Origin of the sequence: Subtercola boreus, from assembly GCF_003399635.1 — a bacterium.
In the GTDB taxonomy this organism is placed as follows: domain Bacteria; phylum Actinomycetota; class Actinomycetes; order Actinomycetales; family Microbacteriaceae; genus Subtercola; species Subtercola boreus_B.
In genome coordinates, this window is the sequence record NZ_NBXB01000001.1 from 55,218 (window position 1) to 97,128 (window position 41,911).

Annotated in this window: 41 protein-coding genes, 3 tRNA genes and 1 pseudogene (1 of these 45 running past the window's edge); 24 read left to right on the forward strand and 21 right to left on the reverse strand. The window is 64.3% G+C overall.

The genetic code is table 11. The features are described 5' to 3' along the window. Together B7R22_RS00300 and murJ are read left to right on the forward strand one after the other, a co-directional pair. Positions 1 to 793: the end of a DUF6049 family protein gene (locus B7R22_RS00300; RefSeq protein WP_116409843.1), read on the forward strand. It extends 1,637 nt beyond the left edge of the window; 793 of the gene's 2,430 nt are visible here — the last part of the coding sequence; its start codon lies off the left edge, out of view; the stop codon is at positions 791 to 793. Continuing rightward, complete coding sequence (gene murJ / locus B7R22_RS00305; protein ID WP_116409844.1) at positions 786 to 2,405, forward strand: murein biosynthesis integral membrane protein MurJ; 1,620 nt, start codon at positions 786 to 788, stop codon at positions 2,403 to 2,405. The genes B7R22_RS00300 and murJ overlap by 8 nt, the downstream gene beginning before the upstream one ends. Here murJ and B7R22_RS00310 read toward each other — a convergent pair. Further along, a complete protein-coding gene (locus B7R22_RS00310) occupies positions 2,389 to 3,195 on the reverse strand; it encodes an alpha/beta fold hydrolase (RefSeq protein WP_116409845.1) in 807 nt (268 codons plus the stop codon). The genes murJ and B7R22_RS00310 overlap by 17 nt on opposite strands. Positions 3,196 to 3,314: 119 nt before the next feature. On the opposite strand from B7R22_RS00310, the gene trxB reads away from it, so the two are divergent. The 4 genes from trxB to B7R22_RS00330 all read left to right on the forward strand — a co-directional run bounded on the left by trxB (position 3,315) and on the right by B7R22_RS00330 (position 7,118). Beyond that, positions 3,315 to 4,316: a thioredoxin-disulfide reductase gene (gene trxB / locus B7R22_RS00315; RefSeq protein ID WP_116409846.1), complete on the forward strand. Its 1,002-nt coding sequence runs from the start codon at positions 3,315 to 3,317 to the stop codon at positions 4,314 to 4,316. 44 nt (positions 4,317 to 4,360) lie between these two features. Next, positions 4,361 to 4,687 carry a thioredoxin gene (gene trxA / locus B7R22_RS00320; RefSeq protein WP_116281262.1) on the forward strand — a complete coding sequence of 109 codons (327 nt, stop codon included), beginning with the start codon at positions 4,361 to 4,363 and terminating at the stop codon, positions 4,685 to 4,687. Between the two features lie 131 nt (positions 4,688 to 4,818). Then, a complete protein-coding gene (locus B7R22_RS00325; protein ID WP_116409847.1) occupies positions 4,819 to 6,153 on the forward strand; it encodes a PLP-dependent aminotransferase family protein in 1,335 nt (444 codons plus the stop codon). A 2-nt stretch (positions 6,154 to 6,155) separates the two neighbouring features. Then, positions 6,156 to 7,118: a D-alanine--D-alanine ligase family protein gene (locus B7R22_RS00330; protein ID WP_116409848.1), complete on the forward strand. Its 963-nt coding sequence runs from the start codon at positions 6,156 to 6,158 to the stop codon at positions 7,116 to 7,118. 81 nt (positions 7,119 to 7,199) lie between these two features. Here B7R22_RS00330 and B7R22_RS00335 read toward each other — a convergent pair whose 3' ends face one another. The 8 genes from B7R22_RS00335 to rpmH form a co-directional block, all read right to left on the reverse strand. After that, the gene (locus tag B7R22_RS00335) at positions 7,200 to 8,168 is read right to left on the reverse strand and encodes a ParB/RepB/Spo0J family partition protein (protein WP_116409849.1); all 969 of its coding nucleotides are present in this window, start codon (positions 8,166 to 8,168) and stop codon (positions 7,200 to 7,202) included. Next, positions 8,161 to 9,072 carry a ParA family protein gene (locus B7R22_RS00340; protein ID WP_116409850.1) on the reverse strand — a complete coding sequence of 304 codons (912 nt, stop codon included), beginning with the start codon at positions 9,070 to 9,072 and terminating at the stop codon, positions 8,161 to 8,163. The genes B7R22_RS00335 and B7R22_RS00340 overlap by 8 nt, the downstream gene beginning before the upstream one ends. 212 nt (positions 9,073 to 9,284) lie before the next feature. Beyond that, positions 9,285 to 9,914 carry a 16S rRNA (guanine(527)-N(7))-methyltransferase RsmG gene (gene rsmG / locus B7R22_RS00345; protein ID WP_116409878.1) on the reverse strand — a complete coding sequence of 210 codons (630 nt, stop codon included), beginning with the start codon at positions 9,912 to 9,914 and terminating at the stop codon, positions 9,285 to 9,287. Between the two features lie 104 nt (positions 9,915 to 10,018). After that, on the reverse strand, positions 10,019 to 10,531 hold the full coding sequence (locus tag B7R22_RS00350) for a protein jag (RefSeq protein ID WP_116409879.1): 513 nt from the start codon (positions 10,529 to 10,531) through the stop codon (positions 10,019 to 10,021). An 86-nt stretch (positions 10,532 to 10,617) separates the two neighbouring features. After that, entirely contained in the window at positions 10,618 to 11,592 is a 975-nt protein-coding gene (gene yidC, locus B7R22_RS00355) for a membrane protein insertase YidC (RefSeq protein ID WP_116409851.1), read from the reverse strand. A gap of 8 nt (positions 11,593 to 11,600) precedes the next feature. After that, positions 11,601 to 11,957, reverse strand: a complete 357-nt coding sequence (yidD, locus tag B7R22_RS00360) for a membrane protein insertion efficiency factor YidD (protein WP_437184119.1) — start codon at positions 11,955 to 11,957, stop codon at positions 11,601 to 11,603. Continuing rightward, positions 11,954 to 12,292 carry a ribonuclease P protein component gene (gene rnpA / locus B7R22_RS00365; RefSeq protein ID WP_116409852.1) on the reverse strand — a complete coding sequence of 113 codons (339 nt, stop codon included), beginning with the start codon at positions 12,290 to 12,292 and terminating at the stop codon, positions 11,954 to 11,956. The genes yidD and rnpA overlap by 4 nt, the downstream gene beginning before the upstream one ends. A 39-nt stretch (positions 12,293 to 12,331) precedes the next feature. After that, positions 12,332 to 12,469, reverse strand: a complete 138-nt coding sequence (gene rpmH, locus B7R22_RS00370) for a 50S ribosomal protein L34 (RefSeq protein WP_022895130.1) — start codon at positions 12,467 to 12,469, stop codon at positions 12,332 to 12,334. 322 nt (positions 12,470 to 12,791) lie between these two features. Here rpmH and dnaA point away from each other — a divergent pair, with 322 nt between their 5' ends. From dnaA to B7R22_RS00420, 10 genes are all read left to right on the forward strand, one after another. Beyond that, complete coding sequence (gene dnaA, locus B7R22_RS00375; RefSeq protein WP_116409853.1) at positions 12,792 to 14,222, forward strand: chromosomal replication initiator protein DnaA; 1,431 nt, start codon at positions 12,792 to 12,794, stop codon at positions 14,220 to 14,222. A 354-nt stretch (positions 14,223 to 14,576) separates the two neighbouring features. Next, positions 14,577 to 15,722: a DNA polymerase III subunit beta gene (dnaN, locus tag B7R22_RS00380; RefSeq protein ID WP_116409854.1), complete on the forward strand. Its 1,146-nt coding sequence runs from the start codon at positions 14,577 to 14,579 to the stop codon at positions 15,720 to 15,722. Positions 15,723 to 15,757: 35 nt separating this feature from the next. Further along, positions 15,758 to 16,645 carry a phosphogluconate dehydrogenase (NAD(+)-dependent, decarboxylating) gene (gene gnd / locus B7R22_RS00385; protein ID WP_116409855.1) on the forward strand — a complete coding sequence of 296 codons (888 nt, stop codon included), beginning with the start codon at positions 15,758 to 15,760 and terminating at the stop codon, positions 16,643 to 16,645. Positions 16,646 to 16,705: 60 nt separating this feature from the next. Beyond that, positions 16,706 to 17,908, forward strand: a complete 1,203-nt coding sequence (gene recF / locus B7R22_RS00390) for a DNA replication/repair protein RecF (RefSeq protein WP_116409856.1) — start codon at positions 16,706 to 16,708, stop codon at positions 17,906 to 17,908. Beyond that, positions 17,901 to 18,422 carry a DUF721 domain-containing protein gene (locus tag B7R22_RS00395; protein WP_253258789.1) on the forward strand — a complete coding sequence of 174 codons (522 nt, stop codon included), beginning with the start codon at positions 17,901 to 17,903 and terminating at the stop codon, positions 18,420 to 18,422. Before recF ends, B7R22_RS00395 begins: the two co-directional genes overlap by 8 nt. A 120-nt stretch (positions 18,423 to 18,542) precedes the next feature. Further along, the gene (gyrB, locus tag B7R22_RS00400) at positions 18,543 to 20,504 is read left to right on the forward strand and encodes a DNA topoisomerase (ATP-hydrolyzing) subunit B (protein WP_116409857.1); all 1,962 of its coding nucleotides are present in this window, start codon (positions 18,543 to 18,545) and stop codon (positions 20,502 to 20,504) included. Positions 20,505 to 20,556: 52 nt separating this feature from the next. Beyond that, positions 20,557 to 23,145, forward strand: a complete 2,589-nt coding sequence (gene gyrA / locus B7R22_RS00405; protein ID WP_172582124.1) for a DNA gyrase subunit A — start codon at positions 20,557 to 20,559, stop codon at positions 23,143 to 23,145. 4 nt (positions 23,146 to 23,149) lie between these two features. Further along, positions 23,150 to 23,560, forward strand: coding sequence for a DUF3566 domain-containing protein (locus tag B7R22_RS00410; protein WP_116281274.1), 411 nt, complete (start codon positions 23,150 to 23,152; stop codon positions 23,558 to 23,560). 63 nt (positions 23,561 to 23,623) lie between these two features. Further along, positions 23,624 to 23,697 (forward strand) — tRNA-Ile (locus tag B7R22_RS00415). Positions 23,698 to 23,751: 54 nt separating this feature from the next. Next, positions 23,752 to 23,824, forward strand: a tRNA-Ala gene (locus tag B7R22_RS00420). Between the two features lie 225 nt (positions 23,825 to 24,049). Here the strand turns inward: B7R22_RS00420 and B7R22_RS00425 are convergent. Beyond that, positions 24,050 to 24,580, reverse strand: a complete 531-nt coding sequence (locus tag B7R22_RS00425) for a hypothetical protein (protein ID WP_116409858.1) — start codon at positions 24,578 to 24,580, stop codon at positions 24,050 to 24,052. Positions 24,581 to 24,719: 139 nt separating this feature from the next. Between B7R22_RS00425 and B7R22_RS00430 the strand changes: the two genes are divergently transcribed. Both B7R22_RS00430 and B7R22_RS00435 read left to right on the forward strand, forming a co-directional pair. Continuing rightward, on the forward strand, positions 24,720 to 25,259 hold the full coding sequence (locus B7R22_RS00430) for a peptidylprolyl isomerase (RefSeq protein WP_116409859.1): 540 nt from the start codon (positions 24,720 to 24,722) through the stop codon (positions 25,257 to 25,259). Positions 25,260 to 25,537: 278 nt separating this feature from the next. Further along, positions 25,538 to 26,185 (forward strand): rhomboid family intramembrane serine protease, encoded by a 648-nt coding sequence (locus B7R22_RS00435; protein WP_253258790.1) that lies wholly within the window; start codon positions 25,538 to 25,540, stop codon positions 26,183 to 26,185. 159 nt (positions 26,186 to 26,344) lie between these two features. Here the strand turns inward: B7R22_RS00435 and B7R22_RS00440 are convergent, their stop codons facing one another. Further along, positions 26,345 to 26,584 carry a cell division protein CrgA gene (locus B7R22_RS00440; protein ID WP_116409861.1) on the reverse strand — a complete coding sequence of 80 codons (240 nt, stop codon included), beginning with the start codon at positions 26,582 to 26,584 and terminating at the stop codon, positions 26,345 to 26,347. Between the two features lie 265 nt (positions 26,585 to 26,849). Between B7R22_RS00440 and B7R22_RS00445 the strand changes: the two genes are divergently transcribed. Genes B7R22_RS00445 through B7R22_RS00450 form a run of 3 tightly spaced genes read left to right on the forward strand, consistent with a single transcriptional unit; the run spans position 26,850 to position 28,402 of the window. Next, complete coding sequence (locus B7R22_RS00445) at positions 26,850 to 27,602, forward strand: class E sortase (RefSeq protein ID WP_253258791.1); 753 nt, start codon at positions 26,850 to 26,852, stop codon at positions 27,600 to 27,602. A 39-nt stretch (positions 27,603 to 27,641) separates the two neighbouring features. After that, positions 27,642 to 27,767, forward strand: a complete 126-nt coding sequence (locus tag B7R22_RS20035; protein ID WP_301182579.1) for a hypothetical protein — start codon at positions 27,642 to 27,644, stop codon at positions 27,765 to 27,767. Further along, entirely contained in the window at positions 27,764 to 28,402 is a 639-nt protein-coding gene (locus B7R22_RS00450) for an anthranilate synthase component II (protein WP_116409863.1), read from the forward strand. Before B7R22_RS20035 ends, B7R22_RS00450 begins: the two co-directional genes overlap by 4 nt. Positions 28,403 to 28,433: 31 nt before the next feature. On the opposite strand, the gene pknB is transcribed toward B7R22_RS00450, so the two are convergent. The 7 genes and pseudogenes from pknB to B7R22_RS19625 form a co-directional block, all read right to left on the reverse strand. Next, positions 28,434 to 30,185 (reverse strand): Stk1 family PASTA domain-containing Ser/Thr kinase, encoded by a 1,752-nt coding sequence (gene pknB / locus B7R22_RS00455; RefSeq protein WP_116409864.1) that lies wholly within the window; start codon positions 30,183 to 30,185, stop codon positions 28,434 to 28,436. Between the two features lie 89 nt (positions 30,186 to 30,274). Next, entirely contained in the window at positions 30,275 to 32,122 is a 1,848-nt protein-coding gene (locus tag B7R22_RS00460) for a serine/threonine-protein kinase (RefSeq protein WP_116409865.1), read from the reverse strand. Beyond that, on the reverse strand, positions 32,119 to 33,573 hold the full coding sequence (locus B7R22_RS00465; protein ID WP_116409866.1) for a penicillin-binding transpeptidase domain-containing protein: 1,455 nt from the start codon (positions 33,571 to 33,573) through the stop codon (positions 32,119 to 32,121). Before B7R22_RS00465 ends, B7R22_RS00460 begins: the two co-directional genes overlap by 4 nt. Positions 33,574 to 33,578: 5 nt before the next feature. Further along, positions 33,579 to 34,985, reverse strand: a complete 1,407-nt coding sequence (locus B7R22_RS00470; RefSeq protein ID WP_437184120.1) for an FtsW/RodA/SpoVE family cell cycle protein — start codon at positions 34,983 to 34,985, stop codon at positions 33,579 to 33,581. Beyond that, positions 34,978 to 36,225 carry a PP2C family protein-serine/threonine phosphatase gene (locus B7R22_RS00475; RefSeq protein ID WP_116409867.1) on the reverse strand — a complete coding sequence of 416 codons (1,248 nt, stop codon included), beginning with the start codon at positions 36,223 to 36,225 and terminating at the stop codon, positions 34,978 to 34,980. Before B7R22_RS00475 ends, B7R22_RS00470 begins: the two co-directional genes overlap by 8 nt. Positions 36,226 to 36,236: 11 nt before the next feature. Continuing rightward, positions 36,237 to 36,920 carry an FHA domain-containing protein FhaB/FipA gene (locus B7R22_RS00480; RefSeq protein ID WP_116409868.1) on the reverse strand — a complete coding sequence of 228 codons (684 nt, stop codon included), beginning with the start codon at positions 36,918 to 36,920 and terminating at the stop codon, positions 36,237 to 36,239. A gap of 377 nt (positions 36,921 to 37,297) precedes the next feature. Further along, positions 37,298 to 38,005, reverse strand: a pseudogene (locus B7R22_RS19625) (FhaA domain-containing protein); the annotation flags it as partial. Between the two features lie 198 nt (positions 38,006 to 38,203). On the opposite strand from B7R22_RS19625, the gene B7R22_RS00490 reads away from it, so the two are divergent. Further along, positions 38,204 to 38,290, forward strand: a tRNA-Leu gene (locus B7R22_RS00490). Positions 38,291 to 38,351: 61 nt separating this feature from the next. On the opposite strand, the gene B7R22_RS00495 is transcribed toward B7R22_RS00490, so the two are convergent. After that, a complete protein-coding gene (locus B7R22_RS00495) occupies positions 38,352 to 38,567 on the reverse strand; it encodes a hypothetical protein (protein ID WP_116409870.1) in 216 nt (71 codons plus the stop codon). Positions 38,568 to 38,675: 108 nt separating this feature from the next. Here B7R22_RS00495 and B7R22_RS00500 point away from each other — a divergent pair, with 108 nt between their 5' ends. Further along, on the forward strand, positions 38,676 to 38,978 hold the full coding sequence (locus B7R22_RS00500) for a helix-turn-helix domain-containing protein (RefSeq protein WP_116409871.1): 303 nt from the start codon (positions 38,676 to 38,678) through the stop codon (positions 38,976 to 38,978). 24 nt (positions 38,979 to 39,002) lie between these two features. Here the strand turns inward: B7R22_RS00500 and B7R22_RS00505 are convergent, their stop codons facing one another. Both B7R22_RS00505 and B7R22_RS00510 read right to left on the reverse strand, forming a co-directional pair. After that, a complete protein-coding gene (locus tag B7R22_RS00505) occupies positions 39,003 to 39,671 on the reverse strand; it encodes a peroxiredoxin-like family protein (RefSeq protein ID WP_116409872.1) in 669 nt (222 codons plus the stop codon). A gap of 74 nt (positions 39,672 to 39,745) precedes the next feature. Further along, complete coding sequence (locus B7R22_RS00510) at positions 39,746 to 40,423, reverse strand: HAD hydrolase-like protein (protein WP_116409873.1); 678 nt, start codon at positions 40,421 to 40,423, stop codon at positions 39,746 to 39,748. 85 nt (positions 40,424 to 40,508) lie between these two features. Between B7R22_RS00510 and B7R22_RS00515 the strand changes: the two genes are divergently transcribed. After that, the gene (locus tag B7R22_RS00515; RefSeq protein ID WP_116409874.1) at positions 40,509 to 41,696 is read left to right on the forward strand and encodes an SLC13 family permease; all 1,188 of its coding nucleotides are present in this window, start codon (positions 40,509 to 40,511) and stop codon (positions 41,694 to 41,696) included. Positions 41,697 to 41,911: the final 215 nt, after the last annotated feature.

Below are 41,911 nucleotides of genomic sequence, written 5' to 3' on the forward strand. Positions count from 1 at the left end.
GCCCTGGTCGGCGAACCGCGGGCTCTCCGACGTGCTCAGCGTGCCGAGCCTCGGCGTCAGCGTGAAGAACAGCGACGAGCCGGCCACGCGGCGGGACACCGTTGCCGCAATGCTCGACTTCGAGCGCCAGGTCGGGGACTTCGCCTCCGTGCTGGCCACGCCCGAACTCCTCACCGGCAGACAGCGCGCAACCCTGCTCGCGGTGCTCGCGCAGTCCTGGTCTGCTGACCCGACCGGCCGCACGGCGGCCGAGGCCGACTACGCGAACCTCACGACGACGACGCTCGACTCGGTCAAGATCATCGACGGCAGCAACATCAACCTCTTCGCCACGAGCAGCGAGGTGCCCGTGCTCATCAGCAACGATCTCAACCAGCCCGTCACCGTCGAGCTGCAGGTCACCCCCTCGAACGGTCGCCTCGTCGTGGAACCGGGGCGCATCGAGGTCGTGGTCGAGGCGAAGTCGCAGAAGACGGCCCGCGTGCCCGTGAAGGCTGCGGTGGCGAGCGGCCAGGTCGACCTGCGCCTCGAGATCTTCAGCCCGTCAGGTGTCTCCATCAACCAGGCAGCACCGCGCCAGATCAATGTGAGCGCGGACTGGGAGGGCATCGGCACGATCGTGATCGGCGTCCTGGCCGCCGCCCTGCTGGCTTTCGGCATCGTGCGGCAGGTTCTGAAGCGCCGACGGGCGAAGGCCGCGTGCGCTGCCGAGTCGGTGTCTCCCGCGAGGGCCTCGGATTCTCCCCCCGCGGCTCCGGATGCTCCCCCCACCGAAAGCGGATCCGATGGCTGAGCGCAGCATCGTCCGTTCCAGCACCCTGCTCGCCGGTGGCACGATCATCTCGCGCATCCTCGGGTTCATCAAGGCCATCGTTCTGGCGGGAGCCATCGGCCTCGCCGCATCCGGTGACGCCTTCGCAGCGGGAAACCAGCTGCCGAACACGATCTACGTCATCGTCGCCGGCGGCGCCCTGAGCGCCGTTCTGGTCCCACAGATCGTCCGCAGCGCCCTGCACTCAGACGGCGGGGTCGCATACATCAACAAGCTCGTCACCATCGCCCTCCTGGTGCTCGCCGCGGCAGCGCTTGTCGCCACGCTGCTGGCTCCCCTGCTGGTGCGGGTCACCGTGTCGGGGCTCACACCCGAGCAGACCGACCTGGCCATCGCCTTCGCCTACTGGTGCCTTCCCCAGATCTTCTTCTACGGGGTCTACACGATCCTCGGCGAAGTGCTGAACGCCCGCAACTCCTTCGGTCCCTTCACTCTGGCGCCGATCCTCAACAACATCGTCGCGCTCGCCGGGCTCGTCGTGTTCATCGCGGTGTTCGGCTCCGACCCGAACGGTTACCTGCCACTCAGCTGGTGGACGCCCTCCTCCATCGCCTTGCTGGCCGGCTCAGCCACACTCGGCATCGGCGTTCAGGGGCTCGTTCTGTTCTTCTTCTGGCGGCGCGTGGGCCTCCGCTACCGGCCCGACTTCCGCTGGCGCGGGGTGGGGCTCAAGGAGACAGGCAGGATTGCCAGCTGGTCGTTCGGCATGATCCTCGTCACCACTGCCGCAGGGCTGGTCGAGACCAACGTGGTCTCGACCGCATCCGGAGACGGCAAGGCCTCGCTCGCCGTGCTGGCGAACGCGTGGCTGATCTTCATGCTGCCGCACTCGGTTGTCGCCGTTTCGATCGCCACCGCCTACTTCACGCGGATGAGCGAGAACGCCTCGATCGGCAGTACGGAGGGTGTGCGGGCCGACCTCTCGGCCTCGATCCGGCAGATCACCGTCATCATGTTGCTGGCCGGCACGGTTCTGGTCGTTGTGGCCTTCCCGTTCGGACGCGTGATGATCGACTCGTTCTCCGGGGCGACCGGCATCGGCTCCGTGCTCATCGCTTTTCTTCTCGGCCTACCCGCCTTCAGCATTCTGTTCGTTCTCCAACGGGCCTTCTTCGCCCTCGGCGACACCCGCACCCCGTTCTTCACCAACCTGTTCCAGGCGATCGTCTTCTCGATCGGCAGCCTGCTCGTACTGGTTCTCGTGCCCAAGGAGTTCGTCGGCGTCGGCGTGGCGCTCTGCCTCTCCGGCGCCGGCACCCTCCAGACACTTCTGGCGGCGTTCATCATGCGTCGAAAACTCGGCGGCGGCGGTCGCCGGGTGGTTTCGAGCTTCGGCAAGGATGCCCTCGCCGCCGTTCCCGCCGCGGCGACGGGTGTCGTGGTGTTCCTGCTCTTCGGCGGGGCGTCGGCCGACGGCTTCGCCCTCTCCGGCCGACTCCAGGCCATCGTCGTGATGGTGATCGTTGGCGCTGCCATGGCGCTGGTGTATCTCGGCGGTCTGCGGGTGCTGCGCTCATCCGAGCTGACGGATGCCCTGCGACCCATCCTCGGCCGACTCAGACGGAGCGCGTAGCGTCGATCCCGGCCAGGAACGGCTGCACGAGCTCCAGCACCGGGCCCGACGGGAACAGCGTGTCACCGTGCCCGCGCCCGGGGAGCGGCTCGAAGCGCGCGTGCGGCATCAGCTCCGCGGCACGCTCGGAGTCGATGTAGCGCTGCCGGTCATCCGTGCCCGCCAGCAGCAGAGCCGGGGTCTGGATGCTCGCAAGCCTCTTCTCGTCCACACCCTGTTCGACAGCCAACTGACGGAAGTACGCCTGCAGCGCGACCGGGTCGTTCGCGAGGAAGGCGTTCGTCGTGGCCGGATCGATCGTGACACCCGCCTCTGCCTCCCAGCCGTCCAGGAACGCACGCATCCCGCCCGATTCGAGCGCCTCGTCGTAGCCCGGAAAGAACAGAGAGCTCACGGTTCCCTCCCCCAGGCGGTAGGTCCCACCGGCCGAGATGAGCGAGAGCATCCGTTCGGGGTGCGCGTCGGCCAGGGAGAACCCCACCCGGGCGCCGAACGAGTAGCCCATGAAGTGCGCGGCGTCGATTCCGGCGGCGTCGTACACCGTGAGGAGATCCTGGATTACGAGCGTCATCGCGTAGTCGGCGGGGCCGTGCGGCTTGCCGCTCAGGCCGTGCCCGCGCATGTCGACGAGGATCAGCCGGTAGTCGTTCCGGAGCGCCTTCACGTAGCCGAACCCGCGCCAGATGGCCCGCGACAGGGCCGACCCGTGCACGAGCACGAGCGGCGTGCCGGTGCCGGCCTCCTGGTACGCAATGCGTGTGCCGTCGACGGGATTGAATGCTTCGCTCACCCTCCCATCATGCCTGTGCGCAAACCCCGAGCGCTGGAATACGCGACGGTTAGGATGTGTTGAAGCCTTCAGTACCACAGAAGCCGGTGACGCCGTCGCCGCAATCAAGGAGCTTGTCGATGCGACAGATCATCATCATCGGGTCCGGTCCTGCCGGGTTCACTGCAGCAATCTACGCCGCGCGCGCGGGCCTCGAGCCTCTGCTGATCGCGTCGAGCGTCGAAGCCGGCGGTGAGCTCATGAAGACCACGGAGGTCGAGAACTTCCCGGGCTTCCCCGAGGGCATCCAGGGCCCCGACCTCATGACCAAGCTGCAGGAGCAGGCCGAGAAGTTCGGCACAGAGGTTCTTCTCGACGATGTGACGAGCGTCGACTTCTCCGGCGACATCAAGAAGGTCTCCACGGGCTACAGCGGCGACTTCGAAGCCCAGGCCATCATCTTCTCCACGGGTTCCGCCTACCGCAAGCTCGGTCTTGACGACGAAGAGCGCCTGAGCGGCCGTGGAGTCTCCTGGTGTGCCACCTGCGACGGGTTCTTCTTTAAGAAGAAGACGATCGCCGTGATCGGCGGCGGCGATTCTGCAATGGAGGAGGCGACCTTCCTCACGCGCTTCGCCGACAAGGTCTACCTCATCCACCGCAAGGACACCCTGCGGGCATCCAAGATCATGCAGGAGCGTGCGTTCGCGAACGACAAGATCGAGTTCGTCTTCAACTCGGCCGTCGTCGGTATCAGCGGCGAGAACACGGTCGAGAGCCTGAAGCTCGAGAACACGGTCACCGGTGAGCTGAGCGAACTTCCCGTACAGGGCCTGTTCGTGGCGATCGGCAACGACCCGCGCACCCACCTGGTGCACGGCCAGCTCGACCTCACGACGTCCGGCACGATCGCGGTTGCCGGCCGCTCGTCGAAGACCAACATCGCGGGCGTGTTCGCGGCCGGCGACGTCATCGACGACACCTACCGCCAGGCTGCGACTGCTGCGGCCTCCGGTACCGTTGCTGCCCTGGACGCCGAGCACTACCTCGCCGGTCTCGCCGAGGCGTCGGCGATCGCCGAGTTGCGCGACGCAGAGGCTGAGATCGAGCTCATCGATTCCCTGCAGTCCACCCAGTCCTGAATCCCCCGATCACAATCGTTTTCAAACAAGAGAGTGAGTAAACAATGTCAAATGCGTCAGCAGTGACCGATGCCAGCTTCGAAGCCGATGTACTGAACTCGGACGAAACGATCCTCGTCGACTTCTGGGCCGAGTGGTGTGGCCCCTGCCGCGCCGTCTCGCCCATCCTCGACCAGATCGCATCTGAGCACTCGAGCAAGATCAAGATCGTCAAGCTCAACGTCGACGAGAACCCGCAGACGGCTGCGAAGTACCAGATCACGTCGATCCCCGCCATGAAGGTGTACCGCGGCGGAGAGGTCGTCAAGACCATCATCGGTGCCAAGCCGAAGGCTGCGCTCGAGAGCGACCTGGCCGCCTACCTCGCCTAGAGCGAGGGTCACGACAGAACCGCACGAGCCCGATCGGCAGCACGACCGCCCGTCAGGCCCCCAGGGTCCGGACCACACGATGTGGGTCCGGACCCTTTTTCTTTTTCGATAGCATGGAATTTCGCCTCTTGATGGAAGTGCACGTGAGCAGCCAAAACACCCCGTCGTCATCGGGAACCAACCTCGATCCCTGGTACAACAACTACGCCGAGCGGGCAGCCGGCCTGTCGGTGTCCGAGGTGCGGGCCCTGTTCGCCGTGGCCTCCCGGCCCGAGGTCGTCTCCCTGGCCGGTGGAATGCCGTACGTGTCGGCGCTTCCCCAGGATCTGGTGATCGATGCCATGAACCGTGTGATGGTCGACCACGGTCCCGTCGCGCTCCAGTACGGTTCGGGCCAGGGTGTGCCGAAGCTCCGCGAACACATTCTCGAAGTGATGGCTCTGGAGGGCATCCGGGGCAGCGTCGATGACGTGGTCGTGACCACCGGATCGCAACAGGCACTCGACCTCATCACCAAGCTGTTCATCAACCCGGGCGATGTCATCCTGGCCGAGGCACCGAGCTATGTGGGGGCGATCGGGGTGTTCCGCTCCTACCAGGCCGACGTCGAGCACGTGCTCATGGACGACGACGGTCTGATTCCGGATGCTCTGCGAGAGGCGATCGTGCGCGTCAGGTCCTCCGGGCGCACCATCAAGTTCCTGTATACGATCCCGAACTTCCACAACCCGGCCGGGGTGACGCTCTCCGCCGAACGGCGTGAGGAAGTGCTGCAGATCTGTGGGTCCGAGGGGATCCTCGTGCTCGAAGACAATCCTTACGGCCTGCTCTACTTCGACGGGCCCCCGCCCCAGGCGCTACGCAGCACAGAAGACGAGGGCGTCATTTACCTCGGCTCCTTCTCGAAGACCCTTGCACCAGGATTCCGCATTGGATGGGCCATTGCACCGCACGCAATTCGGGAAAAGCTTGTTCTGGCCGCAGAATCCGCGATTCTCTGCCCTAGTTCCTTCAGTCAGCTCGTCATCTCGGAGTACCTCGAGACGGCCGATTGGAAGGGCCAGATCAACACCTTCCGGGGTGTCTATGAAGAGCGCAAGAACACGATGCTCGCGGCCCTCACCGAGTATCTCCCGGAGCTCAGCTGGACCAAGCCCAACGGCGGCTTCTACGTGTGGCTGACGCTGCCCGACTACCTCGACACCAAACAGATGCTGCCGCGTGCGGTGAAGGAACTCGTCGCCTACACCCCGGGAACCGCCTTCTATGCCGACGGGGTCGGACGCAACAAGATCCGGCTCTCGTACTGCTACCCGACACCCGATCAGATCAAGCTCGGTATCCGCCGCCTGACCACCGTCATCAATGGCGAGATCGACCTCCTCGAGACCTTCCACGCCACCGGCCCGCTCGCCACCATCCGATCCGCGCAATCGTTCTCTGCCCCACCACCAGACATGGACTGACAATGACCGACACCAGAGCAACTCGAACCGCCGTCGTACTGGCCGGCGGGATCTCCCATGAGCGCGACGTTTCCCTGAGGTCGGGAAGGCGTGTTGCGGATTCTCTCCTCGCTCGCGGGCATCGGGTCAGCATGCGTGAGCCGGATTCGTCCCTGCTCGCCTTTCTGGAAGCCACTGCCCCCGACCTGGTCTGGCCGGCGCTCCACGGGGCGAGCGGAGAGGACGGTTCCCTCCGGGCATTGCTCGACGCCCAGGGGATCGCCTATGTCGGTTCAGAAGCCGCCGCCGCACAGCTGGCCTGGCACAAGCCCACCGCGAAAGTGCTGGTGTCCCGTGCCGGATTCAACACCCCGGATTCAGTCACGCTGCCGCGCGAGACCTTTCGCGAGCTCGGCGCCACTCAGGTACTCGACGGTGTACTGAAGCACCTGGGTACGTCCCTCGTCGTCAAGCCGGCCATGGGTGGATCGGCACAGGGGGTGACCGTCGTCGCCGAGGCGTCCGATCTGCCTAGAGCAGTCGTCGACGCCTATACGTACGGCGACATCGCCCTGATCGAGAAGGAGGTTCTGGGCACAGAAGTCTCTGTCGGAGTCATCGACACCGGCGAGGGTCCTTTTGCCCTTCCGGCGGTAGAAATAGTGCCACGATCAGGGGTTTATTCTTTCGAGGCACGCTACAGCGCGGGGGAGACGCAGTTCTTCACCCCCGCTCGACTGGACGAGAGCGTCGCTGCCGCCGCTTCCGAAGCGGCCCTCGCAATCCACCAGACGCTGGGTCTTCGACACCTCTCCCGCATCGACCTGATCATCGACGCCTCGGGTGCACCCTGGTTCCTCGAGGCCAACGTGATGCCTGGCCTCACCGAGACATCCCTGGTGCCCCAGGCCATCGTTGCTGCTGGTCTCGACCTCGGTTCGGTCTACGAGGCGCTCGGCGAGGTTGCGATTCGCGACGCCCGCTGACGCGGACCACCGCAGGGCCACTTGACCCGTCAGTCCACGCGAACCGCGGTCCTCGACAGCTCTACTTGTATCGGGGGCCTTCTACTCGAATCGGGGGCCGGCCGAGCCGAAGGTCGGCTCTCCCATCTCTGCCAGGATCCGGTTGAGGTCCTGGATCGTCGCGAAATCGATGACGATCTGACCTCTAGTGGCGCCGAGGCTCACCTTGACCCGCGTGTTCAGGCGGTCGCCCAGGCGTTCAGCGATCTCGTCGAGGTGATCGTTTCGTCGGCCTGCGGTGGGGCGCACACGTTTCGCCCGCGGCGCCCGGGATGCGACAGCCTCTGCAGCGCGCACAGAGAGATCTTCGTTGACGATCTTGTCCGCGAGCCTGCTCATCTCCTCCGCGTCGACCACCGACAGGATGGCGCGAGCGTGTCCGGCGCTCAGCACGCCGGCTGCGACCCGCCGCTGCACGCTGGTGGGCAGCTTAAGAAGCCGGATCGTGTTGGTGATCTGAGGCCGCGATCGCCCGATCCGGGTCGCCAGCTGGTCCTGGGTGATGTCGAAATCAGCCAGCAGCTGTTGATAGGCCGACGCCTCTTCGAGCGGGTTGAGCTGCGACCGGTGCAGGTTCTCCAGTAGTGCATCGCGCAGCATGTTCTCGTCCGCGGTCTCTTTGATGACCGCCGGGATCGTTTCGAGGCCCAGTTCCCGACTTGCTCGGAGTCGACGCTCCCCCATGACGAGTTCGTACTGCTGATCGGCGGTACCGACCTTCGTCAGCTCACGCACCACGATGGGCTGCAAGACGCCGACTTCGCGGATGGAGGCGACCAATTCGGCCAGATCGTCCGCGTCGAACTCGATTCGGGGCTGTTTCGCGTTCGGAACGATGCTTTTCGGGGCCAGATTGGCCAAACGAGCGCCGGGGACGGAGACCAACTCCGGCTCGGTCTCGCTGCGCTCGGCGAAGAAGACGTCGACGGGGCTCACCGAGCGGGTCTCGTCCAGTGTGGGAATCAGGGATCCGATTCCCCGACCCAGACCCGTGCGCTTGGGGTTAGCCATTTTTTCGTGCTCCTCTTCGTGCTATTTCTGATGCGGCCTCGAGATACGAGAGTGCGCCTGTCGACTGCGGATCGTAACTGATGACGGTCTGGCCGTAACTGGGGGCCTCGGAGATCCGTACGGTGCGGGGGATGATCGCTGCGAGTGTCTCAGCGGGAAAGTGATTCCGCACATCTTCGGCGACCTGCGTGGCGAGACGGGTACGACCGTCGTACATGGTCAAGAGGATCGTGGAGACACCGAGATGCGGGTTGAGGTGTTTCTCGATGAGCGCGATGTTCGAGAGCAGCTGGCTGAGCCCTTCCAGGGCGTAGTACTCGCACTGGATGGGAATGAGAACTTCGCGGGCTGCCACGAACGCGTTGATCGTCAACAGGCCGAGGGACGGTGGGCAGTCGATGAAGACGTAGTGGTATGGCGTGTCGTCCGCCGCCGCTCGTGACAGGAACCCTTCGAGGCTCTCCCGCAGGCGGAGTTCGCGTGCCACCATGGGCACCAGCTCGATCTCCGCTCCGGCCAGGTGGATGGTGGCGGGTACACAGTAGAGAGAAGGGAACTCTGCACTCTGCTGAACGACGTCCTCCAGAGGAGTGTCGTGGATCAGCACGTCGTAGACGCTGGGGATCTCTGCACGATGGTCGGCGCCGACCGCTGTGGACGCGTTGCCCTGTGGGTCCAGATCCACCACCAGGACCTTGGCGCCGGCCTTGGCCATCGCGGCAGCAAGGTTGACCGTCGTCGTGGTCTTGCCGACGCCACCCTTCTGGTTAGCGATCGTCAGGACCCGGGTCTCGCGGGGGAGGGGATACTCGGCCACAGCAGCCGCTTTACGCCGCCGGGACAGGTCAGCGATCTCCCTCGCAAGGGGCGTCGAAGCGTCGTAGCCGATCGGTTCGCTTGTCATCTGGTCTTTCTGTGGGGCGGTGTCGTGCCATAGCTATGTTTCACGTGAAACATGAGATCCGTCAGATCAGGGTTACCAGGTGGCTGACCGTATTTCACGTGAAACATCCCCGACCAAGCTACCCGTTCCGGCGCCCAATCAATACTCGACCGGCGTGTCCTGGCGACTTCATGTCTCTGAGTCGCGATACCTCATGCATCACTGCTCCAGGACTAGCGAACAGTGGCGGTAATCACTCGGGTGATGTCCTCGACCAGTCCGACACCGAGCTCGCGCACCTCGACATCGGCCAGCTTGAAACGCTTGATCTGTTTGGCCGCAGCCTCGACCTCCGCCGCAGCGCCCGCACCCTTCATGAGCACTAGCTCTCCGTCAGGACGAACGAGAGGAGCACACATCGGAATCAGTTTGGAGAATGCGCTCACAGCCCGTGCGGTGATCTGGTCGAGGCCTCCCGTGAAGCCAACATCCTCGGCACGACCGCGCATGACGGTGACATTGCCGAGGCCGAGTTCCGACGCCTGCTCGTCGAGCCATTTCACTCGGCGTTCCATGGGCTCGATGAGAACGAACTCCACGTCGGGCCGAGCGATAGCCAAGACCAGTCCCGGCAGCCCTGCCCCGCTACCGACATCACCTACCCTGCCAGGCCGGATCAGTGGTGCTACGAGAACACTGTTGACGATGTGACGACTCCACAGCCGCGGGAGTTCCAGTGGACCGATGAGGCCATACTCCTCACCGTGAACGGCAAGGTTGGCGGTGAATTGTCGAGCGGTCTGTATCGATTCTCCAAACAAGACAGCCGCAACATCAGGCTCTGTTTCCAGACTCTCGGGCAACTCAGGCACCGTCGTCAACTCTCTCCTCTAGCCGGCGTCCTTCGATGGCAACAGCTAAACAGTGCGGATGTTTCACGTGAAACACTTGGATTGGTTAATCCAAGTCAGGCCTTCGTGATCACCGTGTGACGGTCTCGGCCTTCGCCCTCGGAATTCGAGACGAATCCGCGCTCTGCCACGATGTCATGCACTACCTTGCGCTCATACGAAGACATCGGCTCCAGCGCGACGGATGCCTCGCCTCCGATTTCGATGCGATCGACAGCTGCCGTCACCAGACTCGCCAGCTCGGCTTCCCGGATCTGACGACTTCCCCCGACATCGAGGATGAGACGCGAGAACCCGCCCGTCTTCGTCTGCACAGCGAGCCGCGTCAGCTCCTGCAGCGCTTGCACCGTGTCGGGCTGGGACAGGAGCCGCAGGTTGCTGTCCTCAGAGGAGTTCACCGAGACATACGCACGTCCGCCACGGGCATCTATGTCGATGTCGCCGTCGAGATCGCAGATGTCGAGCAGCTCTTCGATGTAGTCAGCCGCGATGTCGCCTTCGTCTTCGAGTGCGTGGGAACCAGGATCCTGAACAGGCGCATCCGGAACATCAACCTGCTCCGACGGAATCCCGGCATCGAGGGAATCATTGAGAACGGCAGCACTGCCGGACTCCACCTCGATGTCGGCTGTGTTGATCTCAGTCACGTCGTTGTTCACTTCTTCTCACCCTGCTTCTTCGCTCTGGTCTTGCCCACGGGCTGCTGGCGCTGGGTCGGCTTCGGTGCCTCCAGGACGACATGGTTGACACTGCCGTCTGCTGCCGTGGCGATGTTCAACTTACCCTTCTTCGCCAACCGGGCTTCACGCGCCTTGGCCGCTTCGCTGCCGGGCGTCGGCATGTTGCGAATGACGAGGAACTGCTGGCCCATGGTCCAGAAGTTCGAGGTAAGCCAGTAGAACATGACACCGAGCGGGAAGCTGAAACCCGAGAAGGCGAACACCAGGGGGAGGATGTACAGCAGAATCCGCTGCTGCTTGAACATGGGGCTGTTCTTGGCCTCGGGGGATTGGTTCCGCGACATGATCTGCAACTGCGTGATGAACTGCGAACCCGTCATCAGGATGACCATGATGACGGCGATGATCATGACGGCCACATGGCCCGTGGCGGTCGCCTGCTGGAAGCTCTCGTGAAGCGGTGCGACACCGAACAGCTTGGCGTTGCCGAACTGCAGAGCGAGATCCGAGTTCAGCCAGAACACGCCTGCCGTGCCCTTCTGGGCATCGTTCAGCACGGAAAACAGGGAGAAGAAGATCGGCATCTGCAGAAGGAGCGGAAGACAGGAGCTCAACGGGTTGGTACCCGTCTTCTTGTACAGCTCCATCGTCTCCCTGGACATTGCCTCCCGGGAGAACTGATCCTTCTTGCCTTTGTACTTGTCCTGGATCTTCTTCAGCTGTGGTGCGACCTCGAGCATCTTGCGTTGGCTCTTGATCTGGCGCACGAAGATCGGGATCAGTGCGGCACGGATGACCAGAACCATGCCCACGATCGACAGAACCCAGGTGAGACCCTCCGCCGGATCCATCCCCAGCCCGGCGAGCACGGTGTGGAAGAGAACGAGCAGCCCCTCGACGACCCACTTGATGGGCCAGAGGATGGTGCTGATGAAACCGGGGATGTCCATGCTTCGGGTTAGCCCTTTCCGTGGCTACTGGCTACGACGAAACCGAATCTGGTGACACGGAAGTATTGTCTGCGGGCCGGGGGAACGTCGTCGATTCCGCCGGCAGCCCACGGGTGGCAACGCACCAGGCGATAGACGCCAAGGGCCGAGCCGAGAACTATTCCCCGCTGTTGGATTGCTTGCAGGGTATACGACGAACATGAGGGGTAGTACCGGCAGACGTCGCCATACAGTGGCGAGATCACGGCACGGTAGCCCCTCAGGAGCAGCACCGCCGCATTTCGCGGGAGCAGATACAGGCCCAGGACGAGCTGGCGGATCACCGATCCTACCGACAATCCCTGCGTCGCTATCAGGGAGCTCACGACATCACCTTGGCTTTGGTGAACGAACGGGTCACTTCACGCTCAAGGGAAGCGAAGCTGGATGTCGCAGCCCCCGGAAGCGCCCGGATCACGATCTCGATGCCCGGTTCGACGCTGGACTGAAGCGAGTAGCAGACAGCTTTCAATCGGCGCCGCACACGGTTGCGTGTCACAGCGACACCGACAGCCTTCGAGACGATAAAACCGAAACGGGCCGGCGATCCACCTTCACGGCGAATGTAGGTCACCGTGTTCGGCCCCGAGAATCTGGCACCCCGACGTACGGCAGCACGATACTCATCTGCTGTCGTCACCCGAGCGGTCTTGGCCAGCACCTGGAGCGGAATCGTCTCGAAGGGTATTCGCGCTAGGAGTTACGCCGAGAGCTCGGTGCGGCCCTTACGACGACGTGCCGAGAGGATCGCGCGACCGGCACGGGTACGCATGCGCAGGCGGAAGCCGTGCACCTTGGCGCGACGACGGTTGTTCGGCTGGAAGGTTCTTTTACTCATGATGTTTTCTCCGTGGCCCAGCCATTTGCGCCGGGAAGCTTCGTAAGGGTGTGCTTCTGCACACAAGTCAACTGATTAAAACTACGGCTTGAGGTGCCAATGGTCAAACTCAAACCGGCCAAACGCCCAATTATCCACAGTCGATTACCAGTGGCTCGCGAAGACACGCGGCGTGGGTCCACAATCAACTTGATCTGGCTCCCGGCAGTCACTAGCTTAGATCCCTAGGTTTGTGACAGTGGTCTTGGGGAAGCAGTCACGCACTTCATGTGGTCTTCCCGGCATCCGCTCGGACTCACTCACCCCTTTCGACAGGAGTTCCATGGCCGACGATCCCGGTTCACCGGAAGCCAACTGGCGCACCGTTCTCACTGCTCTGTCGAATGACGAGAGGATAACGCCCCAACTCCACGGTTTCCTGGGGCTGGTCGTTCCCAAGGGCATCATGGCGGGATCGTTCTACCTCGAAGTCCCGAACGATCTGACTCGCGGGATGCTCGAGCAGCGCATCCGGGTTCCGCTCCTGTCGGCACTCGGCCGGCTCGACGAATCCTACGGAGTGAACAACTTCGCTGTCGTGGTCAACCCCGACATCAGCGGCAACGACTACCTCCAGCAGGCCGAGGTCAGCGAGATCGTCCCGACACCTCCGGCCGGCTATGTCGAGACGACACCGGTGCAGGAGACCGTCGGTCCTCTCCGCAACAACGACACCCGCCTGAACCCGAAGTACAGTTTCGACAACTTCGTGATCGGGGGGTCGAACAGGTTCGCCCACGCGGCAGCGGTCGCCGTCGCCGAAGCGCCGGCCAAGGCCTACAACCCCCTCTTCATCTACGGCGACTCGGGCCTCGGCAAGACACATCTGCTGCACGCCATCGGTCACTACGCCATGAGCCTCTATCCCGGTGTGCGGGTTCGCTACGTCAGCTCCGAAGAGTTCACGAACGACTTCATCAACTCGATCGCCAACAACCGGGGTGCCGCCTTCCATTCGCGATACCGGGACATCGATCTACTACTGATCGACGACATCCAGTTCCTGCAGGGGAAAGCGGAGACACAGGAAGCGTTCTTCCACACGTTCAACACGCTGCACGACCACAACAAGCAGGTGGTCATCACGAGCGACCTGCCGCCCAAGCACCTCACCGGTTTCGAGGACCGGATGCGAACACGGTTCGAGTGGGGTCTCATCACCGACGTACAGACTCCGGACCTCGAGACGCGCATCGCGATCCTTCGGAAGAAAGCCCAGAGCGAGCGGCTTCAGGTTCCAGACGAGATCCTCGAATACATGGCCTCCAAGGTCTCCTCCAACGTGCGCGAGCTGGAAGGCACGCTCATCCGTGTGACCGCCTACGCCAGTCTCACCCGGAACCCTGTCGATCTCGCCCTGGTGCAGACCGTCCTGAAGGACCTCATCACCCTCGACGACGACAACGTCATCGCGCCGGTCGACATCATCGGACACACCGCGGAGTACTTCAAACTGTCGGTGGATGACCTCTACGGTTCCTCGCGCTCCCAGGCGATCGCCACGGCACGCCAGATCGCGATGTACCTCTGCCGCGAACTGACAAGCCTGTCGCTCCCGAAAATCGGCCAGCTCTTCGGTGGGCGTGACCACACCACGGTCATGTATGCGAACAACAAGATCGGCAAGCTCATGACGGAGAAGCGTTCGATCTACAACCAGGTGACCGAGATCAGCAGCAGGATCAAGCACAACCAGCGCTACAAAGGCATCTGAAAAGCCTCTTTCCACATGTTGTGCACAACCCTGTGTATAACTACCCCGGAATTGTTCACTGTCTGTGGGGAGCTGTGGGATCGGGTCGGCCATCCTCTCGTCCACATCATCCGAATGACGAGAGTTCTCCGCAGAGTTTCTACATCTCACACCGTTGTAGTTCCCATACGAATACAGTGATCCAGACCGGTTCTCCACATATCCACGTCGGTTAAGAACATTAATTCTTAATCCATTAATCAATCCGGCCAACAACTTTTACGCGCAGCACTTCAGCGAGGTCCGGCGCACACGCTCCCTCCCGCTACGGGCTAGCATTGACCCGACCAAGACACGTGACAACTGAGGTGAAGAGTGAAGTTCCAAGCCAACAGAGACGTTTTCAGCGAAGCCGTATCCTTCGCCGTCAAGCTGCTGCCGCAACGAACCACTCTGCCGATCCTGAGCGGCGTGCTGATCGAAGCCAGTGGTGACGGGCTGACGCTCTCGTCCTTCGACTACGAAGTGTCGTCGCAGACACAGATCACCGCCGACGTCGAAGAACCCGGCCGGGTCCTGGTGTCAGGAAGGCTGCTTTCGGACATCGCGAACAGGCTTCCCAATGCACCGGTGCGTTTCTACACCGAGGACACCCACATCATCGTCACCGCCGGCTCGGCGAAGTTCACCTTGCTGAACATGCCGGTCGAGGAGTACCCGAGCCTCCCCGTCGTCGGCGAACAGTCCGGCTTGCTGAAGTCCGACGACTTCTCCGCAGCGATCGCCCAGGTCGCCGTTGCCGCATCGCGAGATGATGTCACTCCCGTCATCACCGGAGTGCAGCTCGAGATCTCGAACAACAGCCTCTCGCTGGTCGCGACCGACCGGTACCGCGTCGCTGTTCGCAACATCGACTGGGATTCCGGCACCTCCGAAATCGAGACCGCGACCGCGCTCGTCCCGGCGAAGACGCTGCAGGAGATCGGCAAGACGTTCGGCAACAGCGGCACGATCTCGGTGGCCATCACGAACACCGACGATCGCGAGCTCATCGCATTCAGAGCCGACCGAAAGACAGTCACCTCACTGCTGATCAAGGGCAACTTCCCGCCGGTGAAACGGCTCTTCCCCGAATCCGTCGAGAACTATGCAGTCATCAACACAGCTGACCTCATCGAGGCGACCAGGCGTGTCTCGCTGGTGCTCGAGCGCGAAGCCGCGCTTCGATTCACCTTCACCATCGATGGAGTGACTCTTGAGGCGATCGGCTCTGAACAGGCTCAGGCCTCCGAATCGATCGACGCCCTCCTCACCGGCACAGACACCGTGGTCTCGCTGAAACCGCAGTTCCTGCTCGACGGTCTCGGGGCGGTGCACTCCGAATACGTCCGGATCTCCTTCACCAAGACCGACAACCCCAACAAGCCCGGCCCTGTTCTGATCACGAGCCAGTCCTCGAAGGACCAGCCGGGTTCGGATGACTACAAGTACCTGCTTCAACCGAACCTGCTTCTGCGCTAGAGCTTGATCTGCGCTGCAGCCACAGAGGAGACATCATGAATCTCGGACTCATCGGCCTGGGTAAAATGGGCAACAACATGCGCGAGCGTCTGCGTGCAGCAGACATCGACGTGATCGGTTATGACAACAACCCGGCCGTGAGCGACGTGAAGGATCTCGCAGCCCTGGCAGCAGCTCTGCCGGCGCCCCGTATCGTCTGGGTCATGGTTCCCGCAGGCGCCATCACGGATTCGGTCATCAACGACCTCGCCGGTGTGCTCGAAGCGGGTGACCTCGTCATCGACGGTGGCAATTCGCGTTTCACCGAGGACTTCAAGCATTCAGAACTACTGGCGCCCAAGGGCATCAGCTTCATGGACGCTGGCGTCTCCGGAGGTATCTGGGGTCTCAAGAACGGCTATGGACTCATGGTCGGCGGCAAGAAGGACGATGTCGATCGCGCGATGCCGATCTTCGATGCGCTTCGTCCCGAGGGCCCGCGCGATGAAGGATTCGTACACGTCGGCGAGGTCGGAGCGGGCCACTACGCCAAGATGGTGCACAACGGCATCGAGTACGCGCTGATGCAGGCGTATGCCGAGGGTTACGAGCTGCTCGACACCAAGAAGGACATCATCAAGGATGTCACCGGAACGTTCAAGGCCTGGCAGCGCGGCACCGTGGTGCGCTCCTGGCTTCTCGAGCTCCTTGTTCTCGCTCTTGAACAGGATCCTGAGTTCGAGGACATCGAGGGGTACGTCGACGATTCGGGTGAGGGTCGCTGGACCATCGAGGAAGCCCTTGCGAACGCAGTTCCCGTTCCGACGATCAGCGCCTCGATCTTCGCGCGATTCGTCTCCCGCCAGGAGGACTCACCGTCGATGAAGGCTGTTGCGGCGCTTCGCAACCAATTCGGCGGCCACGCTGTCAAGAAGGCCGACTGACAGAAGGAGAGCGCGCCGCGCGGCAACGCGTGGCGCATCCCTTCCTCTGAGGAGCTTCCCGTGCTGGTCAGACATCTCAGCCTCACCGACTTTCGCAACTACTCTGTTGCCGATGTCGAGTTGGGTGCCGGCCCGAACCTCTTCGTAGGGAGCAACGGGCAGGGAAAGACGAATCTCGTCGAGGCGCTCGGGTATCTGAGCACGCTCGGTTCGCATCGCGTGTCAGGTGACCAAGCCTTGGTCAGGATGGGACAGCAGGCCGCGATCATCCGGGCCCGGCTGGAACATGCCAACCGTGAGATTCTGGTCGAGGTGCAGATCAACCGTTCAGAGGCCAACCGCGCCCAAGTCAATCGGTCGGTCACCAAACTCCGCGAGATCCCCCGTTTCTTCTCGAGCGTTCTGTTCGCTCCCGAAGACCTCGCGCTCGTGCGGGGAGATCCCTCGGGCCGCCGGCGTTTCATCGACCAGTTGTTGTTCGCCCGCAGTCCCCGGCTCGCGGGCGTCGCCACCGACTACGACAGGGTGCTCCGCCAGCGGAACACCCTTCTGAAGTCGGCACGCAGTTCCGGGGTCAACACGAGCCAGCTGTCGACACTGGAGATCTGGGATGACCGGCTCGTGGTTCTCGGATCCGAACTCATCGCCGAGCGCGATGCGCTGGTCACGCAGCTGCGGCCCTACATCGAGAAGGCCTATCTCGCTGTAGCGGGGGCCGACCACTCACCGAGGATCACCAGCCGGCTCAGCATCCTGTCGCCCTCGTCTGCTTCATCCGGTGGCTCCGAGGACGAACTCGACGACCAGCCCGGTGTATCGGCGGAACGCCTCGGCTCGCCGTTTCGACGCCCCGAGGTCGAGGCACAGTTCCGCGCAGCCCTCGCTGGGCTCCGCCGACAGGAACTCGACCGCGGAATCACGCTCTGCGGTCCGCATCGCGACGATCTTCTTTTCGAGCTCAACAGGCTTCCTGCGAAAGGGTACGCAAGCCACGGCGAATCCTGGTCGTTCGCACTCGCCCTCAAACTCGCTTCAGCGGATCTCCTGCGCACGGACTCGGCGACGGGGGATCCCGTCGTCATCCTCGACGATGTCTTCGCCGAACTCGACAAGGCGCGGCGTTCCCGGCTGGCAGCTGCGGTTGCCGACTACGAGCAGGTTCTCATCACCGCCGCGGTGTTCGGTGATGTTCCCGAAGGGCTCACCGCCCACACGGTGCACATCTCGGCGGGAACGATCGTGACGGAGGCCGTCGGTGCCTGACGCGGATCCCGTCGATGAGGCAGCGGCGCTGCCCGAGAACGAATCGCAGGCCGTCTATCTGCGGTTCAAGAAAGTCTTCGGCGACTCCCGGCTGATGGGCAGGACACGACTGCGGCAACGTCGGCAGCCTGCGGGCGAGACAGTTCCGTACGGTCTGGGGCGAGATCCCAGGGGGATCAGTTCGGTGATGGATTCCCTCACCAACGAGCTGGGCTGGTCCGGGTCGCTGGCGAAGTCCGACCTCATGCTCGCGTGGAAGGAGATCGCCGGCGACGAAACGGCTGAGCACAGTCATCCGGTAGGAATCACAGACCAGGTTCTGAGCGTGCAGTGCGATTCCACGGCGTGGGCAACGCAGTTGCGATTAATGCGCACAATGATCCTGACGCGTATCGCCCAGCAGTTCCCGGAGGCCGGGATCGAGTCAGTTCGGTTTTTGGCCCCTGACGCCCCGTCCTGGAAAAGAGGCTCCAGATCAATTCCAGGGCGGGGCCCACGCGATACCTACGGGTAGCAAGGCAAAACAGGTCACCGGGCAGAAATAAAGCCCCCAGAAGGGCTTCAAAGCCGCCGGTCGAAGCATTGTTTTGGTAGAATGAAGGGTCTGCCAATCTGCTTTGGAGCCCTTATATCCATGACATCCCCACTTGACCAAGCCGACTCCGAAGATGAATATGGCGCCGACGCCATACAGATCCTCGAAGGCCTCGAAGCGGTTCGCAAACGCCCCGGCATGTACATCGGTTCTACTGGTCCCAGGGGGCTCCACCACCTGGTCTACGAAGTCGTCGACAACTCCGTCGACGAAGCGCTGGCCGGGTATTGCGACACCATCGGCATCACCATGCGAAAGGACGGCGGCATACGCGTCGTCGACAACGGCCGCGGCATCCCTGTCGATCTGAACAAGCACGAGAACAAGTCGACCGTCGAAGTGGTGCTGACCATCCTGCACGCCGGCGGCAAGTTCGGTGGCGGTGGGTACTCGGTGTCCGGTGGCCTCCACGGCGTGGGAATCTCCGTCGTGAACGCGCTCTCCGCAGAACTCGATGTCGAGGTGCGCCGCCAGGGCCACGTCTTCCGGCAGAGCTACAAGCATGGAATCCCCCAGGCTCCACTCGAACAGGGCGAGGCCTCGGCCGAGACCGGAACGACGGTCACGTTCTGGCCGAGCCGCGAGACCTTCGAGACGGTCGAATTCGACTACGAGACCCTCCGGGCACGCTTCCAGCAGATGGCGTTCCTGAACAAGGGACTCCGCCTCACCCTCACAGATGAGCGCGGGGAGGAAGACGTCGTCGTCAGCTACCTCTATGAGAAGGGTCTGGTCGACTACGTCGAGTACCTCAACCGCTCGAAAAAGAACGAACTCGTTCACGATGAGGTCATCTCGTTCGAGAGTGAGGACACCGACCGCAAGATCTCGCTCGAAGTGGCGATGCAGTGGACCAATGGGTACACCGAGAGCGTGCACACCTACGCGAACACCATCAACACGCACGAGGGCGGCACGCACGAAGAGGGTTTTCGCGCCGCGCTCACCTCGCTCGTCAACCGGTACGCCCGCGAGAAGCAGATCCTGAAGGAGAAGGACGAGAACCTGACGGGCGACGACGTTCGCGAGGGTCTCACTGCCGTCGTCTCCATCAAGCTTGCAGAACCGCAGTTCGAAGGCCAGACGAAGACCAAGCTCGGCAACACCGAAGCCAAGGCGTTCGTGCAGCGCGTCGCCGGCAAGGAGCTCGCCGACTGGTTCGATCGCAAGCCGACAGAGGCCCGCGAGATCATCCGCAAAGCCATTCAGGCTTCGCAGGCACGAATGGCAGCCCGTAAAGCGCGCGAACAGACCCGTCGCAAGGGCCTGCTCGAAGGCGGCGGCATGCCCGGCAAGCTGAAGGACTGCTCGAGCCGCGACCCGGTCAAGAGCGAGATCTTCATCGTCGAGGGTGACTCGGCCGGCGGTTCTGCGATTCAGGGCCGGAACCCCGAGACGCAGGCGATCCTGCCCCTCCGCGGCAAGATCCTCAACGTCGAGAAGGCGAGGCTGGATCGGGCTCTCGGCAACAATGAGGTGCAGGCGATGATCACCGCGTTCGGTGCGGGCATCGGCGAGGACTTCAACCCCGACAAGGCCAGGTACCACAAGATCGTGCTCATGGCCGATGCCGATGTCGATGGGCAGCACATCACCACTCTGCTGCTCACGCTCGTGTTCCGTTACATGCGCCCGCTCATCGAGCTCGGCTACGTCTACCTGGCGATGCCTCCGCTCTACCGTCTCAAGTGGTCGAATGCGCCGCACGAGTACGTGTACTCGGATGCGGAGCGGGATGCGCTGCTCGCGCACGGCCAGGCTTCCGGAAAACGCATCCCCAAGGAGAACGCCATCCAGCGTTACAAGGGTCTGGGCGAGATGGACTATCGCGAGCTCTGGGACACCACGATGGATCCCGAGACGCGCACGCTCCGCCAGATCACCCTCGACGATGCGGCTGCAGCAGACGAGATCTTCTCGACGCTGATGGGCGAAGACGTCGAGTCGAGGCGCAACTTCATCCAGAAGAACGCCAAAGACGTTCGTTTCCTCGACATCTGATACTCCCAGGGCGCTCTGCATGCGGGTGCCCTCCAACTGATCGAAGAGAACTATGACTGACGAAAATCCTCCGGTCGACCCCGGCGTACCCGCCGACTCGATCGCCCCCGATTCGCGTGGCATGACTACCGACCGCATCGAGCAGGTCGACCTCCAGCTCGAGATGCAGCGCTCATACCTCGACTACGCGATGAGCGTCATCGTCGGGCGGGCCCTTCCCGACGTGCGCGACGGCTTGAAGCCCGTTCACCGCCGCGTGATCTACGCGATGTACGACGGCGGTTACCGGCCTGACCGCGCCTTCTCGAAGTCGGCCCGCGTCGTCGGCGAAGTGATGGGACAGTTCCATCCGCATGGTGATACGTCGATCTACGACGCGCTGGTGCGTCTCATCCAGCCGTGGAGCCTCCGCTATCCGCTGGCGCTCGGCCAGGGCAACTTCGGTTCGGCCGGCAACGATGGCGCTGCCGCCCCCCGGTACACCGAGACGAAGATGGCTCCGCTCGCGCTCGAGATGGTGCGCGACATCCAAGAGGAGACCGTCGACTTCCAGGACAACTACGACGGCCGCACGCTCGAGCCCGTCGTGCTGCCGAGCCGTTTCCCGAACCTGCTGGTCAACGGATCCGTCGGTATCGCGGTCGGCATGGCCACGAACATCCCGCCCCACAACCTGCGCGAAGTGGTCTCTGGCGCCGTCTGGTATCTCGAGAACCCGGATGCCACGCGCGAAGAGTTGCAGGAGGCGCTGATCCAGCGCATCAAGGGCCCGGACTTCCCGACCGGCGCGCAGATCCTCGGCGTCAAGGGCATCCATGACGCGTATCGCACCGGCCGCGGTTCCATCACGATGCGGGCCGTCGTCAATGTCGAGGAATTGCAGGGTCGCACCTGCCTCGTCGTCACCGAACTCCCCTACCAGGTCAACCCCGACAATCTGGCGATCAAGATCGCGGAACTGGTCAAAGACGGCAAGATCGGCGGTATCGCCGACATCCGGGACGAGACCTCTGGTCGCACCGGCCAGCGCCTCGTCATCGTGCTGAAGCGCGACGCTGTGGCGAAGGTGGTGCTGAACAACCTCTACAAGCACACCTCGCTGCAGGAGAACTTCGGCGCCAACATGCTTGCCATCGTCGATGGAATCCCGCGCACGCTGCCGATCGACGGATTCATTACTGAGTGGGTCGCCCATCAGATCGACGTCATCGTCAGGCGCACCCAGTTCCGACTGCGTCGCGCTGAAGAGCGCATGCACATCCTGCGCGGGTACCTCAAGGCTCTGGATGCCCTCGACGAGGTCATTGCGCTCATCCGACGCTCCTTGACCGTCGATGACGCACGAACCGGCCTGATGGACCTGCTCGACGTGGACGAGATCCAGGCAGACGCGATCCTGACGATGCAGCTGCGTCGTCTGGCCGCTCTCGAACGACAGAAGATCGTCGATGAGGCCGCAGAGCTGCAGATCGAGATCGACGGTTTCCACGTGATCCTCGGCAGCCCGGAACGCCAGCGCGAGATCATCATCTCCGAAGTGAGCGAGATCGCGGCGAAGTTCGGTGATGATCGGCGCACCGAGATCATGTTCGGTTTCGACGGCGACATGAACATGGAAGACCTGATCCCCGAAGAGGAGATGGTCGTCACAGTCACCCGCGGCGGCTACATCAAGCGCACCCGGAGTGACAATTACCGGAGCCAGCACCGGGGTGGCAAGGGCGTCAAGGGTGCGCAACTGCGGGCGGATGACGTGGTCGACCATTTCTTCGTCACGACGACCCACCACTGGCTGCTGTTCTTCACCAACACGGGGCGGGTCTACCGCGCGAAGGCCTACGAGCTGCAGGAGGCCGGGCGCGACGCCAAGGGCCAGCACGTCGCAAACCTGCTCGCCCTGGCACCCGATGAGAAGATCGCCCAGATCCTCGACATCCGGGACTACAAGACGGCGACGTACCTGACGCTCGCCACGCGCGACGGCCTGCTCAAGAAGACGGCGCTGAGCGAATACGACACGAACCGCTCCGGCGGCATCATCGCGATCAACCTACGGGAAGGCGACGAGCTCGTTTCGGCCCTCCTGGTGGAGGAGACGAGTGATGTGCTCCTCGTGTCGAAGAAGGGCATGAGCATCCGGTTCACCGCGTCGAACGACGCCCTCCGGCCGATGGGACGATCGACGGCGGGCGTGATCGGCATGAAGTTCCGTGACGACGACTACCTGCTCGATGCCTCTGTCGTGTCAGACAACGGATTCGTCTTCGTGGTGACCGAGGGTGGGTTCGCGAAGCGCACCTCGGTCGACCAGTACCGGCTGCAGGGCAGAGGTGGTCTCGGCATCAAGGTTGCGAAGCTGCAGGAGGCTCGGGGAGACCTGGCCGGCTCGTTGATCGTCGACGAGGAGGACGAGGTCTTGGTGGTTCTTGCCAGCGGCAAGGTGGTACGCTCCTCCGTGGCTGAAGTCCCGGCCAAGGGCCGAGACACCATGGGTGTTGTCTTCGCGAGATTCGCTGAAGACGATCGGATCATCGCATTGGCCAAGAACACCGAACGCACTGTTGTTCTGGAAGAGATCGCCGACGCGGAAGCGCCGGTCGAGCCTCTCGACGAAGCGGCGGATGCTGGAGAGGAAAGCTAGACCCATGAGTAATGTGGCCGAGAAGCTCGCCAAGAAGTCATCACGCCCCGCCCAAGCCAAGCAGGTGCGCCTACGCCTGGTGTACGTCGACTTCTGGTCGATCCTGAAGCTGTCGTTCCTCTGGTCGATCATCCTCGGTATTGTCACCGTTGTCGCGACGTTCCTGATCTGGTCGTTACTGAACCAGACCGGGGTCTTCGATTCCGTGAACAAGGTGCTCACAGAGATCGCCGGAACGGGCAGCAACTTCAACATCAACGAATTCGCGTCGCTCGGCCAGGTGATGGGATTCGCGATAATCGTTGCGATCCTCGACGTGATCGTGATTACTGCGCTGGGCGCGATCGCAGCCGTTCTGTACAACCTGACGGTGAAGATCACCGGCGGAGTGATGCTCGGTTTCACAAACAAGTAGGTTTTGGGTAAGATCGTAAAGTTGCGTTTCCCGGAGAGATCCGGGGAGGGCAACGGCTCAAACGGGGGTATAGCTCAGTTGGTTAGAGCGCTTCACTGATAATGAAGAGGTCCCAGGTTCAAATCCCGGTACCCCCACCCGTGTTCGTTAAACAGTGTGATTGCTGTGCAATCGCGTTTTGTCACGGCACCGGGGCCTTAGCTCAATTGGTAGAGCGCCTGCTTTGCAAGCAGGAGGTCAGGAGTTCGATTCTCCTAGGCTCCACGCGAACAAAAAAGGACCGGCCAGCAGGCCGGTCCTTTTTCGTTCGCGTGTCGCTCGATGTTTATTGCTGGCTTCACCGGTCCCTGCCCGGCGAACGCGGGGAAAGCGCGCCGCGCGCGGGCGCCACGCTTTTCCCAACTTCTTCCACCGATGCTCGACGGTCGCAAGACAAAAAGAGAACCCCGGCCCCTGTGAAGGGTCGGGGTTCTCTCTTTGTGCCTGGGGTCAGGAGGCTGTGGGGGTGTCGATCTCGTCTTCGGAGATCCACAGCTCGTCGTCGGCGCGGAACGTCTGCCAGACGGCGTAGCCGATACCCACCAGGGCGATAGCACCGGTGACGAGAGCGACGTAGGTGCCGGCGTGCGACGACTTCTTCGCAGCCTTCGGGCTCACCTTGGCGATTGCGCCCTTGACGGTCTTGTTGTCACTCAGGCCCACGGCCCCGGCAGCCGAGGCGAGACCGCCACCGATGGCGGGAAGAACATCGGAGTTGAACTTCTTCTTGGCCTGGTCGCTTGCGACCTTCACGGAAGCAAGGCTGTGCGCTGTCGACTGCGCAATGGAGTCGGACGCGCTCTTCGTTGCGGTGCGAACCCGGGGCACGACCTCTTCCTTGGTGTATTCGCCAAGCTGGAGCTTTGCCTCGCGGGCTACGTGATTGGCACGGTCCAGAATCTCCTGCTGGTCACTCCAGAGCTTGTCTGCACTCGAACGCAGATTCTTGAGCGCCTTCTGGCGTTTACGGGTGAGACTCATCAGAAACCTCCATCGGCTGAACGCGGTCGGAACAATCTTGCCACGCAATGCAGCGCGGCCGGACATCGAGACCTGACTATCATCCGACTTTACGCTGACCCTTGACTGTGTGCGCCAGCCCATGTGTGAGAATTGAGCCATGGCCAAGCACACCCACGTCGCGACTCTCCACACGAATCTCGGCGACATCACCGTCAACCTCTTCGGCAACCACGCTCCTCAGACTGTCAAGAACTTCGTCGAGCTCGCGCAGGGCTCCCGTGAATGGACGGACCCGAAGACGGGAACGGCCACGAACGCCAAGCTCTACGACGGCAGCATCTTCCACCGCATCATCCCGGGCTTCATGATCCAGGGTGGCGACCCGCTCGGCAACGGCACCGGCGGCCCCGGCTACCGTTTCAACGACGAGATCAGCCCCGACCTCGACTTCACCGAGTCCTACATCCTCGCCATGGCCAATGCCGGCATCCAGGGTGGCCAGGGAACCAACGGATCCCAGTTCTTCATCACCGTCGGCGCCACGACCTGGCTCCAGGGCAAGCACACGATCTTCGGCGAGGTCGCCGATGACTCTTCACGGCGCATCGTCGACAAGCTTGCAGCAGTCGCCACAGACTCGTACGACCGCCCCCTCGACGCCATCGTGATCGAGAGCGTCGAGGTCGCCGACGCGTAAGTGAGGCGGTCGAGCAGCCGGCAACGCGTGGTGGTCCTGCCGTGACATCCGTTCCCGAGACGTCCTCGAACGTCTGCTATCGCCATCCCGATCGGCAGAGCTACATCCTCTGCCAGCGGTGCGGAAAGACGGTCTGCCCGGAGTGTTCCGTCCAGGCCGCGGTCGGGGTGCATTGCGTGGACTGTGCGCGGGAGGCCAGGCAGGGGGGCCAGTACAAGCGTCGGCCCGCCTTCGTCAGGGCGGCGCGATCGGCCAGCCGGTCCTCGGGCAGCCCTGTGGTGACGTACGCCATCATGGCTGTCACGGTGTTCGTGTTCATCCTGCAGGCGATACCGGGACTGGGTGTGACCGGTGCCCTGCAGTTCGCCGGTGCCTATGTGCAGCCCGGCGCGGGCTACGCGGTCGGTTTCGAACCGTGGCGCATGGTCACGTACGCGCTCGTGCACACGCCGTTCTCGATCAGCTCGCCGTTCACGATCCTGCACATTCTCTTCAACATGTATTCGCTCTACATCTTCGGGCGGATCCTCGAGCCGATGATCGGTCGTTGGCGTTTCCTTGCACTGTACGTAATTTCCGCGGTGGGAGGTGCGCTGTCGGTCGACCTCCTCAACGGCCCCGGCCAGCCGGTCATCGGCGCATCGGGTGCGATCTTCGGTCTGATGGCTGCGTTCTTCATCATCTCGCGGAAGCTCGGCGGCAACACGTCGCAGCTGATCGTGTTGGTCGTGCTCAACCTGGCCATCGGGTTCATCATCCCGGGAATCTCCTGGCAGGCCCATGTTGGCGGTCTGATCGCGGGTGGCCTCGTCGGACTGATCTACATCGAGACGCGGCAGAGGCGGCGCCAGCCCACGCAGATACTGCTGACGGCGGCGGTGCTCGTCGTGCTCATCGCGATCACGGCCGTCCGTTCACTCGTCTAAGAGTCAACTCCCGAGGTGTGCGACTCCTGAGTTGTCCACAGGCACCTGTGCACAAAATTGTGGAATCAGACAAGTTATCCACAGGTTTATTAACATTGGGGATAATTACACCCGTGTAATTAGACCGAGGTTGTGAGGGTGGTTACCGCGATCGGCAGGTCAGCGCCAGCGGGTCGTCATGAGGAAGCCAATGAACGCGATTCCGAAGCCGATGAGGATGTTCCAGCTGCCGAGACCCGGAACGGGCAGCACGCCCTGGCTCACGTAGAACACGATGATCCAGGTGAGGCCGAGGAGCATGAAGCCGAACATCACGGGCTTGAACCAGACCGGATTCGGGCGCGACTCATCACTCGTTCTCTGAACGACTTGCTGGGAACGGGTCTTTTCGCGGGCCATGCCCATGATTCTAGCTGGGAATACTGGCGGCCTGCAGGATGTAGACCCTTGATACGCTGGGCATGGATTCAGCATCCCGCGATCCAGTTCTTCTAAGATGGCCGGCGTGACAGATATATTCTCACTTCTTCCGGGCGAGCCCGAGCCAGAGCGACGCGCTCGCAGAGAGTCGTCAGCTCCAGAGGGGGAGCCGACAGACCGGCCCGCGTCGGAGCCCAGCAGCGACAAGCGGCCCCGCGACAACCGTGGGCGGTCGCGATCTGTGGTGCGGAGCGCGATCGGCGTTGCCGGTGAGCTGCTCGTCACCGCCGGGGTGCTCGTCTTCCTCTTTCTCGGCTGGCAGCTCTGGATTCAGGGCATCGCCCTGAACAACGCGCAGACGAATGAGGCCTCTGGCCTCTCCCAGCAGTGGAACGCGTCGCCTGTCGGGCCTGTTGCTCCCGCGAACACCGATCCGGCTGCGTCGACCGGCGCTCCGCCCGCAGACGGATCGAGCGGTGTGGCTCCGGTCGTGATGGCAGCGCCCGCCGAGACGAAGCAGTTCGCCGTTCTCTACGTACCCCGGTTCGGCGCGGACTACAAGCGCACCATTGCAGAGGGTGTGGATGCCAAAGCGGTGCTGAACGCCGGCGGCGCCGGCCACTACGAACAGAGCGCGATGCCGGGTGCCATGGGCAACTTCGCGATCGCCGCCCACCGCGACGGCTGGGGCAGCCCGTTCATCAAGATCAACGAGCTGAAGATCGGTGACCCCATCTACGTCGAGACGCAGGACGGGTGGTACACCTACCGCTATCGCGACACCGAGTACGTCACGCCCGAGGGTGTCGACGTGCTGGGCGCGGTACCCCAGGTTCCGGATGCTGCGCCCACCGACCGGCTCATCACGTTGACGAGCTGCAATCCCCTGTACATCGCGTCTGAGCGGATCATCGCCTATGGTGTGCTCGACTCGTTCACTCCCCGGAGTGCGGGTGCCCCCGCTGAGATCGCGGGCCTCACCGGAAAGGGGGCGTGATCCGTGTACGGTTCGCTGTGGAGAGTGCTTCCCGGGCCCGTGTGGCTACGCATCCTGATGCTCGTCGTCGCACTGGCGATCATCCTGTTCGCCCTCTCGACCTGGGTCTTCCCGTTCGTCGACGCGCTGTTGACACCCGGCCAACCCGTTACGGTTGATCCATGACCCACGTGCTCGTCATCGACAACTACGACAGTTTCGTCTATACGCTGAACGGCTACCTGCACCAGCTCGGTGCTGAGACGACCGTCGTCAGGAACGATGCCTTCACCGTGGAGGATGCCGCTGCCGCTCTGGAGAATTACGACGCTGTGCTGATCTCCCCCGGGCCGGGCAAGCCATCGGACGCCGGGGTCTCGATCGCCATCGTGCACGCGGCAATCGCCTCGGCGAAGCCGCTACTCGGAGTGTGCCTCGGGCACCAGGCCATTGCGGAGGCGATGGGCGCGACGGTCACCAACGCCGAGGAGCTGATGCACGGCAAGACATCGGTGATCGTGCACGACCAGAGCCCCTTCTACGAGGGCGTTGGCCAGAACTTCCTGGCGACCCGGTACCACTCGCTCGCCGTGGTCGACGGAACGGTGCCCGACGTCCTCGTCGTGACATCACGCACGGAGGGCGGCGTGATCATGGGCCTCAGGCACCTGAGTGCGCCTGTCTTCGGAGTGCAGTTCCACCCCGAGTCGGTGCTTACCGAAGGTGGCTACCGGATGCTCGCCAACTGGCTCGGCGTCGCGGGTCTTGCCTCGGCACAGGAGGCCGCTGACGGCCTCAGCCCGCTGGTTCGGATCGGCTGAACTTTCCAGGCCGGGCCCTGCCGGCCACGGTTCAGCCCGCGGGTGTGGCCGATGGCGTGGGCGTGGACGTCGGTGGAGGCGGCGGAGCGCCCGTGCAGTAGGTGAGAGTGATGTCTGCCGACTGCGGGCCGTCCCCAGCCGCGATGGACTGGTTCGTGACAGGGCTCTGGCCGCTGGCCGCGCAGGTGTCGTCTGCTGCGGCGCTCACACGGTAACTGATCGCCTGCAGGGCGACGGTGGCCTGGTCGAGGGGCACGTTCACGACGTTCGGTACGGTCACGAGACCGTTCGACACCACGAACGTCACCGTGTTCCCGGCGAAGCTCTGCGTTCCAGCCGCCGGGGTCGTGCTGATGATGACGTCGGCGGCGATGGTGGCCGAGTTCTGCTTCGTCGTGGCTCCGACCGTCATCCCGAGCGCTGTGATCGTCGGCGTCGCCGCTGCGACGGTGCTGCCCACGACGCTCGGCATGGAGACCGGCTTCGGGCCGAGCGACACGTAGACGCTGATGAGGGTCTTCGGTTGCACGACGGTGCCCGCATTGGGATCGGTGCGCACCACCTCACCCGTCGGGACGGTTGCGTCGTTCACGTCGTACCGTTGGGTCACGAGATCCAGCTGTTGCAGCGTCGCGTTCGCGCTGTCGTACGTCTGGCCTGTCGTCACGGGAACCACCGGATAGACGGTCGAGATCGGGTTGCCCTCTTTGAGCCCGAACACCCAGAACAGGATGGAGATGAGGATCACCGCGACAGCGATGATGCCGGCCCAGATCCAGATCACCGGCGGACGGGACTGGGTGCGCACCGTGTACTCGTCGTCGCCGGCGAGCTGCGTCAGTGCAGTGTCGGATCCGGCGGTCAGGGTCGGCGGAGCGCCGAAGAGCGAGGACTGGAAGTCCTCCTTCGGAAGGCGTTTCGAGGGGATCTTCCCGGCACCGGCGATCTGCAGGTCGACCTTGAAGTCGGCGGCACTCTGGAACCGTGCGAACTTGTCTTTGGCCAGCGCATGAGCGACCACCTGATCGAGCGCCGGAGACACCTTCGGGTTGATCGAGCTGGGCGCCACCGGGGCCTCGCTGACGTGCTGGTAGGCGACCGCAACCGGGGTCTCGCCCCGGAACGGCGCACGGCCGGTGAGGAGTTCGAACAACACGATGCCGGTCGAGTACAGGTCGGTGCGGGCATCCACCGACTCACCGCGCGCCTGCTCCGGCGAGAAGTACTGAGCCGTTCCGAGGATGGCGGTGGTCTGGGCGACCGTGGCCGAGGAGTCCGAGATGGCACGGGCGATCCCGAAGTCCATCACCTTCACCTGGCCGGAGGTGGTGAGCATGATGTTGCCGGGCTTGATATCGCGGTGCACGACCCCGGCGCGGTGCGAGTACTCGAGCGCGGTGAGGATGCCGTCGGTGATCCGCACGGCCTCCGCCGGATCGACGGGGCCCTGTCGAATGAGGTCCTTCAGCAGGATGCCCTGCACGTACTCCATCACGATGAAGGGCACGATGGCTTCGCTGCCCCCCGTCTCGGCGACGCGCTCCTCGCCCGCATCGAAGACGCGCACGATGGTCGGATGCGCCATCCGTGAGGCGGCCTGCGCCTCCTGCCGGAACCGGGTACGGAAGATCGGATCACCGGCGAGCGATGACTTCAGGAGCTTGATCGCCACCGGTCGGCCGAGCCGCTCGTCGCGACCGACGTAGACATTGGACATCCCTCCGCGGCCGATGATCTCACCAATGCGGTATCGCCCGGCAAGAAGGCGATTGTCATCGGTCACGGTGAGGCTCCATGCTCTGTTGGCCGGAAGGCCAGTACGGGGTCAGGTGGCGGAAGGACGGTCTCATGCTGGACGAACGGTGGAAGGGATCACCCTTTGGCCGGTGACGAGGGAGTCGCCGACGGCGTCGGGGTTGTCGGGGCGGAGATGGTGAGTTCGAGGGCCGGCGAGGACTCTGACTGCAATCCGCTCGATGCTCCGGTCGCCGTGCAGGTCACCTTGTAGCTGATGGTGATCGGGCCTGCCGTGGCCGGCGCGGTGAGTGCGGCACCCGGAGTGGTTCCGGGCTGGATGTTCACCGTCGCCCCACCGGCATCGAGGTCGTAGCTCGTGAGGTTCGTGCCCGACGGGCAGCTGTAGGCGCCCCAGGCCAGCCGGAACTCGGCACCGGTGGTGACCGTCTTCGGCGTTGCCGTGGGAGTGGAGGTCGGAGTGGGTGGGGCCACCGCGTCACCGTAGACGGTGAGGTTGATGGTCGTTCCCTTCGCGATGTTGCCGACGGGGCTGACCGAGTAGACCACGTCGACGAGGTCGGTGCTCGGGGCGGAGTTCTTCGTGACGCGCTCGGCTCCGAGGCCCAGTGCGGAGAGCACCGCGGCGGCCTGGTCGAACGACTTGCCCTTCAGATCCGCCTCGTTGACGACCACGGTGTTGGGGGTGGCAGTCGGCGACGGGGTGGTCGGCGCCGGGGAACTCGGAGCGGGCGAGGATGCGGGAGTCGTCGTGCCGGTCGCCGGAGTGGCACCGTTCGAACTGTTGTTCGTCGCCAGAGCGAAGATCGTGCCACCCAGAACGAGCACGAGGATGATGATCAGCACGATGAGCGGCCAGGTCCACGGGCTCCTCGACTTCTTGACCGGTTCACCGTCGTCACCGTCAGCGGCGAGGAGGGATGCCGTTGCGGGGCCGTTGGGTGTGCCGGATCCGGTACCGGCGCCGCCGATCAGCGAACCGAATGCCGCACCCGCCCCCGCAGCACCGGCCGTGCCGAGCACGGTCGTCGCCTGGGTCGGATCTGCCGCATCGCCTCCAGCGGTGGGCATCAGCATGGTGGCGGTGTCGGCCGGGGCGGACCCGCTGCCGAGAATGGCGGGTACGGCAGCAGCCGCCAGCGCGATGTCGCCCTGGCGGAGCGCCGTGGCGGCGCGAGCAAGAGCTGCACACGAAGCCGGACGGTCGGCCGGCTTCTTGGCGATGCAGCTGAGCACCAGGTTCCGCACGGGTTCGGGGATGCTCGTCGGGAGGGGCGGGGGCGCATCGTTGATCTGCGCCATCGCGATCGCGACCTGGGACTCTCCGGTGAACGGGCGCTTGCCGGCCAGGGACTCGTAGGCGACGATGCCGAGCGAGTAGATGTCGGTGGTGGATGATGCGGACTGACCGCTCGCCTGTTCGGGTGAGAGGTACTGCACGGTTCCCATCACCTGGCCCGTTGCCGTGAGCGGCACCTGGTCTGCGATGCGGGCGATGCCGAAGTCGGTGATCTTCACGCGGCCATCGGGTGTGATCAGCAGGTTGCCCGGCTTGATGTCACGGTGCACGAGACCGGCGTTGTGGGCGGCCTGGAGAGCGGATGCCGTCTGCGCGACGATGTCGAGCACCCGGTCGGTCGAGAGCACGTGCTCCCGCTCGAGGATGACCGACAGCGCTTCGCCCGGGACGAGTTCCATGACGAGGTAGGCACTGCCCTCTTCTTCGCCGTAGTCGAACACGTTGGCAATGCCTTCGTGGTTCACGAGGGCCGCGTGGCGTGCCTCGGCGCGGAAGCGTTCGAGGAAGCCCGGGTCGCCGAGGTACTCGTCTTTCAGGATCTTGATAGCGACGTTCCGACCGATGACGAGGTCGGTCGCCTGCCAGACCTCGCCCATTCCACCGATCGCGATACGCGTGGAAAGCTCGTACCTTCCCCCGAAGGTGAGCCCTGCTGTGGGTCTCATTTGTTCAGCACCGCCTCAAGTACTTTTTTGGCGATCGGAGCAGCAACTTCGTTGCCTGACCCGGATTCACCTAGTCCGCCGCCATTTTGTACCACTACTGCAACTGCAACCTGTGGGTTGTCTGCAGGAGCGAAACCTGTGAACCAGAGGGTGTACGGATCGCCCGTCCCGTTCTCCGCTGTTCCCGTCTTCCCGGCCACACTGACTCCCTCTATTCTTGCATTAGTCGCTGCGCCGGAATTGACAGCCTCGACCATCCACGAGGAAAGTGTCGAAGCTGTTACCGAAGTGATCGGTTGCGAGAGGGTCTTCGGCTCGAACTGCTTCAGAACGGTCAGGTCGGGCGCACGGACGTCGTCGACGAGGTTGGGCTGCATGATTGTTCCCGCGTTCGCCACCGCCATCGACTGCTCGACGATCTGCATCGGGGATGCCCGCACGCTGGCCTGGCCGAACGACGAGAGCGCGAGCGTTGCGTCGTCCTCCAGGGGCGGGAACTGGCTGGCCTGCACGGGGATGGGTGTATCGAACCCCGAGTTGTATCCGTAGGCCTTCGCCATGTCGGTGAGGCCCTTCTGGCCCATCTCGACGCCGAGTTCCGCCATCGGGATGTTGCAGGAGAGAACGAAGGCGGTCTTGATGCTGACCGTGTCGCCGGGGCCGCATGTTCCACCGCCCGCATTCTGTACGGTTCGATCGCTCTCAGGCAGGTGGTAGAGAGCCGGATTGGGCAACTGGTGGTCTTCGGTCAGGCCGGCATTCTGCAGGGCGGCGGAGGAGGTGACGATCTTGAAGGTCGAGCCGGGCGGATCGAAGTTGCCGTTGAGCGTGCGGTTGATCAGGGGGTTGCCGGAGTCGGCGATGAGCGCGTTGTACTGCGCGATCACAGAGTCGGTGTCGTGCGCGGCGAGCACATTGGGGTCGTAGTCGGGCTTCGAGACCATGGCGAGGATGCGCCCCGTCTTCGGTTCGACGGCCACGATGGCGCCCTGCAGGTCGCCGAGGGCGTCGTAGGCGGCTTGCTGCACCTTCGGGTCGATGGTCAGCTCCACAGAGGCGCCTTGGGGGTTCTGGCCGGTGACGATGTTGTTCAGTTGGCTGAGGAACTGCGATCCGGAGGTACCGCTGAGCTCCTGGTCGAGGGCGTCCTCGATGCCGCTCGAACCCTGGTCGAGGGTGTAATACCCCGTGATGGCGCTGTAGAGCGGCCCGTTCGTGTAGGTGCGCTGGTACTTGTACTGGTCGGCAGAGGGCACGCTCTGGGCGATTGGCTGCCCGTCGACGAGGATCGCCCCGCGCTGGTTCGAGTAGCTGTTGTTGATTGTGCGCGCGTTGCGGGAATCGCCGGCCAGGGCATCCGCTGAGAAGAACTGGATTGTCGTGACCGACAGGAAGAGTGCGGCGAACATTGCCAGGATGACGATGGTCACACGTTTGAGTTCGCGGTTCATGGGCTCTAGACCACCAGCCTGGGTTGATTGCGGACGGTGTCCGACAGGCGGAGCAGCAGCGCGACGATGATCCAGTTCGCGACGAGGGAGGACCCGCCGGCTGCGAGGAACGGGGTCGTGAGGCCGGTGAGCGGGATGACCCGGGTGACGCCGCCGATGACGATGAAGCACTGCAGCGCGATGACGAAGGTGAGGCCGATCCCGAGCAGCCGACCGAAGTCGTCTGTGCCGGCGAAGCTGATCCGGAGCCCCCGTGCGATGAAGAGCAGGTAGAGGGCGAGGATCGCGAACAGGCCGGCCATCCCGAGCTCCTCGCCGAGGCTTGCGACGATGTAGTCGCTCTGGGCGAGGGGGGTGATGTCGGGCTGGCCCTGGCCGAGGCCGGTGCCGATGAGCCCGCCGTTCGCCAGGCCGAACAAGCCCTGAACGAGCTGGTAACTGCCGCCCTGGGCGTCGTAGTTCGTCGTGGAGAAGGGATCGAGCCAGTTCGAGAACCGGTCGTTCACGTAGACGAGCACCCGGCTGGCGATGAGAGCGCCGCCGAGGAACAGCCCGACGCCGATGATCACCCAGCTGAGCCGGGCCGTCGCAACGTAGATCATCACGACGAAGAGCCCGAAGTAGAGCAGGGCCGTTCCCAGGTCGCGCTGGAAGATGATGACCGACATCGAGGCGGCCCAGATGACGAGAATGGGGCCGAGGTCGCGCCCGCGCGGGAAACGCATGCCGAGGAACTTGCGACCGACGACCGAGAGGCTGTCACGTCGGGAGACGAGATACCCGGCGAAGAAGATCGCCAGGGCGATCTTGGCGACCTCGCCCGGCTGGAAGCTGAGCGGGCCGATTCCGATCCAGACCCGGGCCCCGTAGATCTCCTTGCCGATCCCGGGCAGGAGCGGCAGAACGAGCAGCACGCCCGACAGGGCCATGAAGACGTAGGTGTACCGCTGCAGCACCCGGTGGTTGCGGAGCGCGATGATCACGACGAGAGCCGCGATGATCGCGATGGCGCTCCAGACGACCTGGCGGACGGCCGTGCTGTCCCAGCCCGTCGACCCCGGGATCTGCAGGTCGATGCGGTAGATCTCGGCGATGCCGATGCCGTTCAGGAGGGTGGCGATCGGGAGGATGAACGGATCGGCATTGGGCGCGACGAACCGCAGCGCGATGTGGGCGCCGATCACGAGCACAGAGAGGCCGGCACCGAGCAGGGCGACCTGCCCGTAGTCCACGGCGCCTTCCGCGCCGAGCTGCACGAGCACCACGGCGCCCGCGTTCACGAGGCAGGCGAGGAGGAGAAGGAAGATCTCGAGGTTGCGGAGCTTTTCAGGCACATGGATGCGACGCACCGGCTTGGTCGCCGGGGCCGCCTCTGTGGTGGATGCCGCCACCACTCCGCCGTCGCTAGCCACTCGGCACCGTCAGGCTGATGCTCTGCACGGTCGCCCGCGCGGCATCGATCGAATCGGCGCTGATCGTGTTCTGCACCTGGGTCTGCATGTACATCGGCAGTTTGTCGACGCTGATGCCGGTGTCTTCGTACACATGAGAGAGGGTGATCGGCCCCAGAGTCTGCTGAACGCCCTGGTAGATCGCAACGTGGCCGTTCGTCTGGCCGACGAAGTAGCGCGACTGCGTCCACTGGTAGGCGAGCAGCAGGCTCGCTGCGATCACCAGCACCACGATTATGCTGCCGATCAGCCAGGTGACCTTCCGCTTGCGGCTGCGGCGGCGGTCTTCGTCGATCAGCTCGTCGAGGTAGTCGTCGCCCTGCGCCTCGAAGTGCGACGGTTCCTGGGAACCGCTGCCTCTCGGGTGCAGGCGGAGCCCGGGCATCCGTGACGACTTGCGGCCCTGCGCGCCACCGTAGGCGACAGGCCGGGACGCCGCTCCCACGGTCTGCGGGATGTAGGTGCTGCCGGTGAAGGACTCGCTGATGTCGACGACGACGACGGTGACGTTGTCCGGTGCCCCGTGGTCGAGGCTCTCTGTGACGAGCATGTCTGCGACGGCCTGAGGGGCCGGGTTCTCTGTGAGGGCTTTCGCGATGTCGTCGTTGTCGACCACACCGGTCAGCCCGTCGGAGCAGAGCAGCCAGCGGTCACCAGGCCGGGTGTCCATCACCTGCAGGTCGACGTCGGGGGTGGAGTCGACATCGCCGAGCACCCGCATCAGCACCGAGCGCCGCGGATGCACCTTGGCCTCCTCGGCGGTGATGCGCCCGTTGTCGACCAGGCGCTGCACGAAGGTGTGGTCGGTGGTGATCTGGGTGAGTTTGCCATCGCGGAACCGGTAGATGCGCGAGTCGCCGATGTGGGCGAGGGCGACGCTGTGGCCGACCCGCACCAGTGCGGAGAGGGTCGTACCCATTCCGGTGAGTTCCGGATGCTCGTACACGGCTTCAGCAAGGATGGCGTTCGCGCTGACAATGGCCTCCTGCAGCGCGAACTCTGCATCGACGGCCGAACTGTACTCGCCGTCGATCTCGAGGAGTTTGTTCAGCGCCAGGGCGCTGGCGACGTCACCGCCGGCGTGGCCGCCCATGCCGTCGGCAACGGCGAACAGGGATTGGCCGGCATAGCCGCTGTCCTGGTTGTTCGCCCGCACGCGGCCCACATGGGAGACCGCGGCGCTCTCCGTCACCAATGGCATGACCGGGCCGCCTAGCGCCGAAGTTCAAAACTGGTGGAACCAATTCTGACCGGGGTGTTGAGGGCGACGGGAGTGGGCTGGGTGACGCGCTTGCCGTCGAGGTAGGTGCCGTTGGTGGAGTCGAGATCCTGGATGACCCACTCGTTGTTCCAGTTGAGGAGGCGCGCGTGGTGGGTGGAGGTGTAGTCGTCGCGGATGACCACACTCGAGTCCGTCGAACGGCCGATGGTGAGGGGGTCGACACCGAGCTCGATCTCGGTTCCCGCCTTCGTGCCCGAGGTGATGACCAGCTTGTGCGCGTTGCTGGTGGTGGCACGGGGATGCACCCCGGCACTGGACCCTTCGAGCGGCGTGAAGACGGGCACCTTCGACTGCGGCGGAGGAGTCGGAGGATGGGACGTTCCCGGCAGCCCGGCGGCGGAGGCAGCTGCCCCGACGACGACGCCCTGGGCTCCACGCGAGGCGGCGGGGGGCTGGACAGGGGGCGCACCGACCGGTGCATTGACGGGCGGCGGGGAGAATCCGGGAGCGCCTGCGCCTGCCGGCGGCGACGCCGCGGTGCCCGCGGGGTCGCGCATCTTGCGCACACGCTGGCCGAACAGGTCGGAGCGCATCGCGTACACGATGACGAAGACGAAGACCCAGAGCAGTGCGAGAAAGCCGAAGCGCAGGATCAGGAGGGTGAGTTCGCTCATAGATTCCACCGGAATCCGCCGGGCTCCGGCGGCTGGTTCTTCTCCGGTGCTGGTTCGTCGAGCGGGAACGGTGCGTCGATGTCGGCGGCTCCATCCGCTGCGCTGTTGCGGGCGCCGGCATTGTCGCTGTTGTCGTCGCGGTCGGCTCGGCGGGGTCTCTGGGGTGCCCGCTTGGCCTTCCGTGGAGACTCGGCCCGCTCGGCTTCGTCGGCGGCCGCGGCTGCTGCCCGCCGGGGGGAAGCAGGTGCCGGAGCGAGCTCGGGTGCGGGAGGCAGTGGGGCGGGAGCTGGTGGGGCGGCGGCTGGTGGGGCGGGGGCTGCCGAGGCGCCGACTGCGGCCGGCTGGGCGGGAGGCACGGCAGCTCGAGCGTCATCCCTCCGGGGAGCGGGATGCTCGGCCTCGGCGAAGGCCTGCACGTCGGAGGCCTGGGCCAGAACCCGGAACACCACGCGGGTGCGCCCGATCTGGATGACGGAATCCGGTTCGACAACAGCCCGGGTGACGGCCTGGCCGTTCAGCTGCGACCCGTTCGTCGAGTCGAGGTCCCGCACCTCGGCACGCCTGCCATCCCAGAGGATCTCGATGTGCTTGCGGGAGATGCCGGTGTCCTCGACGGTGATGTCGGCCTCGCGGCCACGGCCGATGACCGTGCGTGAGCGGGTGATCGGGTAGCGCTTGCCCGCGACATCCAGAACCGGAGCCCAGACGACATCGCGCTGCACCGTCGAACTCTCGATCTCGAGCAGGCCCGCGCTCAGACGCGGCTGCTCGACCAGCGTGACACTCACGCTGCCGGCGAACTGGAAGCCCTGCGCGCCGGCGTGCTTCTGCACCACCTGCGTGAGCTCGTCGACGAGGGTCGGGCCGAGGCTCTTCATGCGCTGGAAATCGCTCGAACCGACCAGCACGCGAAAGCTGTTGGGCACGAGGATGCGGTCCCGTGAGACCACGGCCGCCTTGGTGTCGAGCTCCCGCTTGAGGGCGGAGCTGATCTCAACCGGCTGCAGCCCCGAGCGGAAGGTCTTGGCGAACACGCCGTTCACAGCGCGTTCGAGACCTTTCTCGAAGTTGTCCAGTATTCCCACACGTCTCCCATTTTCTGTGTGCCCGACGGTGCGTCGTGCACAAGGTGCCGGCATGAATGCTACGACAGATAGTACTGGCCATACGTGTTAAAGGCCTGCAGTGAGTATCTTCTGGTAGATCTGTGACCTGTGGACGAGAGGATGCCCGGGCCGCTCGTTTTCGGATTCGGCTGCATCAGTGCTAATCTCGCTGAGTTGGCGCGAGTGGCGGAATTGGTAGACGCGCACGGTTCAGGTCCGTGTGTTCGTAAGGACGTGGGGGTTCAAGTCCCCCTTCGCGCACCAGCACAGAAGAAGGCCCCCGACCGGTGAATCCGGTTCGGGGGCCTTCTGAGTTTCTGGGGCGTCAGGAACGTCGCGAGAAGAAGGTCATGAAGGCGCCGAAGGCGGCGAACATGCCACCGAAAGCGGCCAGGGCGAGTCCGAACGAAACGATCGCGCCGTTGAAGACGAGGCCGAGGGTCGTGACGAGCAGGCCGAACGCAAGGATGAGGAAGCCGTAGGCGAGCAGGGTGGCGGGGGCGGAGCGTCGGGGGGCGACGGCAGGGTCGGAGTCGGTCATGGTTCCGAGCTTAGCTTTCGGCGCGAGAGGGTCTTGCAATCTTGAGGTCCAAAAGCATATAGTGTGTGCGCTCTGGCTGCAGAGTGGGCGGGCCGGTAGTCCTGAGGTATGGCCGAACCCCACTCCGAAGCCGCGCGCCTCGTCGGTGAGCGCATGAAGGAGACGCGGCAGCGCCTCGGGCTGAGCCAGGAGGACGTCGCTGAGCTGGCCGAGATGCACGTGACGAACGTGGGCAAGATCGAGCGCGGCCAGACCAACCCGAGCCTGTCGACGATCGTCGCGCTCGCTGGAGCGATGAACACGGATCCCGGTCTCTGGGTGACCGGGCTGACCACCGACATGATTCCGGGTCGGACGCACAAGTTCACCGCTGCCGACCTGATTCGCGAGCAGAAGCGCCGCCAGGTCTGATCCGCGGCGCTTCTGCGTGCCGCGTCAGACCCGGGCGCCTGCCAGCGCCTCGAGGATCGTCGAGACCTCGGTGCGCGTGGTGTAGTCGACGTGCACGTCGGCGAACCGTACCGTGCGGTCGGCGTCGACGATGAGCACCGTCGGGAACGGGAGGTCGCCCGTCGCGTCGGCGTTACTGTCTGCCACGTCGAAGCCGAGGGCGGTGTGGGCCGTGCGGGCCTCGGCACTCGGTTCGGTGAGCAGTCCGAGCTGGCGCACGAGCGCGTTCGACGCGTCGGAGAGCACGGTGAACTCGAGCTCTCCGCCCTCGACGGCCGCGCGCGATCCATCCGGAGTCTGTGGGCTGATGGCGATGAGGCCGACGCCCTGCTCGCGGAGGGCGGGCAGCAAGTCCTTCTGGTAGGTCTTCAGCGTCAGGTTGCAGTACGGGCACCAGGCTCCGCGGTAGAACACGAGCACGGCGGGGCTCCCGCCGATCGCCGCCGACAGCGTCGTGCTGCCGCCCTCGGGGGTGACGAGATCGCCGTCGGGCACGGTGTCGCCCACGGCGACGGCGTCGGCGGGGACTCCGTTTGCGATGAGGGCTGCCTGCTCGGCGGCGAAGACGGCGGAGAGGTCAGGCCCGATCTGGGCTTCGAAGCCCTCGTTGAACTCGGTGACCTGGGCGGCTAGCGTACTTGATTCGTTCGACATGGGTCGACAATACGTCGGCGCTTCCTGCCTGACCTGCGCCGCGTAACGTGGCGTCACACTCGGGGGTGCGGGGGCTAGATCAGCAGCGCGCGCAGCTGGTCCACCGAGTGCACCACCGCGATGGCGCCGACCGCCTCGGCCGGGGATCCGTAGCCCCACTCCACCATGATCGGCGGGATGCCGTGCGCGGCGGCACCCTCCATGTCGTGGATGCGATCACCCACGAGCACCAGGTTCGACAGGTCGACGCCGGCCGCTCGCAGCCGTGCCAGTGCCTCGTCGATCACGTCGGCCTTCGCGCTGCGGGTCTCATCCTCGCTCGCGCCCGTGATGACCACGAACGCGTGTTCGAGCCCGAGGTGTTCGAGGATACGGTGCGCCTGGACCTCCGACTTCGAGGTGGTGATGGCCAGTGGGATACCGCCCTTGTGCAGGAACTTCACCAATCCGACCATGCCGGGGAAGGTGACCGCGTCGTCCTGCGGGCCCTCGCTCGCAGCCAGGCCGCGATAGATGTGCAGGGCCTCGAGCGCCTCCGCCTCGTTCATGCCGGCGACGAGCTCGAAACCCTCGAGGATGGGCGGGCCGACGAAGTGCACCAGTTCGGCGGGCGGCGGGACGGGTCGCCCGAGCGCGAGGAGCGTACGCGAGAGCCTGCCGATGATGCCGGGAGCCGAGTCGGTGATGGTTCCGTCGAGGTCGAAGAGGATGCACGACCACGGTTTCTGGGGTGCAACAGGTGTGTGAGTCATCGACCCACATCCTACGGCGCGTGTGTAAAATCATCTGATCGAGACCACTGCATCCCCCCGTCCCCGGCGCGCGAGACCATCGGCCATGGGCATCCTGAGCCTCGCTCTCGTCGTCGCCGCAGCTGTGGTATCCGGCACCGGCGTGCTGCCGGGGGCGGATACTGCTGCGCTCGCCGACCGGGTCGTTCCGGTGCTCGGCTTCGTCGTCGCGATCACGATCGTGACCGAGCTGGCGGCTGGGGCGGGGCTGTTCTCGGTGCTCTCCGGGTGGCTCGCGCGGCGCGGCGGCCGCCGGGTCTGGATGCTCTGGCTCTTCGTCATCGTGCTGGCGACCCTGAGCACGATCTTTCTGTCGCTCGACACGACGGCGGTGCTGGTGACGCCGGTGGTGGTGCTGCTCGCGATCGATGCCGGACTGCCGCCGATCCCGTTCGCGCTCGCGACGGTGTGGTTGGCGAACACGGCGTCGCTTCTGCTGCCGATCTCGAATCTCACGAACCTGCTGGCGGCGACGAAGATCGCGAGCGTCGCGCCTGCCGGGTCGAGCGTCGACCTTGCGTCGCCGTTCGGTTTCGCGTCGATCGTGTGGGCGCCCGCTCTGGTGGGCATCATCGTGCCCGTCGTGCTGCTGACGCTGCTGTTCCGCCGGCAGCTCCGCGGCACGTACCGGGTTCCGGAACGGGCATCCATCGACGACCGGGTGCTGCTCATCGTGTCGGCCGTCGTGGTGGTCGTGCTGCTGCCGCTGCTGGTGTCGGGGCTGCCGGTCTGGATTCCGGCGACCGGGGGCGCGGTGGTGCTGGTCGCAGCCTTCGCACTGCGGCGGCGGTCGGCGCTCGGGGTGGGGCTCATCCCGTGGGCGCCCGTCGGCATCGCGGCGGGCCTCTTCGTGCTGGTCGAGGCGGCGCAGGTGCACGGGCTCGGTTCGGTGGTGGGGGCGGTCGCCGGATCGGGTTCCTCGTTCCCCGCTCTGCTGCAGCTGGCCGGGCTCGGCGTGGTATCGGCGAACGGCATCAACAACCTGCCGGCCTACCTCGTGCTGGAGCCGGCCGCGGGGTCGCCGGTGCGGCTCATCGCGTTGCTGATCGGGGTGAACCTCGGGCCGCTCGTCACGCCGTGGGCGTCGCTTGCGACCCTGCTCTGGCACCAGAAGGTGGTGTCGCAGGGGGTGACGATCCGCTGGGGCCGCTTCATGCTGGCCGGTCTGGTGGCGGTTGTCGTGACGGTGCCGCTCGCGGTGCTGGCGCTCTGGCTGAGCGCCGGCGCCTCCTAGCCCTGGCCAGCTCCGCCCCCCACCCCAGCCCTCTCGCCCTCAGCCGGGCTGGCGCCATCCGGGAGTCGAAATCCGCCCCAAACCCACCGGCGGCGTCAAGTGGTGGTTGCAACTGGGGGGTCAGGCTGCCTCGGTGAGGAGTCTGTTCAGCCGTGTGGCTGGGGTGTCGTAGTCGAGGGTGGGGCGGGGGCGGCTGTTCAGGGTCGCCGCGACGC

Excerpts from the sequence above, each read along its gene's own strand:
- murJ (WP_116409844.1), top strand. The coding sequence starts at position 786 with ATGGCTGAGCGCAGCATCGTCCGTTCCAGCACCCTGCTCGCCGGTGGC.
- trxB (WP_116409846.1), top strand. The coding sequence starts at position 3,315 with ATGCGACAGATCATCATCATCGGGTCCGGTCCTGCCGGGTTCACTGCA.
- trxA (WP_116281262.1), top strand. The coding sequence starts at position 4,361 with ATGTCAAATGCGTCAGCAGTGACCGATGCCAGCTTCGAAGCCGATGTA.
- B7R22_RS00325 (WP_116409847.1), top strand. The coding sequence starts at position 4,819 with ATGGAAGTGCACGTGAGCAGCCAAAACACCCCGTCGTCATCGGGAACC.
- B7R22_RS00330 (WP_116409848.1), top strand. The coding sequence starts at position 6,156 with ATGACCGACACCAGAGCAACTCGAACCGCCGTCGTACTGGCCGGCGGG.
- B7R22_RS00335 (WP_116409849.1), bottom strand. The coding sequence starts at position 8,168 with ATGGCTAACCCCAAGCGCACGGGTCTGGGTCGGGGAATCGGATCCCTG.
- B7R22_RS00340 (WP_116409850.1), bottom strand. The coding sequence starts at position 9,072 with ATGACAAGCGAACCGATCGGCTACGACGCTTCGACGCCCCTTGCGAGG.
- yidC (WP_116409851.1), bottom strand. The coding sequence starts at position 11,592 with ATGGACATCCCCGGTTTCATCAGCACCATCCTCTGGCCCATCAAGTGG.
- rpmH (WP_022895130.1), bottom strand. The coding sequence starts at position 12,469 with ATGAGTAAAAGAACCTTCCAGCCGAACAACCGTCGTCGCGCCAAGGTG.
- dnaA (WP_116409853.1), top strand. The coding sequence starts at position 12,792 with ATGGCCGACGATCCCGGTTCACCGGAAGCCAACTGGCGCACCGTTCTC.
- gnd (WP_116409855.1), top strand. The coding sequence starts at position 15,758 with ATGAATCTCGGACTCATCGGCCTGGGTAAAATGGGCAACAACATGCGC.
- gyrB (WP_116409857.1), top strand. The coding sequence starts at position 18,543 with ATGACATCCCCACTTGACCAAGCCGACTCCGAAGATGAATATGGCGCC.
- gyrA (WP_172582124.1), top strand. The coding sequence starts at position 20,557 with ATGACTGACGAAAATCCTCCGGTCGACCCCGGCGTACCCGCCGACTCG.
- B7R22_RS00410 (WP_116281274.1), top strand. The coding sequence starts at position 23,150 with ATGAGTAATGTGGCCGAGAAGCTCGCCAAGAAGTCATCACGCCCCGCC.
- B7R22_RS00425 (WP_116409858.1), bottom strand. The coding sequence starts at position 24,580 with ATGAGTCTCACCCGTAAACGCCAGAAGGCGCTCAAGAATCTGCGTTCG.
- B7R22_RS00430 (WP_116409859.1), top strand. The coding sequence starts at position 24,720 with ATGGCCAAGCACACCCACGTCGCGACTCTCCACACGAATCTCGGCGAC.
- B7R22_RS00440 (WP_116409861.1), bottom strand. The coding sequence starts at position 26,584 with ATGGCCCGCGAAAAGACCCGTTCCCAGCAAGTCGTTCAGAGAACGAGT.
- B7R22_RS00450 (WP_116409863.1), top strand. The coding sequence starts at position 27,764 with ATGACCCACGTGCTCGTCATCGACAACTACGACAGTTTCGTCTATACG.
- B7R22_RS00460 (WP_116409865.1), bottom strand. The coding sequence starts at position 32,122 with ATGAGACCCACAGCAGGGCTCACCTTCGGGGGAAGGTACGAGCTTTCC.
- B7R22_RS00465 (WP_116409866.1), bottom strand. The coding sequence starts at position 33,573 with ATGAACCGCGAACTCAAACGTGTGACCATCGTCATCCTGGCAATGTTC.
- B7R22_RS00475 (WP_116409867.1), bottom strand. The coding sequence starts at position 36,225 with ATGCCATTGGTGACGGAGAGCGCCGCGGTCTCCCATGTGGGCCGCGTG.
- B7R22_RS00480 (WP_116409868.1), bottom strand. The coding sequence starts at position 36,920 with ATGAGCGAACTCACCCTCCTGATCCTGCGCTTCGGCTTTCTCGCACTG.
- B7R22_RS00495 (WP_116409870.1), bottom strand. The coding sequence starts at position 38,567 with ATGACCGACTCCGACCCTGCCGTCGCCCCCCGACGCTCCGCCCCCGCC.
- B7R22_RS00500 (WP_116409871.1), top strand. The coding sequence starts at position 38,676 with ATGGCCGAACCCCACTCCGAAGCCGCGCGCCTCGTCGGTGAGCGCATG.
- B7R22_RS00505 (WP_116409872.1), bottom strand. The coding sequence starts at position 39,671 with ATGTCGAACGAATCAAGTACGCTAGCCGCCCAGGTCACCGAGTTCAAC.
- B7R22_RS00510 (WP_116409873.1), bottom strand. The coding sequence starts at position 40,423 with ATGACTCACACACCTGTTGCACCCCAGAAACCGTGGTCGTGCATCCTC.
- B7R22_RS00515 (WP_116409874.1), top strand. The coding sequence starts at position 40,509 with ATGGGCATCCTGAGCCTCGCTCTCGTCGTCGCCGCAGCTGTGGTATCC.